Here is a 56,517-nt window from a genome sequence, read left to right as displayed (position 1 = left end):
ATTCCCTGGTTCTGGCGTTGGCCGTCAGGTTTGAACTTTCAGGCGAATCGCGTTAACCTCCCACCCCCGGCTGCGCAAATGCGCCTGCAAAGCAGGCAGTAGTTGGCGTATTTTTGCCGCCGCAGCATTGCTCTTGACCAGCAGGCACCAGCTGTCCCCATCGATGGGGCCTGCCTGGATGGCTGGACGCAAGGCTGCGGGTATCAGCAATTCAATGGCCTTGAGCCGATCACTGGAGTCGCGTGTCAGTGCTGTCAGCCTGGCCAGCGTGGGGGATTCCGCGCTGGCTTGCTGCACGGATACAGCGTGATGGCGGCGATTCATGGTGTGGCGTCTTCGGGCGTGGGGAAATCGTAGTGCATTTGATTATCACGGACGCCAGGTTGGCGCGCAGCCGGGCCATTCATCTGTCTGGTACCCGTCTGCTCTTGGTGGGCCTTGCGGTTTCGCTGTGCCTCATGTTGGTAGCTGCGACCTTGTACCACTGGGTCTTTTTGAAAGGTGCGCGCGAAGGCTGGCCTGTTGTTGGCTCTCTGGTGCGACTGGTGGTCAAGGATGAATTTGCAGAACGCGACCGATTCATGCGCGCCAACCTGGATGCCATGGCGCGCCGCGTGGGCGAGATGCAGGCCCGCATGGTGCAGCTGGAGTCGCTGGGTGAGCGTGTGCTGGGCCTGGCGGGTATGGCGCCGGGGGATATCCAGAAAGCCGATGCGCGCGGCGGAGCGCTGGTGAGTGCCCGCAACCTGTCCATGGAAGAGCTGCAAACCACCCTTGATGAACTGGAGCGCCTGACCAACCAGCGGGTGGATTTGATGACTGTGCTCGAATCCCGTTTGTTTGACCAGCACATCCGCAAGAAGATGGTGCCCACACATGCGCCCGTGACAGGGCGGGCTGCGGGGTCGGGGTTTGGCTGGCGCCTGGACCCGATCACCGGCCAGTCGGCCTTGCACACCGGCCTGGACTTTCAGGCGGACACAGGAACCCCCATCCTGGCGGCTGCAGGGGGCGTGGTTGTGACGCAGGAATACCACCCAGCCTACGGCAACATGATCGAGGTGGACCATGGCAACCAGCTGGTCACGCGTTATGCTCATGCCTCGCGTACCCTTGTGAAGCAGGGGGATATAGTGCGCCGAGGCCAGAAGATCGCTGAAATCGGCACGACAGGGCGTTCTACGGGGCCACATCTACATTTTGAGGTGCTGGTGCAAGGGGTTTTTCAAGACCCCCAGAAGTTTCTGAGTGCGGGGGGCACGTCCACCAATGCGCAGGTGGTGGCTGCACAAGGGACTGGACCCACACAGGGCAGGTAAAATCGCGGGTCCGGTGTTCATTGCCTGGGTTGCAAACCTGGCCAAAGGACCCACCTGAACTCAATTCATCTTAGGGATTTCGGTCGCTTGGCGCGCTGATTGCAGCGGGCAGGCGGTCCTGTTCGCATGGCCACCAACTTCCTCACCAAAATATTCGGCAGCCGCAATGACCGGCTCCTCAAGCAGTACCGCAAGACGGTGTCACGCATCAATGCGATGGAGCCCGAGTACGAGAAGCTGTCGGACGAGCAGCTCAAGGCCAAGACGCAGGAGTTCAAGGAGCGCGTAGCCAAGGGCACGTCGCTGGACGACATCCTCCCCGAAGCCTTTGCAGTGGTCCGCGAAGGCTCCAAGCGCATCATGAAGATGCGCCACTTCGATGTGCAGATGCTGGGCGGCATGGCGCTGCACTACGGCAAGATCTCAGAAATGCGCACGGGCGAGGGCAAGACGCTGACCGCCACGCTGCCGGTGTACCTCAATGCCCTCTCGGGCAAGGGTGTGCACGTGGTGACGGTGAACGACTACCTTGCTAACCGCGATGCACAGTGGATGGGGCGCCTGTACAACTTCCTGGGCCTCACGGTGGGCATCAACCTGCCCAATATGCCCCGCGAGCAGAAGCAAGAGGCCTACCGCGCCGACATCACTTACGGCACGAACAACGAATACGGCTTCGACTACCTGCGCGACAACATGGTCTATGAGGCCGCTGATCGTGTGCAGCAAGGCCTGAACTTCGCCATCGTCGACGAGGTGGACTCCATCCTGATCGACGAGGCGCGCACGCCCCTGATCATCAGCGGCCAGGCCGAGGACCACACCGCGACCTACATCGCCATGAACAAGGTGGTGCCCCTGCTGGTGCGCCAGGAAGGCGAAGCCGACCCCCGCACGGGCGAGGGCGTGACCAAACCCGGCGACTTCACCGTGGACGAAAAGAGCCACCAGGTGTTCCTGACCGAACAAGGCCACGAGACCGCCGAGCGCGTGCTCGCCAGCCATGGCCTGATTGCCGAAGGCGCCTCGGTGTACGACCCAGCCAACATCACGCTGATGCACCACCTTTACGCCGCGCTGCGTGCCAACCACCTGTATCACCGCGACCAGCACTATGTGGTGCAGAACGGTGAGATCGTGATCGTGGACGAGTTCACCGGCCGCCTGATGTCGGGTCGCCGCTGGAGCGAAGGCCTGCACCAGGCCGTGGAAGCCAAGGAAGGCCTGAAGATCCAGGCCGAGAACCAGACGCTGGCTTCCATCACCTTCCAGAACTATTTCCGCCTCTACAGCAAGCTCGCTGGCATGACCGGCACGGCTGACACCGAGGCCTACGAGTTTCAGGAAATCTACGGCCTCGAAACCGTGGTCATCCCGCCCAACCGCCCGAGCAAGCGCGACGACCAGCTCGACCGCGTCTACAAGACCACCCGCGAGAAGTACGAAGCCGCCATCAAGGACATTCGTGAATGCCACGAACGTGGCCAGCCGGTGCTGGTGGGCACCACGTCGATCGAGAACTCCGAGATCATCGACCAGCTGCTGATCAAGGAAAACCTGCCGCACCAAGTGCTGAACGCCAAGCAGCACGCCCGCGAGGCCGACATCGTGGCCCAGGCGGGGCGTGCCGGCATGATCACCATTGCCACCAACATGGCAGGCCGCGGCACTGACATCGTGCTGGGCGGCAACATCGAAAAGGATGTGGCTGCAATCGAAGCCGACGAGACCTTGTCGGAAGCCGACCGTGCAGCCAAGGTGGCCGCGCTGCGCGAGCAGTGGAAGGTCGACCACGAGAAGGTCAAGGCCTTGGGCGGTCTGCGCATCATCGCCACCGAGCGCCACGAGTCCCGCCGCATCGACAACCAGCTGCGGGGCCGCTCCGGCCGCCAAGGCGACCCCGGTTCGTCGCGCTTCTACCTGAGCCTCGACGATTCGCTGATGCGCATCTTTGCGGGTGACCGTGTCAAGGCGATCATGGACCGCCTGAAGATGCCCGATGGCGAAGCCATCGAAGCAGGTATCGTGACGCGCTCCATCGAGTCGGCCCAGCGCAAGGTGGAAGCCCGCAACTTCGACGTCCGCAAGCAATTGCTGGAATACGACGATGTGGCCAACGACCAGCGCAAGGTCATTTACCAACAGCGCAACGACATCCTTGACGCTTCCGATCTGTCGGACGTGATTGCAGCGATGCGCGAAGACTGCATGACCGATCTCGTGCGCCAGTACGTGCCCGTCGAATCGGTGGAAGAGCAGTGGGACCTGCCCGCCCTGGAAAAGGTGCTGGCCGAAGAGTGGCAGGTGTCGATTGCGTTGCAACAGGAAGTGCAGGGTGCGAGCAGCGTCACCGACGACGAAATCCTGGAAAAGGTGCTGCTGGCTGCCAACGCCTCGTTTGATACCAAGGTAGAGCAGGTGGGCCGCGACAACTTCACGCAGTTCGAGCGCGTGGTGCTGCTGCAGAACTTTGACTCCAACTGGCGCGACCACCTCTCTGCGCTCGACTACCTGCGCCAGGGCATCCACCTGCGCGGCTACGCACAAAAGCAGCCCAAGCAGGAATACAAGCGCGAAGCCTTCGAGCTGTTCCGCCAACTGATCGACCAGGTCAAGAACGAGGTCACCAAGATCCTCATGACCGTGCAGATCCAGTCCCAGGCCCAGCTGGACCAAGCCGCACAGGACATGGAAAGCCGCGCCGAGAGCATCGCCAACGTGACCTACACCGCCCCCACGGAAACGGGCGAGGTGGAGACCACGGTCGATGCCCAAACAGTGGGCCAGGCCCTGCCGGAGGGCATCCGCGTGGGCCGCAACGACCCCTGCCCCTGCGGCAGCGGCAAGAAGTACAAGCAGTGCCACGGCAAACTCGCTTGATCACCTGATCTACACAACACGGGCTTCGGCCCGTGTTTTCATTGGCGCGCCACGGTTTTCCGGATAATCGGCCGCAGTTTTCATTGACGGATGCCTGCGCTGCACAGCCGCGATGCATTCGACTCCCTTCCCCCGATAGAAAGGCCCTGTCCCATGCCTGTGAATCTCGTTGCCCCTGTAGCCGCCGATCTGTACCCGATTGCTGGCGTTCGTATCGGTGTTGCCGAAGCCGGTGTCCGCAAGGCCAACCGCAAGGACCTGACGGTCTTCCTGCTGGACGAAGGTGCCAGCGTGGCAGGCGTGTTCACTCAGAACCGGTTCTGTGCGGCCCCGGTTCAGATCAGCCGCGAACACCTGAGCCAACAACAAGCAGGCCAGTCGATCCGTGCCATGGTCATCAACACCGGCAACGCCAACGCGGGCACGGGTGCGGACGGCCTGGCGCGTGCGCGCTCTACCTGCATTGCACTCGCGCGGCAACTGAGCGTGGCGCCTGAGCAGATCCTGCCGTTTTCCACCGGCGTGATCATGGAGCCCTTGCCCAACGACCGTATCGAGGCGGGCCTGCCTGCTGCGATTGCCGATGCGCAGCCCGGCCACTGGGGCCGTGCAGCCGAAGGCATTATGACCACGGACACGCTGCCCAAGGCCTTCTCGGCGCAGGCGCAGATTGGCGGCGCCACGGTATCCATCACCGGCATCAGCAAGGGCGCGGGCATGATCCGCCCCAACATGGCGACCATGCTGGGCTTTCTGGCCACCGACGCCTGCGTGGCCCCTGCCGTGATGCAGCAGCTGGCGCGCGAGCTGGCCGATGGCTCCTTCAATCGCGTGACCATCGACGGCGACACCTCGACCAACGACTCTTTCGTTGTGGTGGCCACCAACAAGGCCGCGCACGCGCCCATCACGTCGCTCGACAGCGCCGAGGGCCAGGCGCTCAAGGCCGCGATGCTGGCTGTGTCGCAGAAGCTGGCCCAGGCCATCGTGCGTGATGGCGAAGGCGCCACCAAATTCATCACCGTGCGGGTGGAAGGCGGCAAGACGGGCGATGAGTGCCGCAAGGTGGCCTATGCGATTGCCCATTCGCCCCTGGTCAAGACCGCCTTCTTTGCCAGCGACCCGAACCTGGGCCGCATCCTGGCAGCCGTGGGCTATGCGGGCATCGACGACCTGGACCAGACTGGCATCGACCTGTACCTGGACGACGTGCATGTGGCCGTGCAGGGCGGTCGCAACCCCGCCTACCGCGAGGAAGACGGCCAGCGCGTGATGAAGCAGGCCGAGATCACCGTGCGCGTGCTGCTGGGCCGTGGCGAGGCTGCGGACACGGTGTGGACCTGCGATTTCAGCCACGAATATGTGACGATCAACGCGGACTACCGCTCCTGATTCACCGCAATACTCCTGATTTGATAGCTGCTGGCGCATGATGGACGCGCGGTAGATGCCAAAATGAACCAGAAATTTGAACATCTGATCGAGCGCGCCGAGCAGCTCATCGCCCGCATCGAATCCGTGCTGCCCCAGCCGCTCTCGGCGCCCGACTGGTCGGCCGCCATCGCCTGGCGCTACCGCAAGCGCAGCAGTGGCCATGGCACCCTGGAGCCGGTGCGCCATGTGGCCGCGATGGCGCTGGCGGACCTCAAAGAGATCGATCCCCAGAAGGAAAAGATCGAGCGCAACACGCAACAGTTTGTGCAAGGCAAGCCCGCCAACAACGTGCTGCTGACCGGCGCACGCGGCACCGGCAAGTCCTCGCTCATCAAGGCGTGTCTGAATGCCTATGCGGGGCAGGGCCTGCGCCTTATCGAAGTGGACAAGGCCGATCTGACCGATCTGCCCGACATCGTGGACGTGGTGTCTGCGCGGCCGGAGAAATTCATCGTCTTCTGCGATGACCTGAGCTTTGAAGATGGTGAGCCCGGCTACAAGGCGCTCAAGTCCATCCTCGACGGCTCGGTGGCCGCCGCTACGCCCAATGTGCTGATCTACGCCACGAGCAACCGGCGCCACCTGCTGCCGGAGTATATGAAGGAAAACCTCACCTACACCCACACCGAGGATGGCGAGGTGCATCCCGGCGAGGTGGTGGAAGAAAAAATTTCCCTGTCGGAGCGTTTTGGTCTGTGGGTGAGCTTCTACCCGTTCAGCCAGGAGGAGTACCTGACCATCACGGCGCAATGGCTGTCGTCGCTGGGCGTGCCTGCCTCTGCCATTGCAGCAGCTCGGCCCGAGGCGCTGGTCTGGGCGTTGGAACGGGGCTCGCGCAGCGGCCGCGTGGCCTACCAGTTTGCGCGCGACTATGCGGGGCGGCACAGTGGCTGAAACAACACGCAAGCACACCGAGGTGGCCGTGGGCATCCTGCTGCGCGAAGATGGCGCCATGCTGCTGTCCACCCGCCCGCCCGGCAAGCCGTACGCAGGCTACTGGGAGTTTCCGGGCGGCAAGCTGGAGGCGGGCGAGACGGTGGAAGAGGCGCTGCGCCGCGAGCTGATTGAGGAACTGGGCGTGACCATCGGGGCGGCCAGCGTCTGGAAGGTCACGGAGCACGACTATCCCCATGCCCTGGTGCGCCTGCACTGGTGCAAGGTCTGGGCATGGACGGGGGAGTTCGAGATGCGCGAAGGCCAGTCCATGGCCTGGCAGCAGATGCCGTTGACAGTGGCGCCTGTGCTGCCCGGCGCCTACCCTGTGCTGCAGTGGTTGGCTGAGGAGCGGGGCCTGGAGTTCACGCCCGAATAAGCCATTGCACCTGCTTTCGGCGCATTCGGTAGAAATAATTCGCTATTATTTTGATAGCTATAAAGGCTTTGCTGTCAGGCGAAGGCGGCCATATATGGCCGGTATTTTGGCTTGGCGCTGTATATCAGTGCTGTTGGCGCGGATCGCCATACTGCGCGTCTGCAGGCGGGGCTTCGGCGGGCATGCGGAAGTCCTCGCTGGCCCAGGCACCCAGATCGACCTGCTTGCAACGTTCGCTGCAAAAAGGGCGGTAGGCATTGGCAGGGCTGTACACGCTGTCGCCGCCACAGCTGGGGCAGACCACGGTGCGTGCAGCGGGTGTGGCGGATGTGGAGCGGGTCATGCTTGTGGGCGAATCAAGGTTGTGCGCACAAAGTCACCAGGATGGTTTACTGAAAGTACCCAGACTCAGGCGCACAGTGTGAGTTCGAACGCTGCGTCCTCGTTGCAGGCGTGAAGGCGACCGTCTCCTTCGAGTCGCATGAGTCGCACCGACACAATCAGGCGGTTGCCACTGATCTCGGGAATCAGGTTCAGGGCCGGGTCCATGCGCAGCCGCAGCAACTGGAAGGTGCGGCCTTGCGGCAGGTTCTGCTGGAACTGGCCACGCTCAGCCGCCACCTTCTGGGGCACACCCGAATCGCGCAACAGCTTGAGCAGCACATAAATCGATTCAGCCAGGGGCGCAAGTGTGGACGCCCATTGCTCCAGCGCCTGCTGCCGGACGTCTGGGGCATGGTGTTGCCACGCATAGTAGGCCGGCAGATCGAACCCGCAGGTGCCGCCGGGAATGCCGATGCGGCTGCGAATGCTCATCAGCCAGTCGTTCTCGGTCAGCGCATGGCCCGATTTCCCGTTCTGCCCATTCAGTGCGGTGAAGCACCGGTCGAGCTGTGCAATCACCGCGTCCAGTGCGGCCTCAGAGATGGAGGGGTTGCCGCGGTAGCCATCGAGCTGGTGCTTGTGCTTTTCAATGTCCTTGAGCACGTCCGACTTCAGGTCGGCACGGGCTGCCACGTCCATGATCTCGAAGATCGTGACCAAGGCAAAGTGGTGGTCGAGCGCATGGGTGCGGGGGATCAGCTCCCCCAACCGGCGGAACAACTGCTCAAGCCGCAGATAGGTTCTGAGACGCTCGTTAAAGGGGTATTCGTAAAGGATCACGCTGGCGGGTTCCTGGGGGCTCTTATGCATCATAGCCCGAACAAGGCGGCTGCCTGCCGCACCTGGGCCTGCAATGCGGGCAAGGTGCAATTGGGGCCGTTGGCAATCACGACATCGGCGGCCGCCCGGCGCTCGTGCCGGGTGGCTTGAGATGCAATGATGCCCCGTACCACGTCGGGGGCGAGGCCACTGCGGCGCATGACCCGCTCAATCTGGGTGTCGACAGGGCAGTCCACCACCACAACGGCATCCAGCTGCTGGACCCACCGGCCAGACTCCGTCAGCAGCGGAATATCGTGCACGATCAGGCGGGAGCCTGCCGCAATGGCCTGCTGTGTTTGCAAGATGCTTTGGCGGGTCACGAGCGGGTGCACGATGGCCTCCAGCTGCGCGCGTGCCTCTGGCTGACTAAAGGCGAGTTCGCGCATGCGTGTGCGGTCCAGCGCCCCCGAGGCATCCACGAAGGCCGCGCCGAATGCGCTGCGGATGGCGTCCATTGCGTCCCCGCCGCGGCCGGTGACCGCGCGAGCAATCTGGTCTGCGTCGATCATGGTGGCACCCAGCGAGGCGAACATGTCGCCCACGGTGCTTTTGCCACTCCCAATGCCGCCGGTCAGGCCCAGGCGCACCGGGCACCTTATGTTTGCCATGGTCGGGAAGGGGCTAGAGGCCCAGGAGATTCAACACGGTATTGAGGATGGCGTTGGGGCCAAACGCCATCGCGGTCAACCCAGCACCCACGAGGAAAGGGCCAAACGGTATGTAGCCCCCTTCGCGCAAGCTGCTGAAAATTTTCATTGCGATACCGACAATGGCGCCAATGATCGACGACATCAGAATGATAGGCACCAGTGCCTGCCATCCAAACCAGGCGCCGAGTGCGGCGAACAGCTTGAAGTCGCCATACCCCATGCCCTCCTTGCCCGTGGCCAGCTTGAAGCCCCAGTACACCAGCCACAAAGACAGGTACCCGGCAGCAGCTCCTGTCACGGACGCATGCAGCGGGACATTCGTCCAATGGAATGCCGCCGAGAGCAGGCCCGCCCAGAGCAAAGGCAGGGTGATGTCGTCCGGCAACAGGGTGGTGTCCCAGTCGATGAATGCCAAGGCCACGAGTGCGGCGGAAAATCCGCACCACGCAAAACCGGCGGGGGTCACTCCCCAACGGTATATGCAGAAGAAGAACAGTGCTCCTGTGAGCAGCTCGACCAGTGGGTACCGGGCGCGGATCGGTGTCTTGCAGGCCGAACAGCGGCCCCGCAAGAAGAGATAACTCAAGACGGGGACATTTTCATACCACCGCACCGCATGTCCGCAAGAGGGGCAGCGCGACCGCGGGGTCATTAGGTTGAAGGCCTCCTGCTTGTCCGCAGGAGGTTCTTTGTCTTGTTTCTCTGCCTCGAGCTGGGCCAGCTCCGCCGCCCATTGCTGCTCCATCATCTTGGGCAGCCGGTAAATCACAACGTTCAGGAAGCTGCCAATCAGCAAACCAATGACGCCACCCAAAGCGGCGCCCCACCAGACCTCGAACTCCATCACACGACCTGACCGAGCTTGAAGATGGGGAGATACATGGAAACAACGATTCCACCAATCAAGGTGCCCAGGAACACGATGATGATGGGCTCCATCAGGCTGGACAGGCCGGCCACCATGTCGTCCACTTCGGACTCGTAAAAGTCAGCCGCTTTGCCAAGCATGTGGTCAATGGAGCCGGATTCTTCCCCGATGGCACACATCTGCAGCACCATGGAGGGGAAGACGTTCGCATTGCCCATGGCAGCGGTCAGGCTGGTGCCGGTGGAGACTTCCTGCTGAATCTTGTCGGTGGCCAGGGAGTACACGGAGTTGCCTGCGGCCCCCCCGACCGAGTCCAGCGCCTCGACCAAGGGAACGCCCGCCGCAAACATAGTGGACAAGGTCCGGGTCCAGCGCGCAACGCAAGATTTGTCAATCAGCGCCCCAAAAACGGGCATGCGTAAAAGCAGTCGATCCATGAACATCTGCATCTTCTCGTTGCGGCGCCACGCCTGCATGAAGAAGAAAAAGCCGCCGCCTATGATGCCGAAGATCAGCCACCACCATTTGACGAAAATTTCGCTAACAGCCATCACAAAAAGCGTCGGGGCAGGCAAATCTGCGCCAAAGGATGTGAAAACTTCTTTGAAAGCTGGGATCACAAAAATCATGATCACTGTTACAACAACAAATGCAACAATGATCACGGATATCGGGTACATCAAGGCAGACTTGATTTTCGATTTGATGGCCTCGGTTTTTTCCATGTAGGTGGCGAGCCGATCCAAAAGCGCCTCCAAAATACCTGCAGCCTCCCCTGCCTCGACAAGGTTGCAGTAGAGGCTGTCAAAATACATCGGATATTTTCGGAAGGCTCCATTCAGCGATGTACCTGTCTCAATGTCCGCACGGATGTCATTGAGAAGTTTGGTAACACTGGTGTTGGTGTTGCCTCTCCCTACAATGTCGAAGGCTTGGAGCAGAGGAACCCCCGCCTTCATCATGGTTGCCAGTTGACGCGTGAACAAGGCGATATCTTTGGGCCTGATTTTTTTGCCAGAGCGCATTCGGCGCTTCTTGATTTTTGTCGGGAAAACACCTTGGCGTCGCAGGGTTGCCTGAACCTGGTTCTCGCCAACCGCACGGATTTCTCCTCGTACGATTTTCCCATTGCGATCCTTACCTTCCCATTCGAAGACGAAGTCTTGAATATCTCTCTTTGATGCTATGGTAGCCATACTGCCCTCATCAGTCGATGCTATTCGTTGGTAACAGCCAGAACTTCTTCGAGCGAAGTCAGTCCGAGCTTGGCCTTGTAGAGTCCGGATTCTCGCAGTGAGCGGACACCCTCAGTCCGCGCTTGTTCTGCGATTTCCAAGGCGCTTCCGTCGCGCAAAATAATGCGCTGTATTTCTTCGGAGATAGGCATAACCTGGTAAATGCCGAGCCGACCTTTATAGCCGTTGTTGCATGCCGAGCAGCCCACTGGGCGGTAGGTTACCCATGTGCCATCGAGTTCTTCCTCCTTGTAGCCAGCCTCCAGCAATGCTTCATGGGGGATGTCGGCGGGAGCCTTGCATACTGGGCAGAGTCTGCGCGCCAGCCGCTGTGCTGTGATCAAAATCACACTGGATGCGATGTTGAAGGGCGCAATGCCCATGTTGCGCATCCGTGTCAATGTCGTGGGCGCATCGTTGGTGTGCAGTGTGGATAGCACCAAGTGACCGGTCTGGGCGGCTTTGATCGAGATGTCGGCAGTTTCCAGATCCCGGATTTCCCCCACCATGATGATGTCGGGATCCTGACGGAGAAAGGATTTGAGGGCGACGGCAAATGTCAGGCCTGCTTTTTCATTCACATTGACCTGGTTGACGCCAGGCAAATTGATTTCAGAAGGGTCTTCAGCAGTCGCAATATTGACGCCTGGTTTGTTGAGTAGATTCAGACAGGTATAGAGAGAAACGGTCTTGCCAGATCCAGTCGGTCCAGTAACCAAAATCATGCCGTAGGGGCGACCAATCGCCTGAAGCAGGCGTTCCTTCTCTACGGGTTCGTAGCCCAGGGCGTCAATGCCCAGTTTGGCACTGCTCGGATCCAGAATGCGGATCACGATTTTTTCACCAAACAAGGTGGGCAACGTGCTCACGCGAAAATCAATGACCCTGTCTGGGCCTACCTTCAACTTCATCCGGCCATCTTGTGGAACCCGTTTTTCCGAGATATCCAGGCGCGAAATCACTTTGATGCGTGAGGCCAGCTTGTCCTTGATGGCGATAGGGGGGGAAGCTATTTCACGCAACTCCCCATCGATTCGGAAGCGCACACGATATTGGTGTTCGTAAGGTTCAAAATGCAAATCGGAAGCCCGCATGTTGAAAGCGTCCAGAAGCATCTTGTGAAGGAACTTGACGATGGGCGCGTCTTCGACTTCTGTAACGCCGGTATCCGCTTCCTCAGGGGCATCCTCAATGGGGACATCGTCGAACTCGAAATCACCACCTCCACCCACCAGTGTATCCATGGATTCAGTGGTCGATTTGGTGGTTTTTTCTACGAGGCGACTTAGCTTGTCATACTCTGCAATAATCCAATCCACACCCATCTGGGTCGTGAATTTGATTTTTTCCGCGGCTTCTTGGTCTGTGGGGTCTGCTGTGGCAACGATTAACCGGTTGTTGCGCTTGCTGAGTACAACAACTCGATAGGCTTGGCATATTTTGTTGTCCAGCAGTTCTTTGGGCAGACGCAATGGATCAATTGCATCCAGATCAAGCAGCGGAGCTCCAAAAACGGCCGATACCGTGTGTGCCAAATCAGCTGCAGATACCGCACCAGAGCCTGTCAATTCGGCGATAAAACTGGTGCGGCTGACTTGTGATTTTTTGTAAATATCCTCGGCTGACTTTTGCGTCAGTTTGCCGGCGGACATCAACGCCCGACCCAGTCCGGGGAGCGCGACTGCAGAGGCTTCTTTGGGGACAGTATCAACAGCGGCCATGAAACCGGTAATGTGTTAGGTGTGGAAAAGAAACCATCCTATCATCACCGATCGCGCGGGGGGTGTACAGCGCAGGATATTGGTAACTGCGCCACAAGCGGCGCGAATGTTTTTGGCCGAGATTTATGGTCGGGGTGAGAGGATTCGAACCTCCGGCCTCTACGTCCCGAACGTAGCGCTCTACCAGGCTAAGCTACACCCCGTTGATTGTGTGGCACCCGCTGACGGGTGTAATGCGCGGCTTAGTTGCGCCGTGCCAGCAATTGCGCTGCCAATTCTAGCAAGCCCTTTGAATGGGCATTTGCCGGGAGTTGCTCCGCGGCGGCAATGGCCCGGCGGGCCTCGGCGAATGCTGCTGCGCGCGTAACGTCCAGGGCGCCGGTGGCTCGGACAATTTGGATGATTTCGCTCAATTGCTCTGTTGATCCTTGCTCGATGGCTTGGCGAACAATGAGTGCTTGGCTTGGGGTGCCCCGCTCCATAGCTGCAATTAATGGAAGCGTGGACTTACCTTCCCGGAGGTCGTCACCCAGGTTTTTGCCCATTTCAGCGGCGTCGCCATCGTAGTCCAGGACGTCATCAATGATCTGAAAGGCTGTGCCCAGCGCCTGTCCGTAAGTGGCGCAAGCTTCCTCAATCTCGGGTGTGCTGTCGGCCAGCACGGCTCCAAGTCTGGCGCTGGCTTCGAACAGCTTTGCTGTTTTTGAGCGGATCACTCGAAGGTAGCCCGCCTCGTCCAGGGAGGCGTCGTGCATGTTCATGAGCTGAAGCACCTCGCCCTCGGCAATCACGTTGGTGGCTTCCGAGAGGATTTCCATGATCCGCATGCTTCCTGCTTCCACCATCATCTGGAAAGAGCGGGTATGCAGGAAGTCCCCCACGAGCACGCTAGCGGGATTGCCGAAGGTTTCGTTGGCCGTGGGGCGCCCCCGGCGCAGAGTCGATGCGTCCACCACGTCGTCGTGCAGCAGCGTGGCTGTGTGAATCAATTCGACCACCGCAGCAAGGCTGAACCGATGGGCGCCGCGATAGTTCAGGGCGCCGCACACCATGAGTAGCAGTGCTGGCCGCAGCCGCTTGCCGCCAGCTGCGATGATGTACTGCGATATTTGGGCGACCAGCGGCACGCTGGATGTCAGGCGCTGCTCAATGACCTTGTCGACCTCGTGCATGTCCTGGGCAACGAGCGTGAGGGGGGAGGCTGCGGGGGCGGTATGGTCAGTCAAGATGGCGGTCACAGAAAGTGCCCTGGATTATAGGAAGACCTGGGCAGGGTCCTTGCTGCATGATGGGCGAGCGTTGCGCTCGCCTTCAAGAGGGGTGGACCTACGATGGGTGATGCGCTATACTAGCGGGCTCTGCGGAAATTCGTCTGCGGAACTCATATCAAGAGGTCAACATGTACGCGGTCATAAAAACCGGCGGCAAGCAGTATCGCGTTGCTTCCGGCGAAAAAATTAAAGTAGAACAGATTGCTGCGGACGTAGGCCAGGAGATCGTGATCGACCAGGTTCTGGCTGTCGGCAACGGCGCTGAACTGAAGGTTGGTACTCCCCTGGTGTCCGGCGCAACCGTGAAAGCCACTGTGGTGGCGCACGGCAAGCACGACAAGGTGCACATCTTCAAGATGCGCCGTCGCAAGCACTATCAAAAACGCCAAGGCCATCGCCAGCAGTTCACTGAGCTGCAAATCGGTGCGATTGCCGCTTAAGCGAAGGAGCTGAGTCATGGCACAGAAAAAAGGCGGCGGCTCTACGCGAAACGGGCGCGACTCCAAGCCAAAGATGCTGGGTGTCAAGGCGTTCGGTGGTGAATTGATCAGCGCTGGCTCGATCATCGTGCGCCAACGTGGCACACGTTTCCACCCCGGCACCAACGTCGGCGTCGGCAAGGATCACACCTTGTTCGCCCTGGTGGACGGCCACGTGTCGTTTGGCACCAAGGGTGCATTGTCCAAGTCCACGGTCAACGTGACTCCCGCCTGAGGATTTTTCCTCCGGCAAGCAACGAAGCCCCGCTTTGCCGGGGCTTTGTTGTTTGGTTTGTACGGGTGGTTCTCGCATGCCATCTGCCTGCGGCGTCTGGAAGGCGTTCCGCTGTTCCGCCACAATCGGCGGTTGGCTGCCGGTTTGTCCGGCGCCCTTTTGTAAACTGGATATTCCATGAAGTTCGTCGATGAAGCCTTTATTGACATTGCAGCCGGTGACGGCGGCAATGGCTGCGTGTCGTTTCGGCACGAAAAATACAAGGAATTTGGCGGACCCAATGGCGGTGACGGGGGGCGGGGCGGGCATGTGTTTGCCGTTGCCGACCCCAACCTGAACACCCTGGTGGACTTTCGCTACTCGCGCCGGCACGAGGCCAAGCGTGGCGAACATGGCATGGGCTCGGACATGTTTGGCGCTGCCGGGGCCGACATCACCCTGAAAATGCCGGTAGGCACCATCATCACCGACGCGGAAACGGGTGAGGTGCTGTATGAGTTGCTCACTCCGGGCGAGGTGATCACCATCGCCAAGGGCGGCGATGGCGGGTTCGGCAACCTGCGCTTCAAGAGTGCCATCAACCGCGCGCCCCGCCAGAAAACGCCGGGCTGGCCGGGTGAAAAAAAGAACCTCAAGCTGGAACTGAAGGTGCTGGCCGATGTGGGCCTGCTGGGTATGCCGAATGCTGGCAAGTCCACCTTCATCACGGCGGTTTCCAATGCGCGGCCAAAGATTGCCGACTACCCATTCACCACCCTGCACCCGAATTTGGGTGTGGTGCGCGTGGGCCCCGAGCAAAGTTTTGTGGTGGCGGACATCCCCGGCCTGATCGAAGGCGCGTCGGAGGGGGCAGGGCTGGGCCACCAGTTTCTGCGCCATCTGCAGCGCACCCGCCTGTTGTTGCACATCGTGGATCTGGCGCCATTCGATGACGCGGTAGATCCGGTGGCACAGGCCAAGGCGATCGTCAACGAGCTGAAGAAGTACGACCAGCAGCTCTACAACAAACCCCGCTGGCTGGTACTGAACAAACTGGACATGGTGCCGGACGACGAGCGCGAGGCGCGTGTCAAAGACTTTGTGAAGCGCTTCAAGTGGAAGGGACCGGTGTTTGAGATTTCTGCGCTGACGCGTGAAGGCTGCGAGTCTCTGATCCATGCGATCTTCCGCCATGTGCAGTCGGAGCAGCGTACGGAGAACGAGCCGGTGGAAGTGGATCCTCGGTTTGCCGGAGACGCTCCCACCTGATGCAAGAGGTATCCGGGTCTTTTGCCTGATCGCTATAATTTTAATAGCTGCTAGCGCTTGATGGGTGGGCGGTGGCAGCCAAAAATGATTCAAACAATGGTTTCCAGCGTATTGCGAGATGCCCGCCGCATCGTGGTCAAGGTGGGCTCCAGCCTTGTGACCAATGAAGGCCGTGGCCTGGATGAAACGGCCATCGGTGAATGGAGCCGCCAGCTGGCGGCACTGGTGCGCGGCGATGGCGGGGTGGCGCGCGAGGTCGTGATGGTGTCCAGTGGTGCGATTGCCGAGGGCATGAAGCGCTTGGGCTGGACCACGCGCCCGCACGAAATCCACGAGTTGCAGGCCGCTGCCGCCGTGGGGCAGATGGGCTTGGCGCAAATGTACGAGACCAAGCTGCGCGAAGAGGGCATGGGCAGCGCCCAGGTGCTGCTTACCCACGCTGATCTGGCTGACCGCGAGCGCTACCTGAACGCGCGCTCCACCCTGCTCACGCTGCTGCGCTTGGGCGTGGTGCCAGTGATCAATGAGAACGACACGGTCGTCAACGACGAAATCAAGTTTGGCGACAACGACACCTTGGGGGCGCTGGTGGCCAATCTGGTCGAGGCTGACGCTCTGATCATCCTTACAGATCAGAAAGGGCTTTACACCGCCGACCCGCGCCGGGACCCCGCAGCACAATTCGTGCACGAAGCCAAGGCAGGGGACCTGGCGCTGGAGGCCATGGCCGGAGGGGCGGGGTCGAGCATCGGCAAGGGCGGCATGATCACCAAAATCCTGGCGGCCAAGCGCGCAGCAGGCTCGGGCGCGTCCACCGTGATCGCCTGGGGGCGGGAGCCCGATGTGCTGCTGCGCTTGGTCAGGGGTGAGCCTTTGGGGACCCTGCTAGTTGCACAAACCCAGAAAAAGCAAGCCCGTAAGCAATGGATGGCGGATCACCTCCAGCTGCGCGGCTCCGTTGTGGTGGATGCCGGGGCTGCCGCCAAGGTGCGCGATGAAGGCAAAAGCCTGCTGCCGATAGGCATGACGGCGGTGGAGGGGGATTTTTCGCGTGGCGATGTGATTGCCGTGCGGGATGCCTCCGGGGTCGAGATCGCGCGGGGCCTGGCCAACTATGCGGCAGCTGAGGCCCGCCTTCTGTGCCGCAAGCCTTCGACCGAGTTTGAAAAACTGCTGGGCTATGTGGCGGAGCCGGAGATGGTGCACCGCGACAATCTTGTTCTCGCAGCGAGCGCTTGACTCACGGACTGCTTTTCGTCTTTTCACTTTGGTGCGTTGTGCGCCCACCAACAAAAATGCCTGCTGATTGCAGGCATTTTTTGTTGGTGGGTGCGGATGTCAGCGAGGGATCGTGGTGAGTGGGGGAATCCCGTCCAGTTCACCCGGCATGCTGTTTTGCGGATCGGGGTCAAAACTGGCACCAGGGGGAAGTTCCATGCCCGGGTTGATCAGCATGGACCCCGTGCGGTACATGCTCGTCCCTGCATGTTCGCCTTCTCGTGTCCGCATGCCACTGCGCAAGTAGCGGTTGCGCTGCTCATGCCGAGGCAGGTAGCGCGCCAGTTCGGTCAGGGCCATTTCGTAGACCCCCCGCTTGAACTCGACCACCACGTCCAGGGGGACCCAATAGTCATTCCAGCGCCAGGCATCGAACTCTGGGTGGTTGGTCGCGCGGAGATTCAAGTCCCAGTCGTGGCCCACCAGTTGGAGCAGATACCAGATTTGTTTCTGGCCCTTGTAGTGTCCGCGCGCGTCGCGGCGGATGTACCGGTCAGGCACCTCATAGCGCAACCAGTCCCGGGTGCGGGCCACCACGCGCACGTGGTCAGGCAATAATCCCACCTCTTCGTGCAGTTCCCGGAACATGGCTTGCTCGGGCGTTTCGCCCCGGTCAATGCCACCCTGAGGAAACTGCCAGCTGTGGGTGCGTATGCGCTTGCCCCAGAACACCTGGTTTCTCTGGTTGAGCAGGATGATGCCGACGTTCGGCCGAAAGCCGTCCCGGTCAAGCATAATCAAACCCCAAATTTTTAAACTGTGTCCATTATGCACGGCGCTTAGCGCGCAGCAAGTGGGCCGCTCTGATCCGCCTGAAATCGATACCGATGAAAGCCTCCCAATTCTTTATCTCCACCCTCAAGGAAGCCCCGGCCGACGCAGAAGTGGTCAGCCACAAACTCATGATGCGGGCAGGGCTGATCAAGAAGCTGGGCGCGGGCATCTACAACTACATGCCCATGGGGCTCAAGGTGATCCGCAAGGTCGAGGCCATTGTGCGGGAAGAGATGAACCGCGCAGGCGCCGTAGAGTTGACCATGCCTGTGGTACAGCCCGCCGAGCTGTGGCAGGAAACCGGGCGGTTTGACAAGATGGGCCCTGAACTGCTGCGCATTCAGGATCGTCACGGGCGTGACTTCGTGGTGCAGCCAACCAGCGAAGAAGTGATCACTGACATCGCGCGCCAGGAGCTCAAGAGCTACAAGCAGTTGCCGAAGAATTTCTACCAGATCCAGACCAAGTTCCGCGACGAGCGCCGTCCCCGTTTCGGTCTGATGCGCGGCCGCGAGTTCATCATGAAGGATGCCTACAGCTTTGACCGTGACCAAGTGGCGGCCAAGGCAAGCTACCAGGTGATGGCCCAAGCCTACCGCCGCATTTTTGATCGCTTCGGCCTGACCTACCGCGCCGTGGCCGCCGACAGCGGCGCCATCGGTGGTGACCTGTCCGAAGAGTTCCAGGTGATCGCTGCCACGGGGGAGGACGCGATCGTCTATTGCCCACAGAGCGACTACGCCGCCAACATGGAAAAGGCTGAGGCCCTGGCGCCTGCAGGGCCGCGCGCCGCAGCCTCTCAGGCGCTGACCAAGACCGCAACTCCGGGCAAGAGTACCTGCGCCGAGGTGGCTGAGTTGCTGGGGGTACCCTTGAGCACCACAGTGAAGTCGCTGGTTCTGGCCACGGACGAAACCAACGAGACAGGTGAGATCGTCAAGAGCCAGGTCTGGCTGCTGCTGCTGCGCGGCGACCACGACATGAACGAGATCAAGGTCGGCAAGGTGCCTGGCCTGGCGGGCTTCCGCTTTGCCACGCTCTCCGAGATCGAGGACCATTTTGGCTGCAAGCCCGGCTACCTGGGGCCCATTGGCCTCAAGAAGCCGCTCAAGATCGTGGTGGACCGTGAAGTGGCCGTCATGGCCGACTGGATCTGCGGCGCCAACGAGGTGGATTTCCATATCACTGGCGTGAACTGGGGCCGCGACCTGCCTGAGCCCCATGCTGTGGCCGACCTGCGCAATGTGGTGGCGGGCGACCGTTCCCCCGATGGCAAGGGCGAGCTGGCTATTGAGCGCGGTATCGAAGTGGGCCATGTGTTCTACCTGGGTACCAAGTACAGCAAGGGTATGAACGCCACTTTCCTGGGTGACGACGGCAAGCCCGCGTTCTTCGAGATGGGTTGCTACGGCATCGGCGTCACGCGTCTGCCCGCCGCCGCCATCGAGCAAAACCATGACGAGCGCGGCATCATCTGGCCCGACGCGATCGCGCCCTTCACCGTGGTGGTCTGCCCCGTGGGCATGGACCGCAGCGAGGCCGTCAAGGCTGCGGCCGAGCAGCTTTATGCCGACCTGCTGGCAGCCGGTGTGGATGTGATCTTGGACGATCGTGGCGAGCGTCCCGGCGCCATGTTTGCCGACTGGGAGCTGATCGGTGTGCCGCACCGCGTGACCATTGGCGACAAGAGCCTCAAGGAAGGTGCGGTCGAGTACCAGCACCGCCGAGACACTGCCGCCACCAAGGTGGCGGTGGCCGACATTCTGGCCCATGTGAAGGGCCGCATGGTGGTATGAGCATGAGCAAGGAGCGGGGCGCCAACGCACCCCCCACGGCCCACACCGGTGCCGTGGCTGGGCTCTCGCGGCGCGCGTGCCTGCTGTCTGCAGCCTCGCTCGCGGCACCGGCAGCATGGCTGGCCGCACCGCAGGTGGCGCATGCGGGGGGGCAGCTTGAAGAGCCCCTGATGGATTCCGTGCGCACGGCGCTGAGTTCGGCAATTGCCAACCAGGCGCCGCCCGAGCCCGAGTTTTTCACCACCGAGGCCCGTCTGCACTACCTGCGCTGGCTGGGCACGCAGAGCGACAGGTTGCGTCGCCGCAAGCCCGAATGGGAGGTGCGGCGCGATTTTTTGCAGACGGTCTGGTACGAGTCCAAACGTGCGGGGCTGGATGTGTCGCTGGTCCTCGGGCTGATCCAGGTGGAGAGCGGCTTCCGCAAGTTTGCTGTCTCCAGCGTCGGCGCCCGGGGCTACATGCAGGTCATGCCGTTCTGGACGCGGGTGATTGGCGATGGTGATGCGGGCAAGCTGTTCCACATGCAAACCAACCTGCGCTTTGGGTGTGTGATCCTGCGCCACTACATCGACCGGGAGCGGGGTGATCTTTTCATGGCCCTGGGCCGCTACAACGGCAGCCGTGGTCGTTCCCCCTACCCGGATGCGGTGTTTGGCGCTCAACGCAATTGGGCCTTTATCGACAGGCCCACGGCGCCAGCCGCCTGACCGGGTCAGGCCTGACCCGCAGGCAGGCTGCTGCTACCGCCCCTAGGTGCCACGCGTGAGACCATGACCTGATCGATGCGATAGCTGTCCACATCCAGCACCTCGAACTTGTAGCCGCCCCAGCTCACACTGTCGGTGCGGCGCGGCACGCGGCGCAGCATCACCATCAGGAAACCCGCGAGGGTTTCGTATTCGCCGGTGTGGGGCAGCTCGTCCAGCGACAGTGCGCGCAACACGTCCTCGATGGGTGTAACGCCGTCGATGAGCCACGAGTCCTCGTCGCGCCGCACGATCTGCTCTTCGTCGGCGGGGCCCACCAGGTCACCCATCACGGTGCTCATTACGTCGTTCAGGGTCACCACCCCAACCACCAAGCTGTATTCGTTCACGATGACAGCAAAGTCCTCATGCACCTGGCGGAACTGCTCCAGCACCTCCGACAGGGTCAGTCGGTCCGGAACGATGAGCACCTTGCGCACCAGGCTATCGTCGGCCAGCGAAATCGGCTGATTGTTCAGAACGCGCTGGAACAGGTCTTTGGCGTCCACATAGCCCACCACATGGTCGATGTCGCCTTCGCACACGGGGTAGGTCGAGAAGGGTTCGGCCGCAATGCGCAGGCGGATGACGGAATCGGGCTCATCGCGCAGGAAGAATGCCACCCGGTCGCGGGGCGACATGGCGCTGGACACGGTGCGTGTGTCCAGCTCGAACACGTTGGTGATGACCTGCTGCTCCCGTGCAGCCAGCACCCCGGCACGCGCACCCGCTTCCATCATGGCCAGAATGTCGTCGGAGGTGATGCGGTCATCGCGCAGCGACGACAGCCCCAGCACACGGAAAAGCGCATCGGCGCCCCGGCTGTAGAACCACACCAGCGGACGCAGCAGCGTTGTGCACCAGGCCATGGGCTGCGCCAGGCGCACCACCAGCCGCTCGGGATCGGCCATGCCCAGGCGCTTGGGGAACAGGTCTGCAAACAGGATGAACAGCGAGGTGATAACGAGGAAGGACGCCAGGAAGCCGGCTTTTTCTGCCGTCGATTCAGACAGCCACAGGCCAAACAGCGCTGTGAAATGGGGGCTCAGCGCCCCTTCGCCAACGATACCGCCCAGGATGGCCACCGCGTTTTGCCCCACCTGCACCACCGTGAAATAGTCACCCGGCTGCTCTTGCATGCGCAGCACCCGGTCTGCACGCGCATCCCCTTCGTCGGCCATCTGCCGCAGGCGCAGGCGGCGTGCAGCGGCGAGCGAAATTTCGGCCATCGAAAAGAAGGCGCTGGCTGCAATCAGCAGCCCGATGACAAAGAGGCTTTGGGACAGGGTCATGAATGGCGACGGAGCGTGGCTCTGCGGCACACCGGAGGACAGAGTGTATCTGCGCGCTTTGTAGGCACATACCCCAGGCGTAGGCTCACCAGGGGCTCTGATCGGCTGTCGGAAGGGCGGCCTGCCGACCAGTCCTGCGGGTGATCGCAGGGCTGGCCGCCGGAGCCCGGCTACTGGACGAAGCCGATGCGGTTGCGCCCTGACGCCGCTTTCGGCAGGTCGGCAATCTCCACCGTCGAGCGTCTGTCCAGCCGCGCATTGCCAAAGCCCGTCATCAGCGCGCGCCGCATTTCGCGCGGCGGCATCTGGGCCAGGTGGTCCAGCACGTCATCCAGCGGTTCCGGGTCCAGCAGGCGGCCCCAGTCGTGGCCCGCGCGGATGCCAACGTACAGGTTGCGGGCGATGGTGCGTGCTTGCTCCAGCGTGGGTGCCTCCACCTCAAACACGTTCATGCGGTTCAGGATGGGGTCCGGGATGCCGCGCGTGTCGTTGGCCGTGGTGATCCAGATCACCTGGCTCGCGTCGATGGCCACCTCGGCAAACTCGTCGGTAAAGCTCTGGGCTGTGTCGTGTTCGAGCAGGCTGTACAGCGCGCCCAGCGGGTCGTACTGCGCATCGCAGCTGGCCTTGTCGATCTCGTCCACCACGATGACCGGGTTGGCATACTCGCCCTCCACCAGCGCCTCGAACACCTTGCCGGGGCGCGCACCCTTCCACTGTGCGGATGAGCCCGATAGCAGCCAGCCTGCGGTCATGGAGCTCATGGGCAGCAGGTTCATGCCCGTGCCCAGCAGCTCGGCCAGGTGGCGTGCAAAGTGCGTTTTGCCAATGCCGGGCGGGCCCAGCAGCAGCATGGGTGTGACCTCCAGGCCATCACTGCTGTCCTGCGCCAGCGCCACGTGGCGCTTCACATCGTCCAGCACCTCGGTGAAGTTGGGCAACTGCTCGTACAGGCTGACCATGTCGGGGATGCCCGAGGGCTTGACCTGAAAGCGCTCCGGGCCACGCTCCAGCATGCGTTCGTAGACGGTGCGCAGGGTTTCGTATTCGCGCTGGTTGCCCGACTCCTGCAGCCGCGCGAGCTTGCGCTCTACATCGCCTGGGTGGAACACGTTGCGCATCTGTGCCACCGGCAGACGCAGGGCGGGTGGCTGGGGAACAAGGCTATGGCTGGTCATTGCATGCTCCTTGTGATGGGGGTCACGCAATCATTCAAGCACACAACATGCCCGCAGCTCCATCGGAAAAGCACCCGATTGGTGCTTCTGTTGCGGGCAAACAAAAAGGCCGCCATGAGGCGGCCTGATTGGCTTGGGCGAATGGCCGTGTCGATCAGCCTTCGGTGCCCAGCACCTGCTTGAGTTCGCCCGACTCGTACATCTCCATCATGATGTCCGAGCCGCCGATGAACTCGCCCTTCACGTACAGCTGCGGGATGGTGGGCCAGTTGCTGTATTCCTTGATGCCCTGGCGGATGGCATCGTCTTCGAGCACGTTGACGGTGACCACGCTCTTGGGGTCCACGCCGCAGGCCTTCAGGATCTGGATGGCGCGGCCGGAAAAACCGCACATAGGAAAGCTGGCGCTGCCCTTCATGAACAGCAGGATGTCGCTGGATTTGACAAGGGCGTCGATGCGTTGTTGGGTGTCGCTCATGGGGAAAACTCCTGGTAAGGGCTGGCGGGCCAAGGGTTGCTGAGAGCCCGCGATGGGGTGGATTATTTCACTGTCTGCGTAAGGGCGTGTCACCCTTTTATTTCCTCACGCGAAAGCCATCCAGGCCGTGCAGTGCTAGGCGCCCTGAGTACCGTGTAGCTTTGGCTACACAAGCGAAGGGCAACGACGCATTGCGCGGCCTGGATGGCTTTCCCTGCGGGCTGGCTACGCAATGCGGCGTCTGCTTTGTCGGGCGGCTTGCCAATAGCCCGCTATTGGCTGCGCCACCCTTCGTGCATCCATCCGCATTGCGCAGCCAGCGCGTGGGGAAATTAAAGGGTGGCACGCCCTGATGGCCACAGTCCGCCCGAGCAACGCGCAATGCCGGCGAGGTCATTGCGGCTTTGCACCTGGACAAAGCCCTGGCTGGAAAGCAGCGCTTGTACTGCAGGCGCCTGGTCGTAGCCATGCTCCAGCAGCAGCCAGCCGCCCGGCCGCAGGTGGTTAGGGGCCTGGGCCACGATGGTGCGGATGTCATCCAGCCCATCGGTGCCGCTGGCCAGGGCTTGCAGGGGTTCGTGGGTGAGTGCGGCCAGGTGGGGGTCGGCGCTGGCGATGTAGGGGGGGTTGGAGACGATGGCATCAAAGACACCCTCCACCCCAGCCAGCCAGTTCGCTGGCTGAAACTGCACCTGCAAGCCCAGCCGCCGTGCGTTGGCTTGCGCCACGGCCAGCGCATCGGCGCTGGCGTCCACCGCTAGCACCTGGGCGTCGGTGCGTTGGCTTTGCAGGGCGAGCGCAATCGCGCCGCTGCCGGTGCCCAGGTCCAGCAGGCGTGGCGATGTGAGTGGTGTGACCACCTCCAGCGCCCAGTCCACCAGCGTTTCGGTGTCGGGGCGCGGGTCCAGCACACGCGCGTCCACTTGCAGGGGCAGGCCGTAGAACTCCTTGCGCCCCGTGAGGTAGGCCACCGGCTCGCCTGCCAGGCGGCGCTGGCACAGGGCGATGAACTGGCCGTGCGCGGCTTCGTCCATGGCGTCTGTGTCATGCGCCAGCAGCCAGGCGCGGCCCGCGTCGGGGCGGGCCAGGGTGTGCAGCAGCAGCAGTTGTGCGTCGATGCGTGCCAGGCCCAGCGTGTGGGCCTGTGCCAAGGCCTGGGCGAGGGTGGGTGTGGCGGAGTTCACTATGATTTTGATAGCTTGTTGGGCTTGATGGTCGCGCGCAGGTGCCCTTTTTTAATCAAGTTTTTTAAGGCATTCAGCCCGTGGCACCCATCTCCAGCTCCTCCAGCTGCTCGGCCTCGCGGGCATGGGCCAGGGCTTGCAGCACATCGCCCAGGTCGCCTTCCATCACGTACAGCAGCTTGTACAGCGTGAGGTTGATGCGGTGGTCGGTCAGCCGCCCCTGCGGGAAGTTGTAGGTGCGGATGCGGTCGCTGCGGTCGCCGCTGCCGATCAGGCCCTTGCGCAGCGCGGCCTCTTTGGCGGCGCGTTCGCTGCGCTCCTTTTCTTGAATGCGCGCCTGCAGCACCTGCAGCGCCTTGGCCTTGTTGCTGTGCTGGCTGCGGCCATCCTGGCACTCGGCCACGATTCCGGTGGGCAAGTGCACCACGCGCACGGCCGAGTCGGTCTTGTTGATGTGCTGGCCGCCCGCGCCGCTGGCGCGGAAGGTGTCGATGCGCAGGTCCGCCGGGTTCAGCGTGATGGCCTGGTGCTCGTCGGGCTCGGGCATCACGGCCACGGTGCAGGCGCTGGTGTGGATGCGGCCCTGCGTTTCGGTGGCGGGCACGCGCTGCACGCGGTGGCCACCGGATTCGAATTTCAGTGCGCCGTACACATGGTCACCCTCCACGCGCAGCACGATTTCCTTGTAGCCGCCCAGCTCGCTTTCGTTGGCGCTCATCACCTCCACCTTCCAGCCCTGGGTGGCGGCGTAGCGGGTGTACATGCGGGTCAAGTCGCCTGCGAACAGGGCCGATTCGTCGCCGCCCGTGCCCGCGCGGATTTCGACAAAGGCGTTGCGCGCGTCGTCCGGGTCCTTGGGCAGCAGCAGGCGCTGCAGCTCGTCTTCCAACTGCACCAGCTCGGCCTCGGCACCGGTTAATTCTTCCTGCGCCATTTCTGCCATGTCGGGGTCGGCCAGCATCTCGCGGGCACCGGCCAGGTCGGCCTCGCGCTGCTGGTAGCGGGCATAGCGGCCAGCCACCTGGGTGACTTCAGCGTGCTCGACAGAGATGCGGCGGTACTGCGCCATGTCGCTCATGATGTCTTCGCGCGAGAGCAAAAAGTCCAGCTCGCCCAGGCGCTGTGCATAGCGCTCCAGTTGGCTTCGGAGGAAGGGTTTCATGGAATTCTGAAAAAATGAGGTGCTACAAATCTGGTAGCTTTTGGCGCTTGTGTATCAGGCGCCAGGGGCCGATTTGGCTTGAAATCGGGGCGGGCGAGGGAGCGGGCGAGCGCCGCTACAGCCCGTTGCTGTTGGGGGTCTTGCTCTGTGCGCGCAGGAACAGGCGCGAGACAGTTTGCGCCGTTTGGGCGCGCATCTCGGCGTCGCCCGCGCGCAACTCGGCCAGGGTGCCGTGCAGCATTTTTTGGGTGAGGCCACGCGAGAGGGCTTCGAGCACGGCATCCATGTCTTCGCCCTTGGCCAGCAGCTTCTTGGCGCGTGCGATCTCGGCGGCGCGCCACTCGTCTGCCTGGGCGTTGAGCTGCTGGATCAGCGGCACCACGCCCCCCGCAGCGGTGGCGGGGCTGCGCAGCTCCATCCAGTGCATGAAGCTCTGCACGCCCGCGTCGATGATCGCCTCGGCCTGCGCCACAGCGGCCTGGCGGTTGGCCTGTGCGGTTTGCACCACGGTGGCCAGATCGTCCACGGTGTACAGGTACACGTCGCCCAGGGCTTTCACTTCGGGCTCGATGTCGCGTGGCACAGCCAAATCCACCATGAAGATTGGGCGGTGGCGGCGCTTCTTGAGTGCGCGCTCTACAGCGCCCAGTCCGATGATAGGCAGGCTGCTGGCGGTGCAGCTGATGACGGCGTCGAACTCGTGCAGGCGCTCGGGCAGGTCGGCCAGGCGCATCACTTCGCCGCCAAAGCGGGTGGCGAGCTTTTCGCCGCGCTCCAGGGTGCGGTTGGCAATCGCGATGGCTTTGGGGTTCTTGGCGGCAAAGTGCGTGGCGCACAGCTCGATCATCTCGCCCGCGCCCACAAACAGCACCTTGATCTCGGTGAGGTCTTCAAACAACTGGCTGGCCAGGCGCACGGCGGCTGCCGCCATGCTGATGCTGTGGGCGCCAATCTCGGTGCTGCTGCGCACTTCCTTGGCTACGGCAAAGCTGCGCTGGAAGAGCTGGTTGAGCGTGGTGCCCAGGGCACCGGCCGTTTCGGCGGCGCGCACGGCGTCTTTCATCTGGCCCAGGATCTGGGCCTCGCCCAGCACCATCGAATCAAGCCCGCTGGCCACGCGGAAGGCATGGCGGGCGACGAGGCTGTCTTCGAGGGTGTAAGAGTGTGAACGCAGCAGCGCGGGGCTCACGCCGCCGCTGTGGGCCAGCCAGCCCAGCGTGTGGTCCATGGCTGGCTGGTCGCCAGCGCAGTAAATCTCGGTGCGGTTGCAGGTGGAGATGATGGCCGTTTCCACCCCAGGGTGGCGGCTGGCACCGCCGCCAGTGTTGCCCAGTGATTGGCGCAAGCCATGCAACGTGGGCGCAATCTGGTCGAGCGCAAACGCGAACCGGCCGCGCAGATCGAGCGGCGCGGTGGTGTGGTTGATGCCGAGGGCCCAGACTGCCATAAGCGCCAATTATAAAATTGTTGTCCTGGACAGGTAGCCTTGCTTGTTCATGCCTTGATTTGGGTCAATTCATGGGTCCCCTCGACATCCTCAACCACCTGCTGAACTTCACGTCGCCCGCCGCCTTTGTGGCCCTGCTGCTGGTGCTGGGCGGGCGCCTGTTGGGCGCCAAGGGAGGGGCACTGTCGGGTTGGCGCCAGTGGGTGTTGGTGTTTGTGGTGGGACTGGTGGTGCTGGCAGCCGGGTTGGTGCTGTGGGGGCGTGATGGCAAGATGCTGTCCTATGCTGCGCTGGTGGTGGCCACCGCCACCTGCCAATGGGTGCTGGTGCGGGGCTGGAAGGGCTGATTGCCCTGCGCGCCCAGCGTAGTCTGTGGCCGCGAATGTGTTTTCACAGGCCAATGCCGATGAAAATCGCAGCATGGCCCATGGGCCCGCGCAATGCGCGCCCCCGGGTGTATCTTTCCCCTTCCCACACACAACCCTGGAGACACAACAATGAAATCGAAGATGGCACTGAAAACCTGCTGGGCCCTCGCTGCGGGCCTGTTGTTTTCGGTGGCAGCGTCCGCACAGACTGCTGCCGGTTTTCCTTCCAAGCCCGTGCGCATCGTGGTCGGCTTCCCGGCGGGTGGCCCGCTCGACCAGCATGCGCGCCTGTTGTCCGACCGGCTGCAGGCCGTGCTGGGCCAGCCGGTGGTGATGGATTACAAGGCGGGCGCGGGCGGCACGGTGGGTGCGCAGGATGTGATGAAGGCCCCTGCCGACGGCCACACCCTGATGCTTGCCAACACCGGCGTGATGGTGATCAACCCGGCGCTGTACAGCCGCCTGCCCTACGCCACGCTCAAGGATTTCACGCCGATTGCGCGCACCGCCATGCAGCCGCTGGCGCTGCTGGTAAACCCCAGCGTGCCGGCCAAGAACCTGCAGGAATTCATGGCCTATGCCAAGTCGCGCCCAGGACAGGTCAACTTTGGCTCCGCAGGCAATGGCGGCATCAGCCATCTGGTGCCCGAGATGTTCAAGACCGCCACGGGCTTGTTCATGGTGCACATCCCCTACCGGGGGAGCGCGCCTGCGTTCACTGATCTCATGGGCGGGCAGGTGCAGTTCATGGCCGAGAGCATTCCGCAGGCGGCCGCGTACCACAAGCAAGGCAAGGTGCGCGCCCTGGCCGTGACCAGCCGCGCGCGCAACCCCGCGCTGCCCGATGTGCCCACGGTGATCGAAAGTGGCATCAAGGACTTCGAGGTGGTGGGCTTCTATGGCTTTCTGGCCCCGGCAGGCACGCCCAAGGACGTGGTCGCCAAGCTCAGTGACGCTTTCAGCCAGGTGATGCAGTCGCCCGACGTGAAAAGCCGCATGGTCAGCCAGGGGGCCGACCCGGCGTTTCTGGGTGCGGAGGATTTCGCGAAGTTCCTCGCCGCCGAGATGCCGCGCTGGGCGGATGCAGTGAAGAAGTCGGGCGCGAAGCTGGACTGACCCCCTGAGGCGCTGCGCGCCTTGCCCCTGCGAGGAGGACGCCACCCCTGGCCCGGCCAAGCCGGTGCCACGGTGGCGCTGGCTCAGGGCGGGGTGGTTTGAAGATGCGCCCTACGGCGTGGCGGGCGAGAAGAAGTCCACGCGGTCGGTGATGATGCCGTCCGTACCCAGCGCGATGAGGCGCTGCGCCGCCCAGTCGTCGTTCACCGTGTAGCTCAGCGTACGCATGCCCATGCCGTGGACTTGGGCCACCAGGGCCTGGTCCCACAGTGCGTGGTTGCACACGATGGCCACACAGCCGAGCGCCTGCGCCTTGTCAAAGCACCCATCCCACAGCGCGTCGATAAGCAGAGCGCGGGGCAGGTGGGGCGCGGTGGCCATGGCGCCCGCCAGCGCCTCGGGCTTGAACGACGAGAACAAGGGCGGCACGGTTTGCCCTTGCCACAGCCGTGCAGCGGTTTCACCCACCACGCGGCCGGTAACTTCTTCCTGCCCCGGCGTGGGCTTGATCTCGATGTTCAGCAGGAATCCGTTGGCGATGCAGTAACGCGCCAGATTCTCTAGTGTAGGCAGGGGTTCGCCCGCGTGGCTGCGGGAATGCCAGCTGCCCGCGTCCAGTTGGGCGAGCTGGCTCCAGGGCAGGTCGCCGCCGGAGCCGCGGCCATTGGTCGTGCGGTTGAGCGTGGCATCGTGCATAAGAAAAGGCACGCCATCGCTGCTGAGCTTGGCGTCACACTCGAACATGCGGTAGCCGTGCTGTGCGCCCAGGCGGAACGCGGCCAGGGTGTTTTCGGGTGCCAGCTTGCCAGCGCCTCGGTGGGCGATCCAGCGGGGGTAGGGCCAGGGTGTGGTCATGGGGTTCTTCTTTCGGCTTCGCCGCAGCTTTTGACAGGGGTGTGATCAAAGACCTGTGCCACCATGGCATAGGCCTTTCCTGCTCATCGGTGGCTTCCCTTTTCCCCTTTCCACTTCCCGGCACAGCCGAGAAGTGGGTCATGGGGCGTTGGGGCGCGGCGCAACCGCTCGGGGCGGCTTACTTTCTTTTTCCGGTGGTCGCGTCAAACGCGTGCAGGCGGTCGGCGCGCGGCTGTACATGGATCACGGAATCGGGTTCGGGGGAGTGGGTGCCTTCTTCCACGCGCACGATGATCTGCTCGCCATTGATACGGCCATAGATCAGGCGCTCGGCGCCCAGCAGCTCCACGGTTTCCACCGTCACGGCCCAGCCTTCGCTGCGCACGTCCAGGTGCTCGGGGCGTATGCCCAAGATGGTGCCGGGCTGTGCGCCAGGGGCATTCTTGAGCAGGTTCATCGGCGGCGAGCCGATAAAGCTGGCCACGAAGGTGGTGGCAGGCGTGTGGTAGACCTCTTCGGGCGTGCCGAACTGTTCCATGTTGCCTGCGTTCATCACGATCATGCGCTGGGCCAGCGTCATGGCCTCAACCTGGTCGTGGGTGACAAACAGGCTGGTGATGCCCAGTTCGCGGTGCAGCTTCTGTATTTCGAGGCGGGTCTGGGCGCGCAGCTTGGCGTCCAGGTTGGACAGCGGTTCGTCGAACAGGAACACCTGGGGTTGGCGCACGATGGCGCGGCCCATGGCCACGCGCTGGCGCTGGCCGCCGGACAGCTCGCGGGGCTTGCGCTCCAGCAGGTGGCCCAGCTCGAGGATCTTGGCGGCTTTGTCCACACGCGCTTTGATCTCCTCCTTGGGCACCTTGGCGATCTTCAGGCCGTAGGCCATGTTCTCGAAGTTCGTCATGTGGGGGTAGAGCGCATAGTTCTGGAACACCATCGCGATGTCGCGTTGGGCGGGTTCCAGGTCGTTCACCACACGGTCGCCGATGCGCAACTCGCCGCCGGAGATTTCTTCCAGGCCCGCGACCATGCGCAGCAGCGTGGATTTTCCGCAGCCGGAGGGGCCCACGATCACGACGAATTCACCGTCCTTGATCTCGGCGTTCACGCCATGGATGACCTGGTTTGCCTTGGGGCCGTGCCCGTAGCGCTTGATGATGTTGCGAAGAGAGAGAGATGCCATTTTGCTATTAAATTAGTAGCTGCTAACGCAGATGGATAGGGCGGTAGGGGCTTGTCTGGCTTGTGTTTTTGTCACTTTTCCGTATCCACCAGGCCCTTGACGAACCAGCGCTGCATGACCACGACCACAAAGGCCGGGGGCAGCATGGCCAAGAGGGCCGTGGCCATCACGATGTTCCACTCGTTGCCTGCGTCGCCGCCGGCAATCATGCGCTTGATGCCGATCACCACAGGGTACATGTCTTCCGAGGTCGTCACGAGCAGCGGCCACAGGTACTGGTTCCAGCCGTAGATGAACTGGATCACGAACAGCGCTGCAATGGACGTGCGCGACAGCGGAACCAGGATGTCCTTGAAGAAACGCATGGGGCCTGCGCCGTCCACACGCGCGGCTTCTACCAGCTCGTCCGGCACGGTCAGGAAGAACTGGCGGAACAGGAAGGTGGCCGTGGCCGAGGCGATCAGCGGCACTGTGAGGCCCGCGTAGGTATTGAGCATGCCCAGGTTGGAGACGACCTCGTAGGTGGGGCCGATGCGCACTTCCACGGGCAGCATCAGGGTGATGAAGATCAGCCAGAAGCAGATGCCCTTGAAGGGGAAGCGGAAGTACACGATGGCAAACGCCGACAGCAGCGAGATCGCGATCTTGCCCACGGTGATGACAATGGCGGTGACAAAACTCACCCACATCATGCGCGCCACGGGCGCGGTGGAGCCCGCGCCCGAGCCGCCGCCAAACAGCGTGTCGTGGTAGGTCTGCCAGAAGTTGCCGCCGGGCACCATGGGCATGGGCACCTGCACGATGTCCTGCGCCGTGTGGGTGGAGGCCACAAAAGCCAGGTACAGCGGGAAGCCGACGATGATCACGCCCAGCACCATGATGAGGTGCGAGAACGCGGTGAGATAGGGACTACGTTCAACCATTTCAGTACTGCACTTTCTTCTCGACGTAGCGGAATTGAATGACGGTGAGCACGACCACGATGGCCATCAGCACCACCGATTGCGCGGCCGATCCGCCCATGTCCATGGCCTTGAAGCCGTCGTGGTAGACCTTGTAGACCAGGATGGCGGTGTCGCGCCCCGGGCCGCCCTGCGTGGTGGCGTCCACGATGGCGAAGGTGTCGAAGAAGGCATACACCACGTTGATCACCAAAAGGAAGAAGGTGGTGGGCGAGAGCAGCGGGAACTGGATGCTCCAGAACCGGCGCCAGGGGCCAGCACCGTCAATCGCGGCCGCCTCGATCAGCGACTTGGGGATGGATTGCAGGCCCGCCAGGAAGAACAGGAAGTTGTAGGAGATCTGCTTCCACACTGCCGCAATCACGATCAGCCCCATCGCGTGGTCGGAGTTGAGCATGTGGTTCCAGTCAAAGCCCGCCTGGCGCAGCATGTATGCCACCACGCCCAGCGAGGGCGAGAACATGAACATCCAGAGCACGCCCGCCACGGCGGGTGCCACTGCGTAGGGCAGCAGCAGCGCGGTCTTGTAGACCATGGCGCCTTTGATGATGCGGTCGGCAAAAATCGCCAGGATCAGCGACAGGCTGATGCCCACTGCTGCCACCAGGATCGAGAAGAAGGCCGTCGTCTTGAACGAGGCGAGGTAGCCCGGGTCTTCGAACAGGTGCTTGAAGTTGTCCAGCCCCACCCATTCGGTGGACATGCCGAAGCTGTCCTGCATCTGGAAGGACTGCACCAGAGCCTGGCCAGCAGGCCAGAAAAAGAAGACGCTGATGATGACCAGCTGGGGCGCCAGAAGCACCCAGGGTAGCCACGCAGAGCGAAAAAGTACGCGTTTTTCCATGTCGGAACTCTCAAAAAGAAAACCCCGCCGCCCCGTGAACCATGGTGGTTGACGGGGCGGCGGGCGTTTGATGCCGCCGGGCGGGGCGGCCAGGCGGCATCAACAGGTGCTAAGCAGCGCTTACTTGTTGGCGCGTGCGAAACGGGCCAGTTGCTCGTTGCCGCGTGTCACGGCGGTGTCCAGAGCTTCCTTGGGCGACTTCTTGCCCGACCAGATTTGTTCGGTTTCCTCGTCGATGATCGAGCGGATCTGCACGAAGTTGCCCAGGCGGATGCCGCGCGACTTTTCGGTCGCCTTCTTGATCATCTGCGTCACGGCCACGTCGGTGCCGGGGTTCTTGGTGTAAAAGCCCGATGCCTCGGTCAGCTGGTAGGCGCCCATGGTCACAGGCAGGTAGCCCGTGCGCTGGTGGCTGGCGGCCTGCACCTTGGTGTCGTTCAGGAAGTTCAGGAAGTCGGCCACGCCTTTGTACTCTTCGGCCTTCTTGCCAGACATCACCCACAGGCTGGCGCCGCCAATGGCGGTGTTCTGTGGGGCGCCCTTCACATCGGGGTAGTAAGGCAGGGTGGAGATGCCGTAGGCGAACTTGGCTTCCTTGGCGACGCGGGCGTACAGACCTGACGAGCCCGTCATCATGGCGCACTCGCCCGAGGGGAACGAGGCATCCGGCACATTGCCACGGCCTTTATAGACGAAGCTGCCGTCCTTGGAGGCCTTGGCCAGGTTCTCGAAGTGGCGCACGTGCAGCGGCGAGTTGACTTGCAGCTCGGCGTCGTTGCCATCAAAACCGTTGTTCTTGGACGCGAACAGCGTGTTGTGCCACAGCGAGAAGCTTTCGAGCTGCGTCCAGCTGATCCAGCTGGTGGTGAAGGGGCAGCTGTGGCCGCTGGCCTTGAGCTTGGAGGCGGCGGCAAACACTTCGGGCCAGGTCTTGGGCGGCTTGTCGGCGTCCAGGCCGGCCTTCTTGAACGCATCCTTGTTGTAATAGAACACCGTTGTGGAGCTGTTGAGCGGGTAGCTCAGCATCTGGCCGTTGGGGGCCGTGTAGTAGCCTGCCACTGCCGACACGTACTGGGTGGGCTCGAACTTGAAGCCGCCGTCATTCAGCACCTTGGCAGCAGGCACGATGGCGCCCTTGCTGGCCATCATGGTGGCCGTGCCCACTTCAAACACTTGCAGGATGTGGGGCGCGTTGCCTGCACGGAAGGCGGCGATGGCGCCTGTCATGGATTCGTCATACGTGCCCTTGTAGGTGGGCACGACCTTGTATTTGGTCTGGCTGGCGTTGTACTGCTTGGCCAGGTCGTTGACCCATTCGCCAAGCGCTGCGCTCATTGAGTGCCACCACTGAATCTCCACCGGTTGTTGCTGCGCTTGTGCGGGGGCACAGACGGACAGCGCGACGGCCGCTGAGAGCGCCAGATGCTTGAGTTGCATGTATGTATCTCCAAGAATGACGAAATGCACAAGGGTCGCAGCGTAGGCGCCCAATGTGACGAGAGTGTGTCGTTGTCGCAGACGCAGTTGCCAGCAACAACGGGGGAAACCCCGTGGGGTGTCTGCAAGGGAGGTGATTGTGACCCTTTTGTGACAGTCTTGCAGCCAATTGCCGAGTCCTGCAAGGTTTTGTGCGTTGCACCATGCTTGATGCATAGTGGCGCCTGCCGCTTCACGGGCCGCATTTTTCCTTCCCGAGGGTTGCGGTCCCTTCTTTAAACCAATCCCTCTAAAGCCATGGCCCTCAATTCGCTCGACAAGAACAAAATCAAATTTCTGTTGCTGGAGGGCATTCATCCCTCTGCGGTGGATGTGTTCCGTGCGGCGGGCTATACCCAGATCGAGACGGTGTCTGGCGCGCTGCCGGACGAGGAGCTCAAGCGCAAGATTGCCGACGTGCACTTCGTGGGTATCCGCTCGCGCACCCAGCTCACCGAAGAGGTGTTTGCCCAGGCGAACAAGCTGGTGGCCGTGGGCTGTTTTTGTATTGGCACCAACCAGGTGGATCTGAACGCGGCACGCGAGCGCGGTATTGCCGTGTTCAACGCGCCTTATTCCAACACCCGCTCTGTGGCCGAGCTTGTGCTGGCCGAGGCCATCTTGCTGCTGCGCGGCGTGCCCGAGAAAAATGCCGTGGCCCACCGGGGCGGCTGGCTCAAGAGCGCCGACAACGCCTATGAGATCCGGGGCAAGACGCTGGGCATCGTGGGCTATGGCTCCATCGGCACCCAGCTGTCGGTGCTGGCCGAGGCGCTGGGGATGCAAGTGGCTTTTTTTGACGTTGTAAACAAGCTGCCGTTGGGCAATGCACGCCAGGTGCAGCATCTGCACGACCTGCTGGGCCAGAGCGACATCGTGAGCCTGCACGTGCCCGAGCTGCCGTCTACTGAGGGCATGATCGGCGCGGCCGAAATTGCCGCCATGAAGCTAGGCGGCATCCTCATCAACGCCGCGCGGGGCACGGTGGTGGATATTGAGGCGCTGGCTGCAGCGCTCCAGGCCAAGAAGCTGCTGGGCGCTGCCATCGACGTCTTCCCGGTCGAGCCGCGCACCAACAAGGACGAGTTCCAGTCCCCCCTGCGTGGCCTGGACAATGTGATCCTGACCCCCCACATCGGCGGCTCCACCATGGAGGCGCAGGCCAATATCGGCCTGGAAGTGGCGGAAAAGCTTGTGAAATACAGCGACAACGGCACCAGCACCTCGTCGGTCAATTTCCCGGAAGTGGCATTGCCCGCCCACCCCGGAAAGCACCGCCTGCTACACATTCACCGCAACGTGCCGGGCGTTCTGTCCGAGATCAATCGCATCTTCTCGGACAACCAAATCAATGTGTCTGCCCAATACCTGCAGACCAACGAGAAGATCGGCTACGTGGTGATCGACATCGATGCCGCATCGTCCGACCTGGCGCTGGACAAACTCGCCCAGGTGGGCGGTACCTTGCGCAGCCGCGTGCTGTTCTGACATCGCTGCTGGGCTGGTTCGGCGCTGCTAGACAGCCCTGGCCCGGCAAGGCAGAGGCCGGTGGCTTAAAATCGCGCCCCCACCCCAGGTAGACCCCCATGAATGTTCCGATCGCGTTGGCGGCCTTGCAGACGCAGGCCGCCGAGCCTGCCCGTCTGCGTGAAATTCCTTATAACTACACCTCGTTCTCCGACCGGGAGATCGTGATTCGCCTGCTGGGCTCCGCCTCCTGGGATGTGCTGGACCAGCTTCGCAAGGAGCGCCGCACGGGCCGCTCCGCTCGCATGCTGTACGAAGTGCTCGGCGACATCTGGGTGGTGCAGCGCAACCCTTACCTGCAGGACGACCTGTTGGACAACCCGGCCCGCCGCAGACTGCTGGTCGAGGCCCTGCACCACCGCCTGGCCGAGATCGAAAAGCGCCGCACCCCGGCCGACGATGCCGGGCGTGACCGCCTGGTGGGCGAGCTGGTGGTGGCCGCGCGTCGCGCGGTGACCGAGTTCGATGCCAAGTTTCAACAGGCCACGCAGCTGCGCCGCCAGATCCAGCGCACGCTGGGCCGCCTCACGGCCAAGGACAACATCAAGTTCGACGGCCTCTCGCGTGTGAGCCACGTGACGGATGCGACCGACTGGCGCGTCGAATACCCCTTTGTGGTGCTGACTCCCGACACCGAAGCCGAGATGGCCGGACTGGTCAAAGGCTGCATCGAGCTGGGTCTGACCATCATCCCGCGCGGGGGCGGTACGGGCTACACCGGCGGCGCGATTCCGCTGACCTGGAAGAGCGTGGTCATCAACACTGAAAAGCTCGAGGCCATGACCGAGGTGGAAATGCGCCGCTTGCCGGGCATGGACCGCGAGGTGGGCACGGTGTGGACCGAGGCGGGCGTGGTCACCCAGCGCGTGGCCGACGCGGCCGAGCGTGCAGGTTTTGTGTTTGCGGTGGACCCGACCAGTGCCGAGGCAAGCTGCATTGGCGGCAATATCGCCATGAACGCAGGTGGCAAAAAGGCCGTGCTGTGGGGCACGGCGCTCGACAACCTGGCCAGCTGGCGCATGGTCACGCCCGACGCACAGTGGCTGGAAGTGACCCGCCTGGACCACAACATGGGCAAGATCCATGACGTGGACGTGGCCACCTTCGAGTTGCAGTATTTCGAAGCCGACGGCAAGACGCCCGTGCGCACGGAGCGCCTGGTCATCCCTGGCAAGACCTTTCGCAAGGAGGGCCTGGGCAAGGATGTGACGGACAAGTTCCTCTCGGGCCTGCCAGGTATTCAGAAGGAAGGCTGCGACGGCCTGATCACCAGCGCGCGCTGGGTGGTCCACCGCATGCCCGAGCACACCCGCACTGTGTGCATGGAGTTCTTTGGCAACGCCAAGGACGCCGTGCCCAGCATCGTCGAGATCAAGGACTACATGTTCGCCGAGCAAAAGCGCTCTGGCGTGCTGCTGGCGGGCCTGGAGCACCTGGACGACCGGTATCTGAAGGCCGTGGGCTACGCCACCAAAAGCAAGAAGGGTAACGGCGGCTTGCCCAAGATGGTGCTGATTGGCGACATTGCCGGTGACAACGCCGACGACGTGGCCCGCGTGACCAGCGAGGTGGTGCGCCTGGCCAACACCCGCAGCGGCGAGGGCTTTATCGCCATCAGTGCCGATGCGCGCAAGAAGTTCTGGGCCGACCGCAAGAAGACGGCCGCCATCAGCCGCCACACCAACGCCTTCAAGATCAACGAAGACGTGGTGATTCCTTTGCCGCGCATGGCCGAGTACACGGATGGCATTGAGCGCATCAACATTGAGCTCTCCCTGCGCAACAAGCTCAAGTTGTGCGACGCGCTGACCGAGTTCTTCGAACGTGGCAACCTGCCGCTGGGCAAGCACGACGCCGACGACGAAGTGCCTTCGCCCGAGTTGCTGCAAGAGCGTGTGGACCGCGCCATCGCTCTGGTGGAAGAGGTGCGTGCCCTGTGGCAAGGTTGGCTGCACGATGTGGAGCCGCTGTTCCCCCAACTGCAGGACCACACGCTGCGTGCGAGCTGGAAGACCCAGCTGCGTGCACCGCTGCAGGCCATCTTCACCGGCGCTGCGTTCAAGCCCATCCTGGACGAGGCCGTGGCCATCCACAAACGCGTGCTCAAGGGTCGCGTGTGGGTGGCGCTGCACATGCACGCGGGCGATGGCAATGTGCACACCAACATCCCCGTCAATAGCGACGACTACGAGATGCTGCAGACCGCGCACGAGGCGGTGGAGCGCATCATGGTGCTGGCGCGCAGCCTGGATGGGGTGATCTCGGGCGAACACGGCATCGGCATCACCAAACTCGAATTCCTCACTGACGACGAATTGCGGCCGTTTGCGCAGTACAAGCAGAAAGTGGACCCGGAAGGCCGCTTCAATAAGGGTAAGTTGCTCCGAAATCAGGAGCTTGAAAGCCATGATGGTCGCGCGGAGAAGGCCGATTTCGCCTCAAATTCTGGCGTGATGCACGCCGACCTGACCAATGCCTATACGCCGAGCTTCGGCCTGATGGGGCACGAGTCGCTGATCATGCAGCAGAGCGATATCGGCGCCATTGCCGATTCGGTCAAGGACTGCCTGCGCTGCGGCAAGTGCAAGCCGGTGTGCTCCACACACGTGCCGCGCGCCAACCTGCTGTACAGCCCGCGCAACAAGATCCTGGCCACCTCGCTGCTGGTCGAGGCGTTTTTGTACGAAGAGCAGACCCGCCGGGGCGTGAGCATCAAGCACTGGCAGGAGTTTGAAGATGTGGCCGACCACTGCACGGTGTGCCACAAGTGCGAGAGCCCTTGCCCGGTGAAGATCGACTTCGGCGATGTCACCATGAACATGCGCAACCTGTTGCGCAAGATGGGCAAGAAGAGCTTCCGCCCTGGCAATGCGCTGGCCATGACCATGCTCAATGCCACCAACCCCGACACCATCAAGTTCATGCGCAGCGCGATGGTGGATGTGGGCTTCAAGGCCCAGCGCATGGCGGTGGACCTGCTGCGCAAGGTGGCCCGCAAGCAGACCGGCAAACCGCCTGCCACGGTGGGTACCGCGCCCGTCAAGGAGCAGGTGATCCACTTCATCAACAAGAAGCTGCCCGGCGGTCTGCCCAAGAAGACGGCGCGTGCCCTGCTCGATATCGAGAACAAGGACTACGTGCCCATCATCCGCAACCCGGCCACCACCACGGCCGAGACGGAGGCGGTGTTCTATTTCCCCGGCTGTGGGTCCGAGCGCTTGTTCAGCCAGGTGGGCCTGGCGACGCAGGCCATGCTGTGGCATGCAGGTGTGCAGACGGTGCTGCCACCGGGTTATCTGTGCTGCGGCTACCCGCAGCGCGGCAGCGGCCAGTTCGACAAGGCCGAGAAGATGATCACGGACAACCGTGTGCTCTTCCACCGCGTGGCCAATACGCTCAACTACCTGGACATCAAGACCGTGGTGGTGAGCTGCGGCACCTGCTACGACCAGCTGCAGGGCTACGAATTCGGCAAGATTTTCCCGGGCAGCCGCATCATCGACATCCACGAGTATTTGCTGGAAAAGGGCATCACACTGCAGGGCAAGGGCGCTTACCTGTACCACGAGCCTTGCCACAATCCCATGAAGCTGCAGGACTCGGTCAAGACCGTGAAGGCGCTGGTGGGCGAGCAGGTCTTGAAGAGCGAGCGCTGCTGCGGCGAATCCGGCACGTTGGGCGTGACCCGGCCAGACGTGTCTACCCAGGTGCGTTTCCGCAAGGAAGAAGAGATCCGCAAGGGCGAAGCCAAGCTGCGCGAGAGTGGTGCGGTGGCTGCCCAGGACAACGTGAAGATCCTTACCAGCTGCCCGAGCTGCCTGCAGGGCCTGAACCGCTACCAGGACGACCTGCAGAACGGTTTGCTCGAAGCCGACTACATCGTGGTCGAGATGGCGCGCGAGATCCTGGGCGAGAACTGGATGCCCGAATATGTCGAGCGCGCCAACGGCGGTGGGATTGAGCGGGTTCTCGTCTGATGGCGGAAATGGTGTGTCCGCTGTGCGCGGAAGATGGCGGCGCGCTCATCTGGCGCGGCGAGCACTTGCGTGTGATCCGTGCCCAGGAGGCGGGCTTCCCGGCGTTCTACCGTGTGGTGTGGAACGCCCATGTGGCCGAGTTCTCGGACCTGTCGGCCACCGAGCGTGCGTACTGCATGGAGGCGGTGGCGCTGGTGGAGCAGGCCCTGCGCGAGCACCTGGCACCCACCAAGGTCAACCTTGCGGCGCTGGGCAATATGGTGCCGCACCTGCACTGGCACGTGATTGCCCGGTTTGACTGGGACAGCCACTTCCCGTCGCCCGTGTGGGCAGCGGCTCAGCGGCCCAGTCCTGTCGCGCAGGAGGATGCCGTGCGGCGCTTGCTGCCGCAGGTGGAGGTCTCTCTGGTGCACCAGCTGGCCCTGCTTGCATTGCCTTGATGAAGGCGCACACCGCGTTTGACCTTGTCGGCAGAAGGCATCGCTGCGGGCGCCCACAATCCACAACACAGTTTTCTCTTATCAGGGGAGTCCCATGGCAGGTTTGAAAGCAGGCGCGCCCACGCCGCAGGCACTCACGGTGCACGAGGCCTCTCGGGTGCTGGAGGTCGGGTTCTCCGACGGCACCACCTTCCGCATTCCGTTCGAGCTGATGCGCGTGTACTCGCCGTCTGCCGAGGTGCAAGGCCACGGCCCCGGCCAGGAAGTGCTGCAGACCGGCAAGCGCGATGTGGCGCTAGTGAACCTGGAGCCCGTGGGCAACTACGCGGTCAAGCCCACGTTTTCTGATGGCCATGACAGCGGCATCTTCAGCTGGGACTACCTCTATGAACTGGGTCAGAAACAGGAGGCCCTGTGGGCCGAGTACACCGAGCGCCTGGCGGCTGCCGGCGTGGACCGCGACGCCCCCATGCTGCCCAAAGGTGGTGCAGGTGGCCATGCCTGCGGCAGCCACTGAGCGCCGCCTCCGAAGCCCTTGCTGACTAGTGTGCTATTGAAAGAAGAGCTGTTGAACCAATGTGGACGGGCGGTAACGGCTGTTTTTCTTTGAATGGCGTTGTCCAAATTGCGACACAAGCCCCATTTCAGTGCGGGGTTGTCGCTGTACCTCTGGCGCTTGCGCGCCTAGCATGAAACTTATGAGCACGACCCACTTTGGTTTTCAGTCGGTGGATGAGCAGGACAAGGCGCGCCACGTGCGCGGCGTGTTCGACTCGGTGGCCTCCAAATACGACGTGATGAACGACCTCATGTCGGCCGGGCTGCACCGTGCCTGGAAGGCCTACACCGTGATGGTGGCCAACCTGCGCGAAGGCAGTCAGGTGTTGGACATCGCCGGAGGCACGGGTGATCTCTCGCTGGCCTTCTCCAAGAAGGTGGGGGCCACGGGTCGGGTGGTGCACACCGACATCAATGAAGCCATGCTGCGCGTGGGCCGCGACCGCTTGATCAATGCGGGTGTGGTGCTGCCCACCCTGGTGTGTGATGCCGAGAAGCTGCCGTTCCCCGACGCACATTTCGATGTGGTGAGCGTGGCGTTTGGCCTGCGCAACATGACGCACAAGGACCAGGCGATTGCCGAGATGTGCCGCGTGCTCAAGCCGGGCGGCAAGCTCTTGGTGCTGGAGTTCTCCAAAGTGGCAAAACCCCTGGAGAAGGTCTACGACTGGTATTCGTTCAAGGTGTTGCCCCAGCTGGGCAAGATTGTGGCGGGCGACGATTCCAGCTACCGCTACCTGGCCGAATCGATCCGCATGCACCCGGGGCAGGAAGAACTCAAAAGCCTCATGCAAAAAAATGGCTTTGGGCATGTGGACTATCACAACATGACGGGGGGGATTGTGGCCCTGCATGTTGGAATCAAGTGCTGAGCATGTTGCTCGGTGATTAACGGAGACGGAGAAGTCATGATGAAACTGTGGTCTGTGGTGTTGGTCGCAATGCTGGCGTTGGCACACGCAGATGCCGACGCCCGGCGGCTGAGTGGTGGCAAATCGACTGGCCAGCAGTCGAGCAATGTGACGCAGCGCGAGTCGGCAACGCCGCCTGCCGCGCCGGGGGCTCCCGCCCAGAATGTCAACAGTGCAGCAGCAGCCAAACCCGCGGCTGCGCCCGCAGCTGCCCCTGCTGCACCGGCCAAGAAACCCTGGGGCGCCATGCTGGGTGGTCTGGCGGCGGGTCTGGGTCTGGCCTGGCTGGCCAGCTCGCTGGGTCTGGGCGCAGGCTTTGCCAACATCCTCATGATCGTGCTGCTGGCCGTGGCAGCGTTTGTTGTCTTCAAGCTGGTGATGCGTGCGCGCAGTGGTGCAGGCAATGGCGGCGGCGCATCGGCTGGCGGATCACCGTTTGCCTTCCAGGGCGCGGGCGCTGGCGCCGGGGCGGCAACCCCCTCAGCGGCGCAGGTGCCCCCGCAGTACAGTCCCAGCAACGTGGGCAACGATGCTTCGGCACGCCCTTGGGAGCGCAACAGCATGGCCTTTGATGCCTCTCGCGCCGCGCAGGGTGGTGGTTCGGGCGTGGTGATTGGCTCGGGCCTGTCCGGCACGCAGAACTGGGGTGTTCCGGCTGATTTCGACACCGAAGGTTTCCTTTCGGCCGCCAAGCGCAACTTCGTTACGCTGCAGGCCGCCTGGGACCGCTCGGACATCTCCACGCTGCGCTCCATGATGACGGACGGCATGCTGGAGGAGATCCGCACGCAGCTGACCGAGCGTGAAGACCACCGTGGCGCACAGCCAAACCACACGGACGTGGTCATGATCGAGGCCCAGCTGCTGGGTATCGAGGACCTGGGCGACGGCTACATGGCCAGCGTCGAGTTCTCCGGCATGATCCGCGAGGAGCCTTCGGCGGGCCCGAGCCCTTTCCGCGAGGTGTGGAACATGACCAAGCCCAAGGCGGGCGGCAGCGGTTGGCTGGTGGCGGGTGTGCAGGCGCTGCAGTAAAGAAAGACGCAGGCCCCTGTGCAAGGGGCTTTCCAGTTCAGGGAATAATCGGGGACTATGGCAACACCACAGTCCCCTTTTTCTTTTCTGGACGGCCTTTTTGAGCGCGTGGCCGCCGGTCCGCAACCTCCTCAATGGCTCGTGCATGAGTTACAGCAGCGTCTGGTGCTGTTCCTCAACCATGTGCTCATGCAGGAAAAGGAAGCCATGGATCGCCTTGTGCGGCAAAAGGGCCGTGTCTCACGCGTGCAGTGGCGTGTGTATTCGTTGGCGCTGGTCGTCACGCCTGCAGGTTTGTTCAACCTGGCCCCCGAAGCCGCCGTGCCAGACCTGCGGCTTGAAGTGACCGAAACCTCGCCCCTCAGTCTGGCCCAGGGTGCCTTGCGTGGCGACAAGCCTGCCATCCGCATCGAAGGCGATGTGCAGCTGGCCGCCGAGATCAACTGGCTGGTGGACCATGTGCGCTGGGATATCGAGGAAGACCTGGCCCGCGTGATCGGTGATGCTCCGGCCCACACCGTTGCCCAGGTGGCTAGTCGTGGCGCTCAGGCACTGCGCCAGTTCGTGGGCGCGCGCATGGCCGCAGGGAGCGCTGCGGCATCTGCCTCGTCTTCTCCGCCAGCACCTGCCGCCTCCCCATCGCCGCAGGCTGGCGCCGACCGGGCAGACGCATGAAACGGTTTTTGCGGGGTGTGGCCATCTTCTGGGTGGTTTTCCGGTACGGTCTGGATGGCCTGGTGCTCGACAGCTTCCAGAAGCCCTGGCTGCGGATGATTTCACGCATCCTGTCGGTCGGGCGCAATCTGGATGCGCCTCGGGGGCAGCGCCTGCGTGAGGCGCTGGAGCGCCTGGGGCCCATCTTTGTGAAGTTCGGCCAGGTGCTGTCTACCCGACGCGACCTGCTGCCTGCAGACATCGCAGATGAACTGGCGCACCTGCAGGACCGCGTCCCGCCTTTTGACCCCGATGTGGCCATTGCCACCATCGAGCGTGCCTTCCGCAGGCCTGTGGACGAGGTGTTTACCTCGTTTGACCGCAAGCCAGTGGCCAGTGCGTCGATTGCGCAGGTGCACTTTGCTACATTGCGTGACCGCCAGGGGGTGGAGCGCGAGGTGGCAGTGAAGGTGCTGCGCCCCGGCATGCTGCCCGTGATCGAGAAGGACCTGAGCCTGATGCGCATGATGGCGGGCTGGGTGGAAAACCTGTCGGCCGACGGCAAACGCCTCAAGCCCCGCGAGGTGGTGGCCGAGTTTGACAACTACCTGCACGATGAGCTGGATCTGGTGCGCGAGGCTGCCAACGCAGCACAGCTGCGCCGCAACATGCAGGGGCTGGACTTGGTGCTGATCCCTGAAATCTTCTGGGACTTCTGCCACGCTGAAGTCATGGTGATGCAGCGCATGAACGGCGTGCCCATCAGCCAGATCGCCCGCCTGCGCGAAGCGGGCGTGGACATTCCCAAGCTGGCGCGCGATGGCGTGACCATCTTTTTCACCCAGGTGTTTCGCGACGGCTTCTTCCATGCGGACATGCACCCTGGCAACATCCAGGTCAGCCTGGACCCGGCCACCTTCGGCCGCTATATCTCGCTCGATTTCGGCATCGTGGGCACGCTCACCGAATCGGACAAGGAATACCTGGCTCAAAACTTTGTGGCCTTCTTCCGCCGCGACTACAAGCGCGTGGCTGAGCTGCACATCGAAAGCGGCTGGGTGCCGCCCGAGACTCGCGTGAACGACCTCGAATCGGCCATCCGCGCGGTGTGCGAGCCGTATTTCGACCGTCCGCTCAAGGAAATTTCGCTGGGCATGGTGTTGATGCGCTTGTTCCAGACTTCGCGCCGCTTCCATGTCGAGATCCAGCCCCAGTTGGTGCTGCTGCAAAAAACCCTGCTCAACATCGAAGGCCTGGGCCGTGAGCTGGATCCGGAGCTGGACCTTTGGAGCACCGCCAAGCCCTTCCTTGAAAAATGGATGCTGGAGCAGATGGGCCCGCAGCGCTTGTGGCGCGAACTGCGTGCTGAGGCACCGCACTACGCCAAGCTGATCCCCGAGCTGCCGCGCCTGGTCTATGACGCATTGCGTCAGCGCCCGGCGGACCAGCAACAGGTCCTGCGGGAGCTGCTGGATGCGCAAAAGCGCACCAACCGGCTGCTGCAGTCCATCATTTATGGCGGGGTTGGATTTGTGCTCGGCCTGCTGGCCATGCAGCTTTTCATGCGCATACGGGTTTTCTGAGGCGCAAAAGTTGCCTTCATAATCCGCAGCAACTTTTGTTACGAATTTGGAGAAGGGGCCAGAACCCCTCGGTCTTCCCGGTGCAGCCGCGCGGCCGCACGCTGTGCCCGCCGCGCGTCCTGTTTATTTCGCAACCCCCTTGGAGCTTCGGAGCGGCACCATGCTGTTGTCTTTCATTGTTCTGTATCTGCTGATTTCGATTGGTGTGGGTCTGTATGCTGCGACCCGCGTGCACAACACGGCCGACTATGCGGTGGCGGGGCGCAGCCTGCCCCTGGCCGTTGTGATCGCCACCACGTTTGCGACCTGGTTTGGATCGGAGACCGTGCTGGGGGTCTCGGCCCGCTTCGTCAGCGGAAACCTGGGGGCGGTGGTGGAAGACCCCTTCGGTGCATCCATGTGTCTGGTGCTTGTAGGTTTCTTTTTTGCCTACAAGCTGTACAAGAAGAACTTGATCACCCTGGGCGACTACTACCGCCAGCGCTACGGGCGAGTGATCGAGGTGGCCTGCTCGGCCATCATCATGTTCAGCTACCTGGGCTGGGTGGCAGCGCAGATCACGGCCCTGGGCCTGGTCTTCAACCTGCTCACGCAGGGGGCTGTGTCGGTCACCTTGGGCATGGTCATCGGCACGCTGGTGGTGCTGGTCTACACGCTATATGGCGGCATGTGGTCCGTGGCGATGACGGACTTCGTGCAGATGATCGTGATTGGCGTGGGGATGCTGGCCATTGCCTGGTTTGCTGCCGACCTGGCCGGTGGTGCGGGCAAGGTGGTGGAGTACGCCGCGCGCGAGGGCAAGTTCCAGTTCTTCCCGAGCGGAGGGTTCAAGGAGTGGACCTTCTTCATTGCCGCTGCCATCACCATGATGCTGGGCTCCATCCCGCAGCAGGACGTGTTTCAGCGCGTGATGTCTTCCAACAGCCCTGAAACGGCGCGCAAAGGCCCTGTGATTGGTGGCGTGCTGTACCTGCTGTTTGCGTTCATCCCCATGTTTGTGGTGACTGCGGCCGTGCTGGTGATGCCCGAGACGGCGCAGGCGCTGCTCAATGAAGATCCGCAGAAGGTGCTGCCTACCCTGGTGATGGAGCGCATGCCCATCATGCTGCAAGTGGCCTTTTTTGGTGCGTTGCTGTCGGCCATCATGTCCACGGCGTCCGCCACCTTGCTGGCGCCCTCCACGACCTTTGTCGAGAATATCCTGCACAACCTGCGCCCCGGTATGAGCGACCAGCAGACCCTCAAGGCCATGCGGATCTCGGTGCTGGTGTTCACGGCCTGTGTGCTGACCTATGCCATTACCATGCAGGGCACTTCGATTTATGAACTGGTGTCAGGTGCCTACCAAGTTCCTTTGGTGGGGGCTTTTGTGCCGCTGGTTTTTGGCCTGTACTGGAAGCGTGCGACGACCCAAGGGGCCCTGCTCGCGGTGGCGATGGGTCTGGGCGTGTGGCTGCTGTTTGTGGCCAGCCCGATGCTGTCGGAGGCGTTCCCGCAGCAACTGGCCGGCGTGCTGGCCGCGCTGGTGGGGATGGTGGGCGGCTCTCTGGCGCCGCAGTGGCTCGAGGACCACAAGGGCCATGTCATTCACTACGAAGGCAGCGCCCGCTGAATGCCCGGCCCCTGTGTCCGGTGCATGGGGGTTGAGGGCAGGGCGTGCCGCCTATAATTGAGGGTTTTGCACTTTCCCTCAACACACTGACATGCCTATTTACGCCTACAAATGCGGCTCCTGCGGCCATGCCAAGGATGTGCTGCAAAAAATCTCCGATGCACCCCTGACGGTGTGTCCCGCCTGCGGTGCCGAGGCATTTTCCAAACAGGTCACTGCAGCGGGCTTTCAGCTCAAGGGCTCGGGCTGGTATGTGACGGATTTCCGTGGTGGCAACGGTGGCAACTCCGCTCCTGCGACGGAAGCCAAGTCGGGAGGCACCTCCGAGGCAACTGCCCCTGTCAGCACGGGTGATGCTCCCAAAAAGGAAGCTACCAGCCCAAGCGTGTCGGACGCAAGTGGCAGTTCCGCATCTGTTTCTTCGAGCTGAGGAACTGCATGGCTGCCCTGCGCAAATGGCTGTTGACGGGTCTTCTGGTCATCGTTCCCGGTGTCATTACGGCATGGGTGCTCAACTGGATTGTGAGCACTCTCGACCAGACCTTGCAGATACTGCCCGTCGCATGGCACCCCGACAAGGTCCTGGGTGTCCATGTGCCCGGCTTTGGTGTTGTGCTCACCCTGCTGATACTGCTGGTGGTGGGGGCCATCGCCAGCAACTTCGCTGGCCGCAAGCTGGTCCAGTGGGGCGATGCACTGGTGCACCGCATTCCCGTGGTGCGCTCCATCTACTCCAGCGTCAAGCAGGTGTCAGACACGCTGTTTTCCGAGAGCGGCAACGCCTTTCGCACGGCGGTCCTGGTGCAGTGGCCCCGCGAGGGTGTCTGGACTGTGGCTTTTGTCACAGGTGCCCCCAACGGCGAAGTGGCAGCCTACCTGCGTGACGAATTCGTGAGCGTGTACGTGCCCACGACACCCAACCCTACGGGGGGGTATTTCGTGATGGTGCGCAAGAGCGACTGCGTCGAGCTGGAGATGAGCGTGGACGCTGCCCTTAAGTACATTGTTTCGATGGGCGTGGTCGCTCCTGCTGACCCCACGCTCGTTTCCCCCAGTAAGTGAATCCCTTTTAACGCGCCCCTTGGGCGCCGGAAGTTTTTGCCATGGCCATGCGTTCCCACTATTGCGGTCTTGTGACCGAAGCCCTGATGGGCCAAACCGTCACCCTGTCGGGCTGGGTAAACCGCCGCCGCGACCATGGTGGCGTGATCTTCATCGACCTGCGCGACCGTGAAGGTTATGTGCAGGTGGTGTGCGACCCTGACCGCGCCGAGATGTTCAAGACCGCCGAAGACGTGCGCAACGAGTTTTGCGTGCAGGTCGTGGGCCTGGTGCGTCCCCGTCCGGACGGCACGACCAACGACAAGCTCAAGAGCGGCCAGATTGAAGTGTTGTGCCATGAGCTGAACGTGCTCAACCCCTCCGTCACGCCTCCGTTCCAGATGGACGACGAGAACCTGTCGGAAACCACGCGCCTCACGCACCGCGTGATGGACCTGCGCCGCCCGCACATGCAGCGCAACATGATGCTGCGCTACAAGACCGCCATCCAGGTGCGCAACTTCCTGGACAAGGAAGGCTTCATCGACATCGAAACCCCCATGCTGGGCAAGAGCACGCCCGAAGGTGCGCGCGACTACCTGGTCCCGAGCCGCGTGCACGACGGCCAGTTCTTCGCGCTGCCCCAGTCGCCCCAGCTCTACAAGCAGATGCTGATGGTGGCCGGCTACGACCGCTACTACCAGATCACCAAGTGCTTCCGTGACGAAGATCTGCGCGCCGACCGCCAGCCCGAGTTCACGCAGATCGACTGCGAAACCTCGTTCCTGAACGAGGAAGAGATCCGCGCAATCTTCCAGCGCATGATCACCGAAGTGTTCCAGACCCAGCTGGGTGTGGATCTGGGTGAGTTCCCCATCATGACGTACCAGGAGGCGGCCTTCCGCTTTGGTTCCGATAAGCCCGACCTGCGTGTGAAGCTCGAATTCACCGAGCTGACCGAGGTGATGAAGGACGTGGACTTCAAGGTGTTCTCGGCCCCTGCCACCACCAAGGGTGGCCGCGTGGTGGCCCTGCGCGTGCCTGGCGGCTCGCAGATTTCGCGCGGCGAAATCGATGCATACACCGAGTTCGTGAAGATCTACGGCGCCAAGGGCCTGGCCTGGATCAAGGTCAACGAAGTGGCCAATGGCCGTGACGGCCTGCAGTCGCCCATCGTCAAGAACCTGCACGACGCCGCCATCGCCGAGATCCTGAAACGTACCGGCGCACAGGACGGCGACCTGCTGTTCTTCGGTGCCGACAAGGAAAAGATCGTCAACGACTCCATCGGTGCGCTGCGCCTGAAGATCGGCCACAGCGAGTTCGGCAAGAAGAACGGCCTGTTCGAAAACCGCTGGGCGCCCCTGTGGGTGGTGGACTTCCCCATGTTCGAGCATGACGAAGAAAACGACCGCTGGGCCGCAGTGCACCACCCCTTCACGTCGCCGAAGGATGGTCACGAAGACCTGATGGACACGGACCCTGGCAAGTGCATCGCCAAGGCCTACGACATGGTGCTCAACGGCTGGGAACTGGGTGGCGGCTCGGTGCGTATCCACCGTGCCGATGTGCAAAAGAAGGTGTTCGATGCGCTCAAGATCACGCCGGAAGACGCACAGGCCAAGTTCGGCTACCTGCTGGATGCCCTGCAGTACGGCGCGCCGCCACACGGTGGCCTGGCCTTCGGCCTGGACCGCCTGATTACGCTGATGACGGGCGCCGAGTCGATCCGCGACGTGATTGCCTTCCCCAAGACCCAGCGCGCGCAGGACCTGCTGACCCAGGCCCCATCGCCCGTGGACGAGAAGCAGCTGCGCGAGCTGCACATCCGCCTGCGCAACCCGGACGCCATCAAGGCCGCCTGATCCGGGGCGTTTTTTAGGATCTATCGATCTTTGCAGATGCGCTTCTGGGGCATCGCACCACAAAGCGGCACGGGCCTGGCGCCCGCGCCGCTTTTTTATTGGCCGGCCCTGGCTGGTGCTTGAAGGAGTTTCTCCATGCGTTCCAATACGTTGCGGGCGGTTGCCGCCGCCTTGGTGCTTCTGGCCCTGGCGGGCTGTGGCGAAAAGAAAACCGAACTGGGGCAGGGCGGCTCGGTCGTCACCGGCTCGGCGGGGCCCCAGGGCGCGCAGAACGCTGCCAAGGAGCTGGTGCGCTGCGATGCCCCGGTGGCCACACTGGCACTGGCCGAGAACCCCAATGGCTACATCATGGGATCGGGCTACCAGTTGCCTGCATCGCCGGTGCCCCTGGTCAAGCTGCTGGCCCAGCAAAGCGGGTGTTTCCGGGTGGTGGACCGGGCGGCGGGCCTGAAAGGCACGATACAGGAGCAGGAGCTGAAGGACGCGGGCATCCTGCGGAAAAACAATTCCACTGTGGCCAAGGGCAAGGGCTATGAGGCGCAGTACACGCTCACGCCGAGTCTCACGTTCAGCGAGCAGGATGCAGGCCGGGGCCTGGCCGGGGTGATCGCCATGATTCCGGTGCTGCGCGACATCGCGGGCCTTGCAGGGATGGTGGAGCAGGTCAAATTCAAGGAGGCGCAGACGGCGCTCCTGCTGTCCGACAACGAAACCACCGAACAGGTAGTGGCTGCCACCGGATCTGCCCGCACCACTGACCTGGGAGTGGGCGGCCTGGTGTTTGGCAAGCTCGGCGGCGCGGCTGGTGCGGGCTGGAGCAATACCAATGAAGGCAAGGTGATCGCAGCCGCCTTCCTGGACGCGCACAACCAGTTGGTGGTGCAGGTGCGCGCACTGCAGGCCAAGGAGCTGCCGCCCCCGGTGGCGACAAAAACCAAGCCCTGACCCCCATGGCGGCGATGCAGCAGCAGCGGCCCTTCAAGATTCCCGAGTCCGTGCTGGTGGTGATCCACACGCCCGCGCTTGACGTGCTGTTGCTGCACCGGGCCGACGGTGGCAACCACTGGCAGTCGGTCACCGGCAGCAAAGACCACTTGAATGAAGCCTGGGAGGCCACGGCTGCGCGCGAGGTGCGGGAGGAGACCGGCATCGACACCCGTGGCACGGGCATCGTGCTCACCGATTGGTGCCTGGAGAACATCTACGACATCTGGCCGCAATGGCGCCACCGCTATCCGCCAGGCGTGGTGTTCAACCGCGAGCGTGTGTTCGGTCTGTGCGTGCCCGTGGGCACTCCGGTAGTGTTGAGCCCGCGCGAGCATGTAGCGTTTGGGTGGTGGCCCTGGCGCGAGGCCGCCGACCGCTGTTTCTCAGCCTCCAATGCCGAGGCTTGTCTTTTGTTGCCGCGTTTTGTTTGAAACGCGACGGCCGACAAGGCCTCGACTCACTGCGGCTTTGCCAGAACCTTGACCACATGTTCTGCAAACCCTTCGGCCGCTGGTGAGGTGGCGCGCTGGGTGGGGCTGTAAAGGCACACGTAGCGCATCGCCTCTGGCTCCAGAATGCGCCGCCGCACCAGGCCCAGTGGCTTGGCCAGGGCACCCACATAGTCAGGGGCCAGCGTGGCCGTCACGTCGGCGGCGGCCAGGCCAAGTGCGGTGGAGATGTTGTCCACGATCTCCACCGGCGTCACGCGCTGCTCGCTGGGCAGACCGGTGTGCATCTGGGCCACGCTGCGCTCGTGGTCGCGCCCGGCGGCCACTAGGGGGTAGGCGTGCAGCTGGGCCCAGGTCACGCTGCGCTGGCGCGCCAGCGGGTGGGTGGGGGCGCACCACAGCACCCAGGGGCTCTGGAACAAGGGCGTGCGTGCGATGTCCTCCCCACAGGCTCGGTCTGGCCCGAGCGCTAGGTCGGCGTCGCCGCTGGCCACGGCATCGACCAGCTTTTCCACCGGCGCGTCCCGGATATGGATGCGCACCTTGGGCCGCGTCTGCTGGTATGCCTTGATGGCGCGGGGCAGGATCACGCTCGCCACGACCAGGGGGGCTGCGATGCGCACCACCCCGGCTGCGCGGTTGTGCACATCGCTCGCGGCCGTTTGTGCCATGCGCAGGTGCTTCAGCACCGATTCGGCAGACGCCAGGAACTCGCGCCCTGCGCTGGTGATGCCGACCCGGCGGGTGCTGCGTTCGAACAGCTTGAAGTCCAGCACATCCTCCAGTTCACCCACCAGCTGGCTCACGGCCGACGGCGTGAGCGCCAGGCGGTCGGCGGCGGCCGTGAAGCTGCGCATCTCGGCCACAGTGACGAAGGCTTCGAGCTGGCGCAGCGTGAAGTGAGGCAGGGACATGGGCACGTGGATCGAAGTGATGCTATTCATTAGATCATCTTCACAATACGTAAGAAAGCATTGATTGTGGTCAAGCACGGGGCTGCAGATACTCCGCGACGACAGGGGGCAGGCAACCCGGCCCCTTTGCTTTGTTGTCTGACCGGAGAACCCCTTGAGCACCGACACGCTGAACGTCGCTGGAATCGCCGTATCGCCCCACCACTACATCGACGGCCAGCGCGTGGCTTCGGACATGCGCTTTGACCTGCACTCGCCCATCGACCAGGCGCTGTTGGGTCGCATCAGCGAAGGCTCGCCTGTGCATGTGGATGCAGCCGTCAGCGCTGCGGCGCGCGCCTTCTCGGGCTGGAGCGCGCTCACGGCCGCCGAACGTAGGCCATATCTCGACCGCTTCGCTGCCGAGATCGGCAAGCGCGCCCATGATTTCTGCACGCTCGAATCCAACGACGCGGGCGTACTGCTCTCGCGCATGAAGCACGGCGTGGTGCCGCGCGCCATGCTCAACATCACCTGGTTCGCAGAACACGCCCTCACGCTGCAGGACCGCCCCATCGAGACCGAGCAGGCCACCCACATCGTGCGCCACGACCCGGCTGGCGTGGTGGCCATCATCACGCCATGGAACGCCCCGCTGATGCTGGCCACCTGGAAGCTCGGCCCTGCGCTGGCAGCGGGCAACTGCGTCATCGTCAAGCCGCCGGAATGGGCGCCGCTCACCAGCAGTCTGCTGGCCGACTGCGCGCACGCGGCCGGCCTGCCGCCCGGGGTGTTCAACATCGTGCAGGGCGCGGGCGCCAGCACCGGCGCGCGCCTGGTCAGCGACCCGCGCCTGGCGCGCGTCTCGTTCACCGGCTCGGTGCCCACGGCCAAGTGGATCGCGCAGTCCGCCGGTGCCAACCTCGTGCCCTGCAGCCTGGAGCTTGGGGGCAAGTCGGCCTTCATCGTGCTGGAGGACGCCGATATCGACAACGCGGCAGCCACCGGCGCGCTGATGTACCGCAACGCCGGACAGGTATGCCTGGCGGGCACGCGCTTCCTGGTGCACCGCAAGGTGCACGACGCCTTCGTTGGAGCGCTGCGCGGCTATGTCGAAAAGCTCACCGTAGGGGATCCGCGCGAGGAGGCCACTGAGGTTGGCCCCATCATCCACCCGCGCCAGGTCGAGCGCGTGCATGGCTTCGTGCAGCGCGCGGTGGCCGATGGCGCCACGTTGCTGTGGGGCGGTGCGCACCACCCTTTCGGTGCGCAGTACTACCAGCCCACGCTGCTCACCGACGTGCGCCAGGACAGCGAGATCGTGCAGAACGAGGTCTTCGGCCCGGTGCTCACGCTGCAAACCTTCGACAGCGACGAGGAGGCCATCGCCCTTGCCAATGGCACGGACTACGGCCTAGGCGGCGTCTGCTACGGCGAGACCGGGCACGCCAGCGCCGTGGCGCAGCAGGTACGTACCGGATTCATCTGGGTCAATAGCTTTGGCATCCGCGACCTGGCCGCACCGTTCGGCGGCATCAAGCGGAGCGGTGTGGGCCGCGAGGGCGGGGACTGGAGCTTCGAGTTCTTTTGCGACGTGAAGGACATTGTGGTTCCGAAAAAACCTTTCCGCGCGAGCTTCAGCCACCGCTGAACACTACCAAATACAGAGGAGACACACCCCATGGGAAGCATCGTTGGCGCTGCCATCGTCTCGCATCACCCCGGCCTGATGCAGTGCGAAGAGTTCCGCGTGCTGCAGGGCGCGGGGGCCGACTCGGACCTCATCCCCGGCTATGCGCGCCTGCGCGAGCGCATCGAGAAAGCCCGGCCCGATGTGGCCATCATCTTCGACTCGCACTGGTTCACCACCGGCTACCACCTGGTGGACGGCGCTGCGCGCTACCAGGGCATCTACATCTCGGACGAAATGCCCTGGTACCTGCATGGCGTGCCTTACGACTACCGGGGCCACCCTGATCTGGCCCTGGCCATCGAGGCCGCATCGCGCGAGCAAGGCGGCTACAACCGCGTGATTAACCACCCCGACCTGGGCAAGCAGTACGCCACCATCAACCTGGTCAAGCAGTTGCGCCTGGAGCGCAGCGACACGCCCGTGGTCACCGTGAGCTCGTGCCAGAACTGCGACTGGCGCCACTTCCTGAAGTCGGGCGAGGCGATTGCCGAGGCCGTGCGCCGCAGCGACCTGCGCGTGCTGCTACTGGCCTCGGGCGCTTTGAGTCACAAGTTCAACCCCATCGACTGGAAGCCCAAGCACCCGCGCATCTTCCACGAGAGCAATGTCTCGCGGCCCGAGAACATCGTGAGCGACAAGGGCGCCATTGCGCTGATGGAAGAGGGGCGGCACGACATGGTGCTCGACCGTTGGCAGGACGAATACCGCACCATGCCCTGGGAGGCCTTTGGCGCCCACTACCTGCAGATGCTGGGTGCCATGGGCGGCGCTGACTGCCGCGCGAAGGGCGTGGCCCTGTCGGCGTACGAGAACGCCCGCGGCACGGGCAACGTGCACATGTGGTTCGAAGGTGAACAGGCGACGGCGGAGGTGGCGGCATGAACTTCGAATTCCCGATCACCGAACTGCCGGCCGTGATGCGCGGCCCGCGCGTGGAGCGCCGCCGCGTGCTGGTGGGCGGCAGCGCTTGCTGGGGCACCATCGTGGAAGAAGGGACGCAGCAGGGCCAATTGCGCCTGGACGACGGCCGCGTGGTCGACCCGGCCACGGTGCAGCACCTGCCGCCCGTGTCGCCCAGCAAGGTCATCGCGGTGCACATCTCGTACAGCTCGCGCAGCTTCGAGACGCGCAACCAGCCCAAGCCCACGGAGACGCCGACCTATTTCACCAAGCCGCCGACCTCGGTCAACGGCCATGGCTGCGAGATCCACAAGCCCGCCGACAGCCAGTACCTGAACTACGAGGGCGAGTACGCCGTGGTGATCGGCAAGACCTGCCGCAACGTGCTGCCCGACGAGGCCTGGGATTACATCGAAGGCTTTTGCCCCGCGCTCGACATGGGCCTGCAGAACTACCGCGACACCGACCAGGGCAGCATGCTGCGCGTGAAGGGCGCGGACACGCTGCTGCCCATCGGCCCGGGCATCGTGCGCGGCGTCAACCTGTTCGAGCAGACGCTGCGCACCTACCGCAATGGCCTGGTGGTGCAGGAGGCGCACATCGGCAACGAGACCATCTGGGGCCCGCACTATGTGGTGGCCGACATCGCGCGCCACATCACCCTGGTGCCGGGCGACGTGATCCTGATGGGGACGCCGTGCCATTCGCGTTCCGTGGACCCGGGCGATCTGGTCGAGTGCGAGATCACGGGTCTGGGCCGCCTGGCGGGCACGGTGGTCGCCATCGACGCGCCGCGTGCCTCGGCCCTGAGTGTGGGCCACCGGCCCACCGACAGCCCAGAGGTGCGGCGCGTGGCCTTCGGCTTCGACGAGCGCGTACCTGAGCACCTCAAGGCCAACTACAGGCAGGCGTCGAAGCAGTAACTCACAACCCAACACAGGAGACAAACCATGAGCTTTTCCACACCCCTGTCGCGTCGCGACGCTTTGCACTGGGCTCTCGCCGGCACTGCGGGCTGCATGCCCTTCCTGGCCCAGGCCCAGGCCATCGATGCCGTGAAGATCCTTGCGGGATTTGCAGCCGGTGGCACGGTGGACACTCTGGCACGTCGCGTGGCTACTCATATTGCGGGCGGCTACGCCAAATCAGCCGTGGTAGAAAACAAGACCGGCGCTGGCGGGCAGATTGCCATCACCACGCTCAAGGGAGCGCCTGCCGACGGCGCCACATGGCTGGTCACGCCCATGTCTATGTTGGGCATCTACCCCCACACCTACAAGAAGCTGCCTTACGACCCCGTGATCGACGTGACCCCCGTCTCCCTGGGTGTGGTGTTCGACATGGGCTTTGCCGTAGGTCCGCAGGTGCCCGCGGCGGTGAAGACAGTTCCCGAGTTCCTCGACTGGTGCAAGTCCCATCCCGCAGGCGCCAACTTCGGTTCGCCCGCACCGGGGTCGGTCCCCCACTTTGTAGGCGAGCTGATCAGCCGCGCCGGCAAGGTGGATATGCGTCACGTGGGCTTTCGCGGATCGCAGCCGGCCATCCTGGACTTGCTGGGCGGGCAAATTGCTGCCGTCTCTGCGCCAGTGGGCGAATTTTTGCCACACCTGCAAGGCGGCAAGCTGCGGGTGCTGGCCACCTCGGGCGCAACGCGCAACAAGTTCGTGCCGGGCGTCAGCACCCTTGTCGAACAAGGCTACCAAGACATGGTCTATGGCGAGTGGTTTGGTTTTTTCTTGCCGGGCAAGGCTCCGGCTGAGCTGGTTCAGAAGGCCAATGCAGCCATCCGTGCTGCGCTGGCCGACAAGGACGTGATCACCGGGTTGGCTGCCATGGGGCTGGAGGCGCGCTCGTCCACGCCAGCCGAACTGGCCGCGCTGCTCAAGGCTGACGGGGACAAGTGGGGGCCCATCGTGAAGGCAATTGGCTTTACCGCTGAATCCTGAGAACGCACCGATGCTTGACGACGCACTGATCCAGCAGTTGGCCCGGGAGCTGCACCAGGCCGAGAAGACCCGCGTGCAGGTGGAACACTTCTCCAAACGCCACCCCGGCATGACGGTGCAGGATGGCTATGCCATCTCGCGCGCCTGGGTGGCGATGAAGATCGCCGAGGGCCGCACGGTGCGCGGACACAAGATCGGTCTGACCTCGCGCGCCATGCAGGTCGCCAGCCAGATCACCGAGCCGGACTTCGGCACCCTGCTGGACGACATGTTCTTCGCCGAAGGCGGCGACATCCCCATGCAGCGCTTCATCCTGCCACGCGTGGAGGTGGAACTGGCATTCGTGCTCAACAAGCCGCTGCGCGGCGAGCCGGGGCGACCGCCGGTGAGCATCTTCGACGTGCTGGCTGCCACCGAGTACGTGGTGCCCGCCATCGAGATCATCGACG

General features: G+C 62.9%; 52 protein-coding genes, 1 tRNA gene and 1 pseudogene. 32 read left to right on the top strand and 22 right to left on the bottom strand.

From position 1 onward, the window contains the following. Nucleotides 1-24: 24 nt before the first annotated feature. On the bottom strand, nt 25-324 hold the full coding sequence (locus DBR12_RS16370; protein ID WP_108618222.1) for a hypothetical protein: 300 nt from the start codon (nt 322-324) through the stop codon (nt 25-27). Between the two features lie 32 nt (nt 325-356). Between DBR12_RS16370 and DBR12_RS16365 the strand changes: the two genes are divergently transcribed. The 5 genes from DBR12_RS16365 (at nt 357) to DBR12_RS16345 (ending at nt 6,945) form a co-directional block, all read left to right on the top strand. After that, entirely contained in the window at nt 357-1,319 is a 963-nt protein-coding gene (locus tag DBR12_RS16365; protein WP_108618221.1) for a M23 family metallopeptidase, read from the top strand. A gap of 126 nt (nt 1,320-1,445) precedes the next feature. Beyond that, nucleotides 1,446-4,199: a preprotein translocase subunit SecA gene (gene secA, locus DBR12_RS16360; protein ID WP_108618220.1), complete on the top strand. Its 2,754-nt coding sequence runs from the start codon at nt 1,446-1,448 to the stop codon at nt 4,197-4,199. 153 nt (nt 4,200-4,352) lie between these two features. Beyond that, nucleotides 4,353-5,591 (top strand): bifunctional glutamate N-acetyltransferase/amino-acid acetyltransferase ArgJ, encoded by a 1,239-nt coding sequence (gene argJ / locus DBR12_RS16355; protein ID WP_108618219.1) that lies wholly within the window; start codon nt 4,353-4,355, stop codon nt 5,589-5,591. A gap of 63 nt (nt 5,592-5,654) precedes the next feature. Further along, entirely contained in the window at nt 5,655-6,527 is an 873-nt protein-coding gene (locus DBR12_RS16350; RefSeq protein ID WP_108618218.1) for an ATP-binding protein, read from the top strand. After that, complete coding sequence (locus tag DBR12_RS16345; protein WP_108618217.1) at nt 6,505-6,945, top strand: NUDIX domain-containing protein; 441 nt, start codon at nt 6,505-6,507, stop codon at nt 6,943-6,945. Before DBR12_RS16350 ends, DBR12_RS16345 begins: the two co-directional genes overlap by 23 nt. Before the next feature lie 124 nt (nt 6,946-7,069). Here DBR12_RS16345 and DBR12_RS16340 read toward each other — a convergent pair whose 3' ends face one another. The 8 genes from DBR12_RS16340 to DBR12_RS16305 all read right to left on the bottom strand — a co-directional run bounded on the left by DBR12_RS16340 (nt 7,070) and on the right by DBR12_RS16305 (nt 13,797). Next, nucleotides 7,070-7,288, bottom strand: a complete 219-nt coding sequence (locus DBR12_RS16340; protein ID WP_108618216.1) for a DNA gyrase inhibitor YacG — start codon at nt 7,286-7,288, stop codon at nt 7,070-7,072. 65 nt (nt 7,289-7,353) lie between these two features. After that, a complete protein-coding gene (gene zapD, locus DBR12_RS16335; RefSeq protein WP_108618308.1) occupies nt 7,354-8,109 on the bottom strand; it encodes a cell division protein ZapD in 756 nt (251 codons plus the stop codon). A gap of 29 nt (nt 8,110-8,138) precedes the next feature. Then, nucleotides 8,139-8,759, bottom strand: coding sequence for a dephospho-CoA kinase (gene coaE, locus DBR12_RS16330; RefSeq protein WP_108618215.1), 621 nt, complete (start codon nt 8,757-8,759; stop codon nt 8,139-8,141). A gap of 13 nt (nt 8,760-8,772) precedes the next feature. Next, nucleotides 8,773-9,645 (bottom strand): A24 family peptidase, encoded by an 873-nt coding sequence (locus tag DBR12_RS16325; RefSeq protein ID WP_108618214.1) that lies wholly within the window; start codon nt 9,643-9,645, stop codon nt 8,773-8,775. After that, on the bottom strand, nt 9,645-10,865 hold the full coding sequence (locus tag DBR12_RS16320) for a type II secretion system F family protein (RefSeq protein WP_108618213.1): 1,221 nt from the start codon (nt 10,863-10,865) through the stop codon (nt 9,645-9,647). Before DBR12_RS16320 ends, DBR12_RS16325 begins: the two co-directional genes overlap by 1 nt. Before the next feature lie 20 nt (nt 10,866-10,885). Then, nucleotides 10,886-12,625: a type IV-A pilus assembly ATPase PilB gene (gene pilB / locus DBR12_RS16315; RefSeq protein ID WP_108618212.1), complete on the bottom strand. Its 1,740-nt coding sequence runs from the start codon at nt 12,623-12,625 to the stop codon at nt 10,886-10,888. Between the two features lie 126 nt (nt 12,626-12,751). Next, nucleotides 12,752-12,828: transfer RNA gene (locus DBR12_RS16310), tRNA-Pro, on the bottom strand. Nucleotides 12,829-12,867: 39 nt separating this feature from the next. Then, on the bottom strand, nt 12,868-13,797 hold the full coding sequence (locus DBR12_RS16305) for a polyprenyl synthetase family protein (RefSeq protein ID WP_108618307.1): 930 nt from the start codon (nt 13,795-13,797) through the stop codon (nt 12,868-12,870). Nucleotides 13,798-14,024: 227 nt separating this feature from the next. Here DBR12_RS16305 and rplU point away from each other — a divergent pair, with 227 nt between their 5' ends. The 4 genes from rplU (at nt 14,025) to proB (ending at nt 17,097) form a co-directional block, all read left to right on the top strand. After that, the gene (rplU, locus tag DBR12_RS16300; protein ID WP_005794184.1) at nt 14,025-14,336 is read left to right on the top strand and encodes a 50S ribosomal protein L21; all 312 of its coding nucleotides are present in this window, start codon (nt 14,025-14,027) and stop codon (nt 14,334-14,336) included. Nucleotides 14,337-14,352: 16 nt separating this feature from the next. Continuing rightward, a complete protein-coding gene (gene rpmA / locus DBR12_RS16295; protein WP_005794180.1) occupies nt 14,353-14,610 on the top strand; it encodes a 50S ribosomal protein L27 in 258 nt (85 codons plus the stop codon). 177 nt (nt 14,611-14,787) lie between these two features. Further along, a complete protein-coding gene (gene cgtA, locus DBR12_RS16290; RefSeq protein WP_108618211.1) occupies nt 14,788-15,858 on the top strand; it encodes an Obg family GTPase CgtA in 1,071 nt (356 codons plus the stop codon). Between the two features lie 96 nt (nt 15,859-15,954). Then, complete coding sequence (gene proB / locus DBR12_RS16285; protein WP_108618210.1) at nt 15,955-17,097, top strand: glutamate 5-kinase; 1,143 nt, start codon at nt 15,955-15,957, stop codon at nt 17,095-17,097. Nucleotides 17,098-17,196: 99 nt separating this feature from the next. Here proB and DBR12_RS16280 read toward each other — a convergent pair whose 3' ends face one another. Beyond that, on the bottom strand, nt 17,197-17,871 hold the full coding sequence (locus DBR12_RS16280) for an RNA pyrophosphohydrolase (protein WP_108618209.1): 675 nt from the start codon (nt 17,869-17,871) through the stop codon (nt 17,197-17,199). Between the two features lie 92 nt (nt 17,872-17,963). Between DBR12_RS16280 and DBR12_RS16275 the strand changes: the two genes are divergently transcribed. Together DBR12_RS16275 and DBR12_RS16270 are read left to right on the top strand one after the other, a co-directional pair. Continuing rightward, entirely contained in the window at nt 17,964-19,706 is a 1,743-nt protein-coding gene (locus DBR12_RS16275) for a proline--tRNA ligase (protein ID WP_108618208.1), read from the top strand. A gap of 2 nt (nt 19,707-19,708) precedes the next feature. Next, entirely contained in the window at nt 19,709-20,413 is a 705-nt protein-coding gene (locus tag DBR12_RS16270) for a lytic transglycosylase domain-containing protein (protein WP_108618207.1), read from the top strand. A 5-nt stretch (nt 20,414-20,418) separates the two neighbouring features. Here DBR12_RS16270 and DBR12_RS16265 read toward each other — a convergent pair whose 3' ends face one another. From DBR12_RS16265 to hemA, 6 genes are all read right to left on the bottom strand, one after another. Then, a complete protein-coding gene (locus tag DBR12_RS16265; RefSeq protein WP_108618206.1) occupies nt 20,419-21,744 on the bottom strand; it encodes a hemolysin family protein in 1,326 nt (441 codons plus the stop codon). A 170-nt stretch (nt 21,745-21,914) separates the two neighbouring features. Next, nucleotides 21,915-22,922, bottom strand: a complete 1,008-nt coding sequence (locus DBR12_RS16260; protein ID WP_108618205.1) for an AAA family ATPase — start codon at nt 22,920-22,922, stop codon at nt 21,915-21,917. A 154-nt stretch (nt 22,923-23,076) separates the two neighbouring features. Beyond that, nucleotides 23,077-23,400 carry a Grx4 family monothiol glutaredoxin gene (gene grxD / locus DBR12_RS16255; protein ID WP_060984143.1) on the bottom strand — a complete coding sequence of 108 codons (324 nt, stop codon included), beginning with the start codon at nt 23,398-23,400 and terminating at the stop codon, nt 23,077-23,079. Between the two features lie 332 nt (nt 23,401-23,732). Beyond that, nucleotides 23,733-24,584, bottom strand: a complete 852-nt coding sequence (gene prmC, locus DBR12_RS16250; RefSeq protein WP_108618204.1) for a peptide chain release factor N(5)-glutamine methyltransferase — start codon at nt 24,582-24,584, stop codon at nt 23,733-23,735. A 73-nt stretch (nt 24,585-24,657) separates the two neighbouring features. Continuing rightward, a complete protein-coding gene (gene prfA / locus DBR12_RS16245) occupies nt 24,658-25,746 on the bottom strand; it encodes a peptide chain release factor 1 (RefSeq protein ID WP_108618203.1) in 1,089 nt (362 codons plus the stop codon). A gap of 115 nt (nt 25,747-25,861) precedes the next feature. Continuing rightward, nucleotides 25,862-27,193, bottom strand: a complete 1,332-nt coding sequence (hemA, locus tag DBR12_RS16240) for a glutamyl-tRNA reductase (RefSeq protein ID WP_108618202.1) — start codon at nt 27,191-27,193, stop codon at nt 25,862-25,864. Between the two features lie 71 nt (nt 27,194-27,264). On the opposite strand from hemA, the gene DBR12_RS16235 reads away from it, so the two are divergent. Then, nucleotides 27,265-27,540 (top strand): hypothetical protein, encoded by a 276-nt coding sequence (locus DBR12_RS16235; RefSeq protein WP_108618201.1) that lies wholly within the window; start codon nt 27,265-27,267, stop codon nt 27,538-27,540. Between the two features lie 162 nt (nt 27,541-27,702). Continuing rightward, nucleotides 27,703-28,677 (top strand): tripartite tricarboxylate transporter substrate binding protein, encoded by a 975-nt coding sequence (locus tag DBR12_RS16230; protein ID WP_108618306.1) that lies wholly within the window; start codon nt 27,703-27,705, stop codon nt 28,675-28,677. A gap of 111 nt (nt 28,678-28,788) precedes the next feature. On the opposite strand, the gene ugpQ is transcribed toward DBR12_RS16230, so the two are convergent. From ugpQ to ugpB, 5 genes are all read right to left on the bottom strand, one after another. Beyond that, complete coding sequence (gene ugpQ, locus DBR12_RS16225) at nt 28,789-29,532, bottom strand: glycerophosphodiester phosphodiesterase (protein WP_108618200.1); 744 nt, start codon at nt 29,530-29,532, stop codon at nt 28,789-28,791. 178 nt (nt 29,533-29,710) lie between these two features. Next, nucleotides 29,711-30,715: a sn-glycerol-3-phosphate import ATP-binding protein UgpC gene (locus tag DBR12_RS16220; RefSeq protein WP_108618199.1), complete on the bottom strand. Its 1,005-nt coding sequence runs from the start codon at nt 30,713-30,715 to the stop codon at nt 29,711-29,713. A gap of 71 nt (nt 30,716-30,786) precedes the next feature. After that, entirely contained in the window at nt 30,787-31,638 is an 852-nt protein-coding gene (gene ugpE / locus DBR12_RS16215; protein ID WP_108618198.1) for a sn-glycerol-3-phosphate ABC transporter permease UgpE, read from the bottom strand. Nucleotide 31,639: 1 nt separating this feature from the next. Then, entirely contained in the window at nt 31,640-32,521 is an 882-nt protein-coding gene (ugpA, locus tag DBR12_RS16210; protein ID WP_108618197.1) for a sn-glycerol-3-phosphate ABC transporter permease UgpA, read from the bottom strand. Between the two features lie 120 nt (nt 32,522-32,641). Then, nucleotides 32,642-33,958 (bottom strand): sn-glycerol-3-phosphate ABC transporter substrate-binding protein UgpB, encoded by a 1,317-nt coding sequence (gene ugpB / locus DBR12_RS16205; protein WP_108618196.1) that lies wholly within the window; start codon nt 33,956-33,958, stop codon nt 32,642-32,644. A 297-nt stretch (nt 33,959-34,255) separates the two neighbouring features. On the opposite strand from ugpB, the gene serA reads away from it, so the two are divergent. The 14 genes from serA to nudB all read left to right on the top strand — a co-directional run bounded on the left by serA (nt 34,256) and on the right by nudB (nt 50,618). After that, a complete protein-coding gene (serA, locus tag DBR12_RS16200) occupies nt 34,256-35,485 on the top strand; it encodes a phosphoglycerate dehydrogenase (protein WP_108618195.1) in 1,230 nt (409 codons plus the stop codon). Between the two features lie 98 nt (nt 35,486-35,583). Further along, on the top strand, nt 35,584-39,501 hold the full coding sequence (locus DBR12_RS16195; RefSeq protein WP_108618194.1) for an FAD/FMN-binding oxidoreductase: 3,918 nt from the start codon (nt 35,584-35,586) through the stop codon (nt 39,499-39,501). 8 nt (nt 39,502-39,509) lie between these two features. After that, a complete protein-coding gene (locus DBR12_RS16190) occupies nt 39,510-39,941 on the top strand; it encodes an HIT family protein (protein WP_108618305.1) in 432 nt (143 codons plus the stop codon). A 94-nt stretch (nt 39,942-40,035) separates the two neighbouring features. Continuing rightward, nucleotides 40,036-40,458, top strand: a complete 423-nt coding sequence (locus tag DBR12_RS16185; RefSeq protein WP_108618193.1) for a gamma-butyrobetaine hydroxylase-like domain-containing protein — start codon at nt 40,036-40,038, stop codon at nt 40,456-40,458. Between the two features lie 181 nt (nt 40,459-40,639). Continuing rightward, nucleotides 40,640-41,371 (top strand): bifunctional demethylmenaquinone methyltransferase/2-methoxy-6-polyprenyl-1,4-benzoquinol methylase UbiE, encoded by a 732-nt coding sequence (gene ubiE, locus DBR12_RS16180; RefSeq protein ID WP_108618192.1) that lies wholly within the window; start codon nt 40,640-40,642, stop codon nt 41,369-41,371. Between the two features lie 36 nt (nt 41,372-41,407). After that, on the top strand, nt 41,408-42,445 hold the full coding sequence (locus tag DBR12_RS16175) for a Tim44 domain-containing protein (protein WP_108618191.1): 1,038 nt from the start codon (nt 41,408-41,410) through the stop codon (nt 42,443-42,445). A gap of 57 nt (nt 42,446-42,502) precedes the next feature. After that, a complete protein-coding gene (locus DBR12_RS16170) occupies nt 42,503-43,120 on the top strand; it encodes a hypothetical protein (protein ID WP_108618190.1) in 618 nt (205 codons plus the stop codon). Continuing rightward, complete coding sequence (ubiB, locus tag DBR12_RS16165) at nt 43,117-44,682, top strand: ubiquinone biosynthesis regulatory protein kinase UbiB (RefSeq protein ID WP_108618189.1); 1,566 nt, start codon at nt 43,117-43,119, stop codon at nt 44,680-44,682. The genes DBR12_RS16170 and ubiB overlap by 4 nt, the downstream gene beginning before the upstream one ends. A 160-nt stretch (nt 44,683-44,842) precedes the next feature. Next, a complete protein-coding gene (locus DBR12_RS16160) occupies nt 44,843-46,294 on the top strand; it encodes a sodium:solute symporter family protein (protein ID WP_108618188.1) in 1,452 nt (483 codons plus the stop codon). Nucleotides 46,295-46,385: 91 nt separating this feature from the next. Continuing rightward, nucleotides 46,386-46,724 (top strand): FmdB family zinc ribbon protein, encoded by a 339-nt coding sequence (locus tag DBR12_RS16155; protein ID WP_108618187.1) that lies wholly within the window; start codon nt 46,386-46,388, stop codon nt 46,722-46,724. 8 nt (nt 46,725-46,732) lie between these two features. Next, nucleotides 46,733-47,356 (top strand): DUF502 domain-containing protein, encoded by a 624-nt coding sequence (locus DBR12_RS16150; protein WP_108618186.1) that lies wholly within the window; start codon nt 46,733-46,735, stop codon nt 47,354-47,356. A 41-nt stretch (nt 47,357-47,397) separates the two neighbouring features. After that, entirely contained in the window at nt 47,398-49,200 is a 1,803-nt protein-coding gene (aspS, locus tag DBR12_RS16145; protein WP_108618185.1) for an aspartate--tRNA ligase, read from the top strand. Nucleotides 49,201-49,335: 135 nt separating this feature from the next. After that, on the top strand, nt 49,336-50,145 hold the full coding sequence (locus DBR12_RS16140; RefSeq protein WP_108618184.1) for a CsgG/HfaB family protein: 810 nt from the start codon (nt 49,336-49,338) through the stop codon (nt 50,143-50,145). Between the two features lie 5 nt (nt 50,146-50,150). After that, entirely contained in the window at nt 50,151-50,618 is a 468-nt protein-coding gene (gene nudB / locus DBR12_RS16135; protein WP_369861619.1) for a dihydroneopterin triphosphate diphosphatase, read from the top strand. Between the two features lie 26 nt (nt 50,619-50,644). On the opposite strand, the gene DBR12_RS16130 is transcribed toward nudB, so the two are convergent. Then, nucleotides 50,645-51,550, bottom strand: coding sequence for a LysR family transcriptional regulator (locus tag DBR12_RS16130; protein WP_108618304.1), 906 nt, complete (start codon nt 51,548-51,550; stop codon nt 50,645-50,647). A gap of 154 nt (nt 51,551-51,704) precedes the next feature. On the opposite strand from DBR12_RS16130, the gene DBR12_RS16125 reads away from it, so the two are divergent. From DBR12_RS16125 to DBR12_RS22995, 5 genes and pseudogenes are all read left to right on the top strand, one after another. Continuing rightward, entirely contained in the window at nt 51,705-53,180 is a 1,476-nt protein-coding gene (locus DBR12_RS16125; protein WP_108618182.1) for an aldehyde dehydrogenase family protein, read from the top strand. 30 nt (nt 53,181-53,210) lie between these two features. Beyond that, entirely contained in the window at nt 53,211-54,104 is an 894-nt protein-coding gene (locus DBR12_RS16120; RefSeq protein ID WP_108618181.1) for an extradiol ring-cleavage dioxygenase, read from the top strand. Next, on the top strand, nt 54,101-55,045 hold the full coding sequence (locus DBR12_RS16115) for a fumarylacetoacetate hydrolase family protein (RefSeq protein ID WP_108618180.1): 945 nt from the start codon (nt 54,101-54,103) through the stop codon (nt 55,043-55,045). Before DBR12_RS16120 ends, DBR12_RS16115 begins: the two co-directional genes overlap by 4 nt. A 27-nt stretch (nt 55,046-55,072) precedes the next feature. Then, the gene (locus DBR12_RS16110; RefSeq protein WP_108618179.1) at nt 55,073-56,068 is read left to right on the top strand and encodes a Bug family tripartite tricarboxylate transporter substrate binding protein; all 996 of its coding nucleotides are present in this window, start codon (nt 55,073-55,075) and stop codon (nt 56,066-56,068) included. 10 nt (nt 56,069-56,078) lie between these two features. Further along, nucleotides 56,079-56,517 (top strand): annotated as a pseudogene (locus DBR12_RS22995) (2-oxo-hepta-3-ene-1,7-dioic acid hydratase); the annotation flags it as partial.

Origin of the sequence: Acidovorax sp. HMWF029 (assembly GCF_003060895.1) — a bacterium.
Lineage (GTDB): Bacteria > Pseudomonadota > Gammaproteobacteria > Burkholderiales > Burkholderiaceae_C > Acidovorax.
The sequence above is the reverse complement of the archived record's forward strand: the minus strand, read 5'-3'. Positions and strand labels throughout refer to the sequence as shown.

Bases quoted from the DNA above. Each gene is read 5' to 3' on its own strand.
- secA (WP_108618220.1), top strand. From the start codon at position 1,446: ATGGCCACCAACTTCCTCACCAAAATATTCGGCAGCCGCAATGACCGG.
- proB (WP_108618210.1), top strand. From the start codon at position 15,955: ATGGTTTCCAGCGTATTGCGAGATGCCCGCCGCATCGTGGTCAAGGTG.
- ubiB (WP_108618189.1), top strand. From the start codon at position 43,117: ATGAAACGGTTTTTGCGGGGTGTGGCCATCTTCTGGGTGGTTTTCCGG.
- DBR12_RS16350 (WP_108618218.1), top strand. From the start codon at position 5,655: ATGAACCAGAAATTTGAACATCTGATCGAGCGCGCCGAGCAGCTCATC.
- DBR12_RS16190 (WP_108618305.1), top strand. From the start codon at position 39,510: ATGGTGTGTCCGCTGTGCGCGGAAGATGGCGGCGCGCTCATCTGGCGC.
- DBR12_RS16325 (WP_108618214.1), bottom strand. From the start codon at position 9,645: ATGGAGTTCGAGGTCTGGTGGGGCGCCGCTTTGGGTGGCGTCATTGGT.
- DBR12_RS16115 (WP_108618180.1), top strand. From the start codon at position 54,101: ATGAACTTCGAATTCCCGATCACCGAACTGCCGGCCGTGATGCGCGGC.
- DBR12_RS16185 (WP_108618193.1), top strand. From the start codon at position 40,036: ATGGCAGGTTTGAAAGCAGGCGCGCCCACGCCGCAGGCACTCACGGTG.
- aspS (WP_108618185.1), top strand. From the start codon at position 47,398: ATGGCCATGCGTTCCCACTATTGCGGTCTTGTGACCGAAGCCCTGATG.
- DBR12_RS16170 (WP_108618190.1), top strand. From the start codon at position 42,503: ATGGCAACACCACAGTCCCCTTTTTCTTTTCTGGACGGCCTTTTTGAG.
- DBR12_RS16155 (WP_108618187.1), top strand. From the start codon at position 46,386: ATGCCTATTTACGCCTACAAATGCGGCTCCTGCGGCCATGCCAAGGAT.
- prfA (WP_108618203.1), bottom strand. From the start codon at position 25,746: ATGAAACCCTTCCTCCGAAGCCAACTGGAGCGCTATGCACAGCGCCTG.
- serA (WP_108618195.1), top strand. From the start codon at position 34,256: ATGGCCCTCAATTCGCTCGACAAGAACAAAATCAAATTTCTGTTGCTG.
- ubiE (WP_108618192.1), top strand. From the start codon at position 40,640: ATGAGCACGACCCACTTTGGTTTTCAGTCGGTGGATGAGCAGGACAAG.
- nudB (WP_369861619.1), top strand. From the start codon at position 50,151: ATGGCGGCGATGCAGCAGCAGCGGCCCTTCAAGATTCCCGAGTCCGTG.
- DBR12_RS16220 (WP_108618199.1), bottom strand. From the start codon at position 30,715: ATGGCATCTCTCTCTCTTCGCAACATCATCAAGCGCTACGGGCACGGC.
- DBR12_RS16340 (WP_108618216.1), bottom strand. From the start codon at position 7,288: ATGACCCGCTCCACATCCGCCACACCCGCTGCACGCACCGTGGTCTGC.
- DBR12_RS16140 (WP_108618184.1), top strand. From the start codon at position 49,336: ATGCGTTCCAATACGTTGCGGGCGGTTGCCGCCGCCTTGGTGCTTCTG.
- grxD (WP_060984143.1), bottom strand. From the start codon at position 23,400: ATGAGCGACACCCAACAACGCATCGACGCCCTTGTCAAATCCAGCGAC.
- ugpE (WP_108618198.1), bottom strand. From the start codon at position 31,638: ATGGTTGAACGTAGTCCCTATCTCACCGCGTTCTCGCACCTCATCATG.
- DBR12_RS16130 (WP_108618304.1), bottom strand. From the start codon at position 51,550: ATGTCCCTGCCTCACTTCACGCTGCGCCAGCTCGAAGCCTTCGTCACT.
- DBR12_RS16110 (WP_108618179.1), top strand. From the start codon at position 55,073: ATGAGCTTTTCCACACCCCTGTCGCGTCGCGACGCTTTGCACTGGGCT.
- DBR12_RS16230 (WP_108618306.1), top strand. From the start codon at position 27,703: ATGGCACTGAAAACCTGCTGGGCCCTCGCTGCGGGCCTGTTGTTTTCG.
- DBR12_RS16265 (WP_108618206.1), bottom strand. From the start codon at position 21,744: ATGACCCTGTCCCAAAGCCTCTTTGTCATCGGGCTGCTGATTGCAGCC.
- rplU (WP_005794184.1), top strand. From the start codon at position 14,025: ATGTACGCGGTCATAAAAACCGGCGGCAAGCAGTATCGCGTTGCTTCC.
- DBR12_RS16120 (WP_108618181.1), top strand. From the start codon at position 53,211: ATGGGAAGCATCGTTGGCGCTGCCATCGTCTCGCATCACCCCGGCCTG.
- DBR12_RS16345 (WP_108618217.1), top strand. From the start codon at position 6,505: ATGCGGGGCGGCACAGTGGCTGAAACAACACGCAAGCACACCGAGGTG.
- DBR12_RS16175 (WP_108618191.1), top strand. From the start codon at position 41,408: ATGATGAAACTGTGGTCTGTGGTGTTGGTCGCAATGCTGGCGTTGGCA.
- DBR12_RS16150 (WP_108618186.1), top strand. From the start codon at position 46,733: ATGGCTGCCCTGCGCAAATGGCTGTTGACGGGTCTTCTGGTCATCGTT.
- hemA (WP_108618202.1), bottom strand. From the start codon at position 27,193: ATGGCAGTCTGGGCCCTCGGCATCAACCACACCACCGCGCCGCTCGAT.
- rpmA (WP_005794180.1), top strand. From the start codon at position 14,353: ATGGCACAGAAAAAAGGCGGCGGCTCTACGCGAAACGGGCGCGACTCC.
- DBR12_RS16260 (WP_108618205.1), bottom strand. From the start codon at position 22,922: ATGACCAGCCATAGCCTTGTTCCCCAGCCACCCGCCCTGCGTCTGCCG.
- DBR12_RS16235 (WP_108618201.1), top strand. From the start codon at position 27,265: ATGGGTCCCCTCGACATCCTCAACCACCTGCTGAACTTCACGTCGCCC.
- pilB (WP_108618212.1), bottom strand. From the start codon at position 12,625: ATGGCCGCTGTTGATACTGTCCCCAAAGAAGCCTCTGCAGTCGCGCTC.
- DBR12_RS16270 (WP_108618207.1), top strand. From the start codon at position 19,709: ATGAGCAAGGAGCGGGGCGCCAACGCACCCCCCACGGCCCACACCGGT.
- DBR12_RS16305 (WP_108618307.1), bottom strand. From the start codon at position 13,797: ATGCACGAGGTCGACAAGGTCATTGAGCAGCGCCTGACATCCAGCGTG.
- coaE (WP_108618215.1), bottom strand. From the start codon at position 8,759: ATGGCAAACATAAGGTGCCCGGTGCGCCTGGGCCTGACCGGCGGCATT.
- DBR12_RS16195 (WP_108618194.1), top strand. From the start codon at position 35,584: ATGAATGTTCCGATCGCGTTGGCGGCCTTGCAGACGCAGGCCGCCGAG.
- DBR12_RS16160 (WP_108618188.1), top strand. From the start codon at position 44,843: ATGCTGTTGTCTTTCATTGTTCTGTATCTGCTGATTTCGATTGGTGTG.
- DBR12_RS16370 (WP_108618222.1), bottom strand. From the start codon at position 324: ATGAATCGCCGCCATCACGCTGTATCCGTGCAGCAAGCCAGCGCGGAA.
- DBR12_RS16320 (WP_108618213.1), bottom strand. From the start codon at position 10,865: ATGGCTACCATAGCATCAAAGAGAGATATTCAAGACTTCGTCTTCGAA.
- DBR12_RS16280 (WP_108618209.1), bottom strand. From the start codon at position 17,871: ATGCTTGACCGGGACGGCTTTCGGCCGAACGTCGGCATCATCCTGCTC.
- DBR12_RS16275 (WP_108618208.1), top strand. From the start codon at position 17,964: ATGAAAGCCTCCCAATTCTTTATCTCCACCCTCAAGGAAGCCCCGGCC.
- argJ (WP_108618219.1), top strand. From the start codon at position 4,353: ATGCCTGTGAATCTCGTTGCCCCTGTAGCCGCCGATCTGTACCCGATT.
- ugpB (WP_108618196.1), bottom strand. From the start codon at position 33,958: ATGCAACTCAAGCATCTGGCGCTCTCAGCGGCCGTCGCGCTGTCCGTC.
- ugpQ (WP_108618200.1), bottom strand. From the start codon at position 29,532: ATGACCACACCCTGGCCCTACCCCCGCTGGATCGCCCACCGAGGCGCT.
- cgtA (WP_108618211.1), top strand. From the start codon at position 14,788: ATGAAGTTCGTCGATGAAGCCTTTATTGACATTGCAGCCGGTGACGGC.
- ugpA (WP_108618197.1), bottom strand. From the start codon at position 32,521: ATGGAAAAACGCGTACTTTTTCGCTCTGCGTGGCTACCCTGGGTGCTT.